Here is a 55946-nt window from a genome sequence, read left to right as displayed (position 1 = left end):
CGATGCCGGCATCGCCGCCGTCACCGTCGCGCGCGCCGACATCGGCAACGCGTCTTCGCCCGAGATGCTCGGCGAGATTCGCGACGCTTTCGCGGCACTGTCTTCGGATCGCGACGTTCGCGCAATCATCCTCGCCGCCGAGGGCAAGCATTTCTCGGTCGGCGCCGACTTCGCCTTCCTGCAACGCCTGACCGGCATGGCGGCGAGCGAGATCAAGGACACCGTCTACGCCAATTTTCAGGGCGCCGCCCGCGCCATCTATCGCTGTCCAAAACCGACGCTCGCGCTGGTGCGGGGCGCGGCGGTGACGGTCGGTTGCGAACTCGCGCTCGCCTGCGATTTCCGTATCGCCGCCGACAGCGCGATGTTCCAGGAAAGCTGGATCAAGCTCGGCATTATGCCGCCGCTCGGCGGCACCTTCCTGCTCCCACGCATCGTCGGGCTCGGCCGCGCGATGGAGATGTGCCTGCGCGGGAAACAGGTGCGCGCCGAGGAAGCGCTGCGTATCGGACTGGTCAGCGAGGTGGTCGCAAAGGACGAACTCGCGACGCGCGGCATGGACCTTGCGCGCGAACTCGCCGCATCGGCCCCGCTCGGCTATGCGACGGTCAAGCAATCGATCCAGCGCGCGCTCGAAAGCAGCATGGAGGCCGAATGGCAGGCCAATCTGCCCAATCAGGCGCTCTTGCTCGGTAGCCAGGATCACCGCGAGGGACTGGCGGCGGTGACCGAAAAGCGCGCGCCGGTGTTCCGCGGCCAATAACCCACATCCGTCATTGCGAGGAGCGAAGCGACACGGCAATCCAGAGTAGGCGCAAGACCACCCTGGATTGCTTCGCTACGCTCGCAATGACGAACTTTTTACCGCGGACTTCCCGGCGCGACGAAGATCGTCTGTGTGCCCTTGGCATAGACGCCGTCCTCGTCGGCGAAGAGATTCTGCGCCACCGCATGCCCGTTGCCCGCGCCTTCGGTGTGGGCGTCGAGCAGGAGCCATGCTCCGCGCGGCATGCGAAAGAACTGGATGCCGATGTCGAGGTTCGCATAGCTCCATTCATGCGCATGCGTCGCGCTGCCGACGCCATTGCCGAAATCGGCGAACAGGCACGCCTTGACGAAGGGCGACGCCGGCACGCCACGCACGACCTCGCCGTTCATGCACATCCAGGCCACGCCGCGCCCCGGTTCGCGCACCTGGCCCATGACCGGCCGCGTCCGGATCGCCCCCGCCATGCTCGCGCCGATCAGGAAATCATCCTCGGGCACATCCTCGGGCGCGGGGTGCGGGTGTGGGGGATGGAATTCGGGGGTGTCGAGCTGCCGTGCCAGCAGCACATGCGCCTGCGCGACCATCTTCGCGCCTGCCAGCAGTTCGATACGGTAGAGCTGCGCCTGTCGCCCCTGGCGCACCGGGACGATGCGCGGGACCAGCGGTGCGCGCGGCACGATGCCCAAAAAGTCGATCGTCACGCGGCAAATTTCGAACCCCGGATCGAAACCGGCTTGCTCGATCGCATGCGCGAACAGCGCCGAGATCGGCCCGCCGGCGACCGCATCGGCGAACCAGGGGTTGCGTGACAGGCCGGTGGGCTCGAAACCCTCCTCGGTGCGGACGAAATAATGGGGGATCGGGTCGGGGGTGCTGTTCATCGGCGCCTCCTACCATGCTTCGCCCGTCGCACAACATGGTTGACGTAGTTATATAACTCAAGCATAGAATTACCATCGACAAGGGAGAGCGAGCGATGGATCTGAGCTATGGCGAGGCCGCCGAGGTCTTTCGTGCGGAGGTCCGCGCCTTTCTGTCGTCGCACTGGCCCCCGGCCGCCGACCTGCGCGGCGCCGACCTCAAGGCCTTCATCCGCACCTTTCGCACCCAGGCGACCGACGCCGGCTATCTCTACCGCGCGATCCCGAAAATCTATGGCGGCTCCGAGCAAAGTGTCGACGTCATCAAGGCGCAGGTGATCCGCGAGGAGTTCGCCCGCGCCCGCGCCCCGATGGAGGTCGGCGGCAACGGCATGAACATGACCGTGCCGACCTTACTCGAAAAAGGGACCGACGAGCAAAAGGCGCTCTTCATCCGCAAGACCGTCGAGGGCGATTATATCTGGGGGCAGGGCTATTCCGAACCCGGCTCGGGCAGCGACCTTGCGAGCGTGCGCACCAAGGGCGAGCTGTCGCCCGACGGCAGCAAGTGGATCATCAACGGTCAGAAGATATGGACGTCGCAGGGCATGCAATCGACGCATATGTTCATGCTGGTGCGCACCGAACCCGATGCGCCCAAGCATGACGGCATCACCTATTTGCTGATCGACCTCGACCAGCCCGGCGTTACCCGGCGCCCGATCCGCCAGATGACCGGCGAGGAGGGCGATCACACCTTCTGCGAGTTTTTCTTCGACAATGCCGAGACCCCGGTGAGCTGGCAGGTCGGCGAACGCGGGCAGGGCTGGTATGTCAGCCGCACGACGCTCAGGCACGAACGCGCGAGCATCGGCGGCGCCGAGGGGCTCGGCAGGCAGTTCAACAAGCTCGTCGAATTGGCGAAGGAGGTCGATCGCATCGACGACCCGATCGTCCGTGACAAACTCGCGCAGATCGAGGGCTCGGTTCTCTCGCACCGCTACACCAGCTATCGCCTGTTCAGCTGCGCCGCTGCGGGCGAGGACCCCGGCCCGGTGGCGCTGATGATGAAATTGCTGCTCACCGAAATCGGGCACGAAATGGCGCTGCTCGCGCAGGATCTGATCGGCGAGCATGGCTTCCTCGAACCCGCGGGTGCGGGCGGGCGCGGCAATCGCGGGCCGCGTGGCCCCGAGAAATGGCTCGACCAGATCATGGGTAGCCTCGGCAATTCGATCGCCGGCGGCGCGTCGAACATCCAGCGCAACATCATCGGCGAACGCGGCCTCGGCCTGCCGCGCGACCTCGCGATGAGCGGGGAGCGCTGAGATGCATTTCCACCTGACCGAAGAGCAGACGGCGATCCAGGACGCGGTGCGCGGCACGCTCGCCGGCGTCTGGTCGATCGAGCGGCTTCATGCCTTTGCCGATGGCGACGATGATTTCGACCGCGCTAGCTGGGATGCGCTGATGGCGCTCGGCCTCGGCGGCACGCTCGCGCCCGACAGCGGCATGGGGCTGCTCGAGGCCGCGCTGGTGTGCGAGGTCGTTGGCGAGGCGGCGGCACCGGGACCGCTGATCGGCCAGCTTCTCGCCGTCGCCGCCGTTGCGCACAGCGACAATGGCGCAGCGAAAACCCATCTCGAAACGCTGGCGAGCGGCGAAAAGCTCGCGACGCTGGTCCACGGCGGCAGCGTGTTTGTCCCTTGCGCGCGCGCCGCCGACTTTTTCCTGATCGTCGACCGCGAAGTCGGGGTCCGCCTTGTCGCCGCCGCCGAGGCGGCGATCGAGGCGGTGAAAGCCGCCGACCGCAGCCGCCCGGTGTCGAAGGTCGCGATTCCCGCCGATGCGGGTGAGACGCTTTTTGCTGCGAGCGACCCGATGACCGGTCGTCTCGCCGACGCGGCGCTCGTCCTCGTCGCCGCCGACGCGCTCGGCGGCGCGCAGAAGGTCACCGACATGAGCGTCGCCTACGCCACTGAGCGCGAACAATTCGGCCAGCCGATCGGCCGTTTTCAGGCGCTCAAGCACCAGCTCGCGCATATGGCGCTCGACGTGGAGCCAGCGCGCGCGCTCTTGTGGTACGCCGCCTATGCCTGGGATGCTGGCCTCCCCGACGCGCCGCGTGCGGCCGCGATGGCAAAGGCTCACCTGTGTGACATCTACGTCCGGTCGACCCGGGCGGCGGTCGCCGCGCATGGGGGCATCGGGTACACTTGGGAATATGGACTCCATTACTGGTTTCGTCGCGCGGCTTTTGACCGGGCATGGCTCGGAAGCCCCGCCGCGCATCGCGCGCGGGCGGCGGTCCTTGCGGGGTGGTGACGGCGTGAGCGGCGCCCGCGACCCGCTGCAACTCGCCGCCGGCGTCCGCCGGTTGCGCCCCGACGATCATTTCATGATCCTGTCCGAAACCGATGCCTCGCCGATGCACGTCGGCGCGCTGATCCTGCTCGATGTGCCGCCCGACCGGCAGGAGGGGTTCGCCGCGGCGATCCGCCGCCAGTTCGCCGAGCGACTGCCCGCGACGCCGCTGCTCGCGCGGCTGCACGAAGCCCCCGACGGTTTCGATTCGGACGTCTGGGCCGATCTCGCGAGTTGCAACCTCGACGCGCTTGTCGCGGTCCAGCCGCATCCCGGCGCGTGGGCCGACGACGAGCTTCACGCCGCCGTCGCGATGCTCAACATGCGGCGGCTCGACCTCGAAGGCCCGCCCTTCGCGGCGCATGTCTTCGAACGGCTCGCGCACGGCGGCAGCGCGCTCTACCTCAAGATGCACCACAGCGTCGCCGACGGCATCGGTTTTCAGACCGTCCTCGCCCTGCTCAGCGACGCCGCGCCGCCGGTCCCGCGGCGCACCGCTGATGCGGCGTTGCCCGACGATGGGACGTGGCGCGTGCTCGCGCAGACGCGTTTCGCCGACGAGGCTGCGCAGCGCGCCGAACAGTCGGAGCGCCGCCGGGACGCGCTCGCCGAACTCGAAGCGCATAAGGGCGACCGCGCCCCAACGCCGCAGCTCAAGATGTCGGGCCCGACCTCGGCACGCCGCCGCTACGCGACGATCAGCCTGCCGCTTGCGCGCGTGAAGGCGGTCGGCAAGGCGCTCGAAGCCACGGTCAACGACATCTTCCTGACGCTCGCCAGCACGGCGCTGCGCAAATACCTGATCGAGATCGACGACCTTCCCGGCACGCCGCTGGTCGTCAATTCGGCGCGGTCGTACCGCCGCCCCGAACATGGCGAATTCGGCAACCGCATCGTCGCGCTGCATCCGCATCTCGCAACGCACCTCGCCGACCCCGTCGAACGCCTGCGCGCTATCCAGGCGTCGATGGCGGCAGAGATGCGCCGCACGCCGCACGACGAGGCGCTGCTCGACGCCGCCGAAAAGCCTTTCGGCGCCAAGGATCGCCGCATCGCCTTTGCCGAGCGGCTGGCGGGCGGCAAGCGCCTGATCCCGGGCAATTTGACGTTGTCGAATGTGCCCGGCCCGGCCGAGGCGCGCAGCTATGCTGGCTTTCGCCAGCGCAACAATTACCCCGTGCCGATCATCGGCTCGGGTCGCTTTCTCAACATCACCTCGCGGCGCAGCGGCGACAATCTCGACATGGGCGTGATCGTCGATGCCGAAAAGATTGCCGACGCGGGCCGCATCGCGGCGCTGTTCGCCGCCGCGCTCGACGAACTGGAGACGATTGCATGACCGACGACCTGGCGTTCAAGCCGGAAGACGACCGCTACCATCAGCTATCCGACGATCCCTATGAAACCGAGACCAACTGGTGGTCGTTCAACATCCCCGAGCGCAAGATCGGCTGCTGGATCCATGCGCCCTATTATCAGAACCGCAAGGCGGTCACCTGGCGCATCTTCGCCTGGGACGACGAAGGCTATGACCAGGCGCGCATGGCCTATTACCGCAAGGTCGAGGAGGCGGCGATGCCCGACGCCCCCGACCTCACCGACATAACCTTCCCCGGCGACAAGAACGGCGGCGGTTACAGCCTCAAGATGATCGAGCCGGGGATGAAATATCACCTCCAGTACGAGGACGCGTCGCGCGGTTTCGCGCTCGATTTCACCCACACGGGTCTCCACGAACCGCATCGCTTCCCGCCGGGAAAGCCGCCGTTCATGGCGACCCCGCATTTCGACCAACTCGGCCATGTCGAGGGCTGGATGACCCTGCGCGGCGAAAAGATTCGCATCGACGGCATCGGGGTGCGCGACCGCACCTGGGGGCCGCGCGGCGGGCCCTATGCCGCGAGCCCGAAAGTCTATGCCAGCGACATCGAACGCGTGAAGCACCCCGGCGGCGCGCGCTGGCGCGAGATCGAGCGTGAGCGCGGGCGCGGACGGATCCAGTATATCTTCGGCCACCGCCGCGACGGCACCGGCTTCCTCGGCTTCGCGCGCGTGCAGGACGGCGACGCCGATGGCTGGTCGCCGATGAACGCCGGCTGGATCCGCCGCGACGGGAGCTTTGGCAGCCTCGACGCAAGCAAATCGCGCATGCGCGTGTTTCGTAGCCCGAGAACCGGCTGGAGCACGCATATGCAGGTCGAACTGGTCGACGACCAAGGCCGCGAAATGAAGAGCGAAGGCTTCGTCGTCAGCACGATGAGCGAAGCGGGTTATGGCGTGAACCAGCTGATGCGCTGGGACATCGACGGCGGCATCGGCTGGGGCGAGGATCAGGACGTATGGAATCCGGTCCATTATGTCCGGGTGCTCGACGCGCTGAAGGCGACTGTCTGAAATAAGGGGGGATATGCGGAAAATCCTGATCGGACTGACGGCGGCGGTTGCGCTAGCCGGATGCCAGCCAAAGCCCGAAGCCACGACGCCGGAGCGCGATGCCAAGGCGGTGATGGAAGCGTTCTGGAAGAACACGGACGCGAACCGCTTCGGCGCCAACGGGGCGCTGCTCGCCGACGACATCGTCTTCATCGACCCGATCTGGGGACGATATGAGGGCAAGGAAGCGGCGACCCGATTCCTCGCGCAGTTCGAAGGGGCGGGCGACGGCTGCTGCACGCTCGACCGGCTGGTCACCGATGGCAATGTCGGCTGGGCCTTCTGGACGCTGCATGCACCGAACGACGAACAGCCTTGGGTCGGGGTCTATCAGGTCAAGGACGGCAAGATCGTCTTTTATCAGGATATCCACCAGCGCGTCTATTCGGCGGAAGAGCAGGCCGCACACAAGGCTGCGTTCAAACAGGCGCAGGACGCGAAAAAATCTGCCAAGACGCGCGGATGACGATCTTTTCCAACCTCTCGCTTCCCCTGATGTGTGCGCCGATGAGCTTCGCCTCGTCGGTCCCGCTCGCGGTCGCCTGTTGCCAAGCGGGCGTGATCGGCGGCTGGCAGGGCGGCACGATCACGCCCTTTGAACAGTTCGAAGACTATCTGGCGGCGCTCGCCGGCATCGAAGGCGTCGCGCCGCCGATCGTCAACATGCCGGCGCGCTGGGGTACCGATCCCAAGGCCGCCGACCGCCTTGCGCTACTCGAACGCTACCGCGTCCCTCTCGTCCTCTCGAGCCTCGGCGATCCGTCGGCGCTCGTCGAGCGTGTCCATGGCTGGGGCGGGCGCGTCGTCCACGACGTCACGACGATGAAACACGCCGAAAAGGCGATCGCAGCGGGGGCGGACGGGCTGATGCTGACCTGCGCCGGCGCAGGCGGGCATACTGGGTTTTTGACACCGATGGCGTTTGTTCCCGCGGTGCGGCGGTTGTTCGGCGGGCTGCTGATTGTCGCGGGCGGCATCGCCGACGCGCATGGCATCGCCGCCTCGCTCGCGCTGGGCGGCGACATCGCCTGCATGGGCACGCGCTTTATCGCGACGCCTGAGAGCGGGGTGGTCGAGGGCCACCGGTCGATGATCCCGGCGGTGAGCGCCGACGATATCGTAGCCTCGGCGGCGATGAACGGCGTTCCCGCGCACTGGATGCGGCAATCTATCGAGGCGGTCGGCCTCGATGCGAAAACGCTGCCCAACACGCGCTCGCCGATGCCCGAGGGCGTGATACCCTGGCGCGACATTTGGAGCGCCGGGCAGAGTGCCGGGCTGATCGACGCTGTCGAGCCGGTGGATGCGTTGGTGGCGCGGTTGAAGGGTGAGTTCGTGGACTTGCCGGCGGTGCCGGACTGGCGGTCCAATCTCGGGGCGCGGACCGCGGGCTGGGCGTAATCCCCCTCACCAAAAAGCCTCGTCATTGCGAGCGGAGCGAAGCAATCCAGAGCAGGCTACGCGACTCTGGATTGCCGCGTCGCTTCGCTCCTCGCAATGACGAACATGATTATCCCATCACCAACACCACCCGCCCGGCGCTTTTTCCCGCCGCCGCATCGGCCATCGCCGCCCGAAAATCCTCGAGCCTGTAGGTCCGCGCGACCGCCGGGCGTAGCGTGCCGTCACCCGCCAGCGCGAACACCGTATCGCGATTGCTCTCGCTCTTCTCGGGCTCGAAAATCCCGAACTGGCGGATATCGACCCCGATCAGGCTCGCCCCTTTCAGCAGCGGTAAATTGGTCTTGAGCGCCGCGATCCCGCCCGGAAAGCCGATCACCAGATGCCGCCCGTTCCACGCCAGCGAGCGAAATGCCGGATCGGTCGCGTCGCCGCCGACGGGGTCGAACACGACATCGACGCCCTTGCCGCCGTTCGCCGCCTTGACCTGATCGCGCCAGTCGTCGCCGCGCGCGTCGATCACGGCGTCGGCGCCGCCCGCGGTGGCCAGTGCGCGTTTCTCCTCGCTCGATGCCGAACCGATCACCCGCGCGCCGAGATGCCTGCCGATCTGCACCGCCGCATAACCCGTCGCGCCGCCCGCACCGAGCACGAGCAGTGTTTCGCCCGCTGCCAGCCGTCCGCGATCGACCAGCGCGTGCCATGCGGTCGCATAGCTTACGGGGAACACCGCGGCTTCCGCGAACGACAGCGCCGCGGGCATCTTGCGCACCGTGCGCGCGGGCAGGTTGGTCGCGTCGGCGAACATCCCGCCCCAGCCGCTGGCGACGACCCTGTCACCGATTGCCAGCCCCGACACCTCGGCCCCGACCGCGGTCACGACGCCCGCGCACTCGCTGCCCGGAATGAAGGGCACCGGCGGCTTCACCTGATAGCCGCCGCCCGCGGTCAGCACATCGACGAAGCTGATCCCCGCCGCCCTGATAGAAATGCTCACTTGTGTGGGCGAGGGCGGACCCGGATCATGATCGACGAGAGCGTAATTTTCGGGCGGGCCGAGTTCGTCGGCACGAACGGCGCGGGGCAGGGGAGCGGTCATCGGACACCTCTTGTCATCATGGGTTTAGAAGTATAACCAAGTTATATAACTATTGGAGGGAATGCTAATGGGTTTCAAGACGCGGATCACCGAAATGCTGGGGATCGAACATCCGATCGTCCAGGGCGGCATGCAGGCGGTGGGCACCGCGGAGATGGCGAGCGCGGTGTCGAACGCCGGCGGGCTCGGCATCATCACCGCGCTGACCCAGCCGACGCCGCAGGCGCTGCGCGACGAGATCGAGAAGTGCCGGTCGATGACCGACAAGCCGTTCGGCGTCAACCTGACCGTCTTCCCCACGATCAATTCGCCCGACTACAACGCCTATGCCGACGCCGTCGTCGAAAGCGGGGTCAAGATCATGGAGACCGCGGGCACCCCGGCGGTGCGCGAGATCTGGGCGCGGGTGAAGCCGCACGGCGTCACCATCCTCCACAAATGCACTGCGGTCCGCCATGCGCTGTCGGCTGAGAAAGCCGGCTGTGACATCATCTCGATCGACGGTTTCGAATGCGCGGGCCATCCGGGCGAAGATGATATCCCCGGCCTGATCCTGATCCCGGCGGCGGCCGACAAGGTGAAAATTCCGATGCTCGCGTCGGGCGGTTTCGGCGACGGTCGCGGCCTGATCGCGGCGCTCAGCCTCGGTGCCGAGGGCATCAACATGGGCACGCGCTTCTGCGCCACCAAGGAAGCGCCGGTCCACGACAATGTGAAGCAGGCCTATGTCGACAATGACGAGCGCGGCAGCTTCCTGATCTTCCGCAACTTCAAGAACACCGCGCGCGTCGGCAAGAGCGAAGTCAGCGAAGAGGTCGTCCGCCGCCTTGCCCAACCCGACGCGAAGTTCGGCGACGTGCAGGAACTGGTTGCCGGCACCGCGGGCCGCGAACTGCTGGCCACCGGCGACCTGTCGAAGGGCGTCTTCTGGGCCGGGATGGTGCAGGGGCTGATCCACGATATTCCGACCTGTCAGGAATTGATCGACCGGATCATTTCGGAAGCCGAAGCGATCGTCGACCAGCGGCTGGCGGGGTTTCGCCGGTAAGCCCTGCGCAAAATCCTCCCTGTCGTGAAGCGACGGGGAGGATTATATTTCAAAGCTGCCCCCCATCCACTCGCACCAGCGCGCCCGTCGTGTACGACGACGCCGGGCTCGCGAGCATCAGTGCCGCGGTCACGATCTCGTCGGGGTTCCCCGGCCGCCCCAGCGCGACCGGTTGCGTCTCGCGCTTCCGCTCGTCCCACGCCTCGGCGATGTCGGTCAGGAACGGTCCCGGGCTGATCGTGTTCACCCGCACCTTCGGCGCATATTCGCGGCTCAGCGATACCGACATCGCGTTGAGCGCCGCCTTCGCCGACCCATAAGGAATCACCATCGGCAGCGCCATCAGCGCGCCGGTCGAACTGATGTTGATGATGGTGCCGCCATCGCCCGCGCTCATCCGGTGCGCGACCTGGCTCGCGAGCCGGAACGGTCCCTTGAAATTCAGGTTGAGCACCGAATCGAACAGGTTTTCGGGCATTTCGTGGCTGGGGCAGGCGGGCGACATGCCGGCGTTGTTGATCAATATGTCGACGCGGCCGAATTCCGCATAAGTGGCCGCGATCAGGCCGTCGATCTCGTCCCAGCGTCCGCAATGTACCGAATGCGCCATCGCCCGGCGGCCGAGCGCGCGGCATTCCGCCGCTACCTCTTCGCATTTGTCGAGCTTGCGGCTCGCCACGATCACATCGGCGCCGCGTTCGGCCAGCGCCTTGACCATGCGGTAGCCCAACCCGCGCGATCCGCCGGTGACCAGCGCGACTTTGCCGGTGAAATCGAAGAGGGGATCAGGCGTCATTTTTCGGTTCCTCATATTTTTGGGTATCCGACGCCGGGCGGCTGTCGGGGTAATCGGTTGGAATATCGTCAAAGGCGGCGACAACCCGCGCCATGCGGTCGGCGACGAGCCCGCGATGCTGTCCGAGGGTCACGATGTGCAGCCGGTTTTTGCGAATGCCGCGAACGACCATGTCGCCGACCACGGCCGGGTCCATCCCGCCGGCCCGGGGCGCACGCCCCGTGCTTCGGCCGAGGTTGGTCGTCACCAGTCCGGGACAGAGCACCGAAACGCCGATCCCGTCGGGCTCCAGTTCGGCGCGCAGCACTTCACTCAGGCCCACGACGGCAAATTTGCTCGCAGTATACCCTCCCAACTTTGCGCTGGCGATCAGCCCGGCCATCGACGCGGTGTTGACGACGTGCCCGCCGCGACCTGCCTCGCGCATTGCGGGGACGAAGCAGCGGACGCCATTATAGGTGCCGGTCAGCTTGACCGCGACGATCCGGTCGAAATGCGCTTCGGGCATCGCATCGAGCAGATTGAGATCGGGGCCGATGCCCGCGTTGTTGATGAGGATCGAGACCGGACCGAACCGCGCCTCGACAGCCTGCCGCGCGCGCGCCCAAGCATCGCGGTCGGTCACGTCGAGCGCAACCGCCATCGCCGCGTCGCCCAGCGCCGCCGTCTCGCGCTCGAGGGCCTCGCCGTCGATGTCTGCGAGCGCGACGCGCGCGCCCTCCCGCGCCAGCGCACGGCCGATCGCAAGGCCGATCCCGCTGCCGCCACCGGTGACAAAGGCGGTCCGCCCCTCGATCGCAAAGGATGCGCGCATCGCGTTTAGCGCGCCCGGATCGCCGCCAGCCGGGTCGGGATATGCTCGCTCGGAAACAGCCCCGCCGCCGGCGTGGCGTTCCGCAGATAAGCCTTGGCGACCTGCACCTTGTGCACTTCGGTCGGTCCGTCGGCCAGCGCCATGCTCGGCAGGCCCATCCACATGTCGGCGAGCGGCAGTTCGAGCGTCATGCCAAGGCTGCCGTGGAGCTGGATCGCACGCTGGATGATGTCGTGATAGACCTTCGCCATCTGCACCTTGCACATCGCGATGTGCGTGCGCGACGCGCCGTGCGGCATGCGGCCGGCCTCGACCTCGTCGATGATCCACGCGGTCTTGAGCACCAGCAGGCGGAATTGTTCGAGTTCGATGATCGAATCGGCGATCGCCCCCTGGACGAACTGATGCTCGCTGAGCTGCTTGCCCTGCGTGCGGCGCGACACCGCGCGTTCGAGCATCATGTCGATCGCGCGCTGGCATTTGCCGACGGTGCGCATCGCATGATGGACGCGCCCGCCGCCGAGCCGCGCCTGCGCGACCTTGAAGCCTTCGCCCGGCCCGCCGAGCATTGCGTCGAGCGGCACGCGCACCTTGTTGTAGCGGATATAGGCGTGGGTGCCGTCGTCCTCGCCCTTGCTGTCGCCCATCGTCTGCGAATGGCGGATGAACTCGACCCCCGGCGTGTCGGTGGGGACGATCAGCATCGACATCCGCTCGTGGGGCGGGCTTTCGGGGTTGGTCACGACCATCACGATCAGGAAGGCGGCGAAGCGCGCGTTCGACGAGAACCATTTCTCGCCCTCGATCACCCATTCATTCCCTTCCTGCCACGCGCGACAGGTGAATTCCTTGGGGTCGGCGCCCGCCTGCGGCTCGGTCATCGAAAAGGTCGAGACGATCGTGCCGTCCATCAGCGGCTGAAGGTAGGTTGCCTTCTGTCCCGCGGTCCCGAACATCGCGAGGATCTCGCTGTTGCCGGTGTCGGGCGCGGCGGTGCCGAACACCGTCGGTGCCCAGTAACTCCGCCCGAGAATCTCGTTCATCAGCGCGAGGGTGAGCTGGCCAAAGCCAGGGCCGCCAAGCTCGGTGCCGAGATGGCAGCCCCACAGGCCCTGTGCCTTCACCTGGTCCTGCAGCGGCTTCATATAGGCCCGCGATTCCGTGTTCGCGACGTCATAGGGCGCGCCATGGCCGGGGAAGAGCAGGTCCATCGCCTCGCATTCGTCACGGACGAATTTCGCCATCCAGTCGAGCTTGGCCTGCAATTCGGGTTCGATACGGAAATCGATCATGTTGTCGTCCTTGGTTAGCCGATCAGGCGGATGAGTTTTTCGGCCTCGGCGAAATTGCCGCGGACCAGCCGGTCGAAGAAACGCCCGGTCTCGGCGCTGAGAATGCCCTTGGCCGCCTGCGCGACCTTATATTCGAGGATGCAGCCACCCTTGAACATCGCGAGGATCAGATAATAATCGAAGCTCGCCATGCTGCGCCCGGTGCCCGCGGCATAATGCGCCATCAGTTCCTGCCGCGTCGGCCAGTCCATGACATTGTACAGCGCCTTTTCGGGGACATGGCCGGGGAAACGATCGTCGCGGATGCCGTTGCAGAACCAGGCGAGGTCGAGCAGCGGATCGGCGATCGTCGACAGCTCCCAGTCGATCAACGCGGTCAGCCGGCACGGCGGGTCGAAGGCGAAGAGGGCGTTGGGGGTTCCGACATCGCCATGGATGATGCCGGGCCGGAAATCCGCGGGCTTGTTCGCGCGCAGCCAGTCGCGCGCCAGCGCAAAACCGGGCAGCTCGCGCCATTCGAAATCATAGAGCTGCTTATAGCTTTTGATCTGGCCTTCCCACCGGTCGACCTGCCGTTCGAGGAAGTTGTCGGGGCGTCCGAAATCTTCGAGCCCCACCGCCTTGTAATCGACGTTGGCGAGCGCGATCAGCCCGTCGACCATCGCGAAGGGCACCTCGCGCGCATGCGGCGCCGTGTCGAAGGGTGGGCGGTCGTGGATGCGTCCGTCGGTAAGGTCGGCGGGCCAGCCCTCGACCAGGTCCATGACATAGAAGGGCGCGCCGATGACATCGGCGTCGGCGCAGCTGCCGTGGCAGACGGGGTGGGGGACGGCGGTGCCGTTCAATGCGGTGAGTACCCGCGCCTCGCGCAGCACGCTCTTCGCGCTCCCCGGCGGCGGCACCGCTGGCGGGCGGCGCAGGATCAGCGTGTCGCCGCCGCGGTTCAGGGACAGGATGACGTTCGACGTCCCGCCATGAATCTTGTGCGTCACCAGTGGCCCGTTGCCGAGCGCCGGAATATTGGCGTCGAGCCATGCGGTCAGCCGCACAGGATCGGCCAGCGCCGTCACATCGTCGCTCATCGCTCGCGCTCCCGCAAATAGGCTTCGATTTCGGTGCGGATCGCGTGCATCCGCGTCGCGGCGTCGGCGAAGGCGCTGCCGCCGACCCGCGCCATCACCGCGCGTGTCGCCACCTGCGCGCGTTCATGATCGGCCGCCTTCAAGGCCCGCCCCGCCTCGGTCGCAACGATCAGCGACGCACGCTTATGCTCCGGATTGTCGGCAAAGGCCGCCAGGCCCAGCTCGGCGAGCCGGTTCGCCGCGCGTTGCACCACCTGGCGCGGATGGCCGAGGCTGCGCCCGATCTGTGCGACCGTGGGCGGCGCCGCGGCGTTCACCACCGCGGTCAGCACCATCAGCTCCATCTCGGGCAACCCGCTCTCGGCGCGCGTGTCGGCAAAAAGCGCCCGCATCCGCCCGCGCAGCCGCGCGACCTCATCGGCGAATCGTTCGAAATCGGTGAAACGTTCTGACATGGCACTTTGATGTCAAAATGACACTAATGTGTCAATATGCCAAAGGCGGCTGTGTTGAATTCGATTGGGGTTCAGCGCGACGTCATCGGGTCGAACAGCGACCCTTCGGCCTGCCAGTCGATCCGCACCCGCCGATGCGCAAAGCGCCAGCCGTCGGCGGTCCGTGTCATCGTGTCGTCATAAGTGCCGCTATGATCGGGTCCGAAATTGCTGTGCACCGTGAAATAGCTGCGCGCGGTCGCGTGATCGCCGTCGACCGCGATCAGCGGGTTGGTGATATGGTGGCGGATGAAGGTCAGCCGCGCATCGCGCGTCCCCGATGCCAGCGCCGCCGCGATCGCCGCCGGCCCTTGGGGTGCCTTGCCGAGATATTCGAGCACGCCGTCGGCTGCGAAACACGCCGTCATCTCGTTCAGCCGCCCGCGGTCGCCATTGTAGGTGTAGCGCGCGAGCAGGTCGCGGATCGCGTCGCGATCACCGGCGAGATCAGCCATTATACTGCAACTCCAGTCCCGGCTCTTCCCAGCGCGTTCTCACCAACCGTCCGCTGGTCGACAGCGTGATATAGGCATCGCGCATATCGTCGCCGCCAAAGGCGATGTTGGTGACATAGGGTTCGCCCGCGATCGCGAACTTCGACACCATGCCGTCGGGGGTGATCGTCGAAATGCCGCCGTCATACAGCGTCGCGACGCAGATATTGCCCGCCGCCGTCACCGCGAGGCTGTCGAACCCGACCGGCCCGGGTGCGGTCGCGACCCACGTCGGGCGCTGCGCCTCGACCTTGCGGTCATAGCGCCACAGCCGCGCCTGGTGCGTGTCGGCGACATAGACGTGAAGACCATCGGGCGACAGGCCGACGCCGTTATACGACACCGCATGGCGATGGATCGCGGTGACCGCGGACCCGCCGGGCAGGGCGCTGAACAGCCCGCTCGCGGTGCGGATGCCGTCGTGGGTCTTGCCGAGGTCGGTGAACCACATCCGCCCCTCGGCATCGAAAACGATGTCGTTCGGCGCTTCGAGTGCGATCCCGTCGCAACTTTCATAGAGGCGTTCGACCTTGCCGGTGTCGAGGTCGACGCGCTCGAGCCGCCCCTCATGCCCCGGCCCGCGCGCATTCTGCAATTTCGCCAGATCGAGGCCGCCGCTGTTGCAGACATAGAGCGCTCCGTCGGGCCCGATCGCCGCGCCGTTCGGGCCGCCACCGATGTCGCAGACCGTCTCGGTCCGGCCGTTCCAGCAGCGCGTGATCCGCCCGCCTGCGAGTTCGACGACGATCACCGATCCGTCGGCCATCACCACGGGGCCTTCGGGAAAGGCGAGGCCTTCCGCGATTATCTCCATAATCCTCTCCTATATAACCTAGTTATGTATGTCTTGACACGCACGTGGCTGAGGCGCAACCCTACGCTAAGGGAGAGAAAATTGCCGGTTCCAGCACATCATATCGTGGCGGCCCCGCCGCCGTTCGACGAACCGCCCTATCCGGCGGATATCTTCGCGGGTCAGACGGTGCTCGTCACCGGCGGCGGATCGGGCATGGGGCTCGCGATGGCCAAGGCCTTTGCACAGGGCGGCGCCAATGTCGCGGTCATGGGCCGCAGCATCGAACGCGCGCGGGAAGGTGCGACGGAAATCGCGGCGCTCGGCGTGCGCACCCACGCGATGAGCTGCGACGTGCGGCTCCCTGAAGCCGTCGCCGCGGCATTCGATGAGGCCGAAGAGGCGCTCGGTCCGATCAGCCTGCTCGCCAACAACGCCGGCGCCAATTTCCCGGTGCTCGCCGAGGATATCTCGCCCAACGCATGGAATGCCGTCACCCGGATCGCGATCGACGGCACCTTCCTTTGTTCGACCGAATTTGCTCGCCGCCGCATCGCCGCGGGGCAGGGCGGGGCGATCGTCAACAACAGTGCCCAATATATCTGGACCGGCTTTCCCGGCGATGCGCACAGCGCTGCCGCCAAGACCGCGCAGGCGACAATGACCCGCAAACTCGCCGCCGACTGGGCGCCCTATGGCATCCGGGTCAACGCGATCGCCGCGGGGTTTTTCCCGCACGCGAACTCGACCGCCGGAAACCGCGAAGGCGGCATCGAGCCGCTTCAGAATATGATCCCCGCGGGGCGCACCGGCAGCATCTGGGAATTCGGCTGGCTTTCGGCGATGACCTGCACACCCCTGTTTGGCGACATGACCGGGCAGGTGATCGTGCAGGACGGCGGCGAAAGCTTGCGCCGGTCGCTGATGATGCCCGACTTCGTGCCGCCGCGCGAACGCGCCGACGGGCCTTGGGGGTGGAAATGACGCGGGTGGAAATGAGCGGTTGGCTGGCGGGCAAACGCGCACGGATCGAGGGCGATAGCCCGGCGATCATTGCGGCCTTCCAAGCGGCGGGCGCGACGCTGGTGAGCGACGGCGACCATGATATCTGGGTTCATATCGCGCCGCCGCCCGCGACAAAGCTGGCGCAGGACCTCACCCATGCCGAATGGCGCGCTAGCCTCGACGCCGGGCTCGACCGCCGCTTCCTCGGCGCTAAGGATTTTGCCGAGGCCTGCCGCGCTCGCGGGCAGGGCGGGGCGGTGCTGTTCATCGGCGCCCCCGAACAGGCGCTTGGCGCCGACCAAGCCGCCGCCGCAGGTGCGCTCGGCAACCTCACCAAGACGTTTGGCGTCGAATGGGCGCGCGACGGTATCCGCGTGAACAGCATCCTCACGCGCGAGACCGGCGACACGCTCGGAAAGCTCGCGGCCTATCTCGCCAGCGATTACGCCGCCTATGTCACCGGCGCGGTCATGGGCATCACCCTCGATGACTGACCGCATCCGCCTCGACGGGCAGGCGGCGTTCGTCACCGGCGGCGGCGGCGGCATCGGCCGTGCCATCGCAATCCGCCTCGCCGAAGCGGGCGCCGACATCGCGATCTTCGACATCTTTCCCGAACGCGCCGAAGAGGCGGCCGAGCGGGTCCGCGAAGCGGGGCGCAAGGCGCTGGCGATCCCCGGCGACGTCATGGACAGCGCCGCGCTCCGCGCCGCCGTCGACCGCGCCGCCGCCGAATATGGCCGGCTCGACATCCTCGCCAACAACGCCGGCGGCGTCTCGGCGCGTCCGTTCCTCGAACAGAGCGAGCGCAGCATGCGCAAACATGTCGACATCAACCTGATGTCGATGCTGATCGCCACCCAAGCCGCGGCGCAGCATATGGTCGCGGGCGGGCGCGGCGGATCGATCGTCAACGTCGCGAGCATCGAGGCGAGCCGCGCCGCGCCGAACTTCGCCGTCTATGCCGCGTGCAAGGCGGGCATGCTCAGCTTCACCAAATCGATGGCGGTCGAACTCTCGGGCCATGGCATCCGCGTCAACTGCATTGCCCCCGACCACACGATCACCCCGGGCAATCAGGGCAATCGCGCCGGCCCGGTCGATCCGGCGACATGGAAACAGCATAGCGACGAGGCCGTCGATGCGATGAACCGCCTCATCCCGCTCGGGCGCGAGGGTGTCGACATGGAGTGCGGTGATGCCGCGGTCTTCCTGTCGAGCGCGATGGCGAGCTATATCAGCGGTGTCCTGCTGCCCGTCGATGGCGGCACCTGGGCATCGTCGGGCTGGGTACGCGGGCAAAACGGCAAATGGACGCTCAACGAAGGATTGTCTTTCGGCGCCTAAATGGAGGAAATGGCAGCAACATTGCGGGCTGGCGCCAAAGCCACTAAAGACGCAGTTAGAGTAACGCATCCTTATAGAATGACCGGGTCAGGGGGCAGGAATTTTGCAGATGGATAGTGGCAATTCGCGCATCCGGGTTCCGAAGACGTCGGAACTGGTCGCCGACCAGATCAGGGCCCAGATCGTCCGCGGTGAGCTGAAAGAAGGCGACTCGCTGCCACCCGAAGGCACGTTGATGGCCACCCTCGGCATATCGCGCCCGACCCTGCGCGAAGCCTTCCGTATCCTCGAGGCCGAAAATCTGATCAGCGTCGTTCGCGGTTCGCGCAGCGGTGCGCGGGTGCACCAGCCGTCGGTCGAACTCGTGTCGCGTTACGCCGGCTACCTGCTTGAGGCCGAGGGGACGACGATCGCCGATCTCTATGCCGCGCGGCTCGCGATCGAGCCGACCGTCGTGCGCTGGCTCGCGACCTCGAAGGGCCAGACGCCCGGCTTCGCAAGGCTACGGCGAGCGCTTTCCGAGCTTGAGGACATGCTCAAGAATGAAGGCTATGCCGAATTTGTCGACAATGTGTCGATTTTCCACCAGACGCTGGTCGAGGCAACGGGAAACAAGACGTTGAGCTTGATGAACCGCATGCTGCTCAACCTGGGGCGCCATCATCAGAATGACTATCAGCGCCGCCACCCTCGCACGACCGAGGACAAGTACAAGAGCCTGCGCGCGGGGTTCAAATCTTTCGAGAAACTGGTCACGATGATCGAGGCCGGCGACGTTGAGGGTGCCGTCGCGCACTGGCGGCTCCACCTGCGCAACGCCAACGACACCTGGGCGGCGCGCGGCGAGGGCGAGCGGACCGTCGACTCCCTGCACGGATGAGTTCGAATTTCATCGAGGCGATGACCGCCGCCGCGGCGCGGGCGCCCGGCGCGGCGCTGGCCGTCGCGTCTGACAGGCTGCCCTGCACCACCACGCTGGGTGACGTCGTCGCGGCGGGACGCCGCATGGGAACACGAATGACAGCGGCGGGCGTCGGCCGCGGCGATATTGTCGCCTGCATGCTCGCCAACTGGCGCGAATGGCTCGTTGTCGCGGTCGCCTCCGCGCAGGCGGGCGGCGTGATGCTGCCGGTCGTCACCATCTATGGCGCGAAGGAACTCGGCTTCATCCTGCGCCAGTCGGGCGCGAAATGGCTGTTCACGCCCGACCGCTTCCGAAATGTCGATTATGCGCAGGTGGTAGCCGACTGCGGCGACCTCCCCGCGCTCGAACGTCATATCGCCATCGGCCCCGACTTCGCTGCGCTGGAAGCCCACGGCCCGATTGCCGATCCGGTGCCGGTCGATGCGAACGATCTCGCGCTGCTCGTCTATACCTCGGGCACCACCGCCGATCCCAAGGGCGTGATGCACAGCGCGCGCGGTTTCCTCGCTGAATTGGAAACGATGCGCGCGATGCGGGTCGGCGGCGACGATGATGCGGTGATCTCGCCCTGGCCGCCCGGCCATGTCGCGGGCGCGCTGTCGATGTACCGTTTCCTGTGTCAGGGCACGCCGCTGATCCTGATGGACCAGTGGGATGCGACCCTTGCGGCGCAACTGATCGACCGCCACAAGGTGACGTCCTCGTCGGGCACACCCTTCCATCTGTCGGGCATGCTCGCCGCCGCCGACACTCATGGCTATGACCTGACCTCGCTGCGCCAGTATCTCGTCGGTGCCGCACCCGTTCCGCCCTCGTTGATCAAGCGCTGTCAGGCGCAGCGCCTGGCCGTCTATCATTGCTACGGATCGAGCGAGCATCCGACCGTCACCTCGGGCGTCCTCGACGACCCGCTCGACAAGCAACTCCATACCGAGGGCCGGGCGATCGCAGGATCGGAAATGCGGTTCGTCGATGACGACGGTCACGACGTCGCGCCGGGCGAGGACGGTGAAATCTGCACACGCGGTCCAGAACTCTTCCTGGGTTATCTAGACCCCGTGCTCAACGAAGCGGCCTTCCTCCCCGGCGGCTGGTACCGCACCGGCGATATCGGCCGCCTCGACGAGGGCGGCTATCTCCTAATCACCGACCGCAAGAAGGACATCATCATCCGCGGCGGCGAGAATATCTCGTCGAAAGAGGTCGAGGCGGTGCTGTTGGCGCATCCGGCGGTGCTCGATGCCGCGGTCGTCGCGGCGAAGGACGAACGAATGGGCGAGGTTGTGCGCGCCTGCGTCGTGCTCGCGCCGGGTGGGTCGCTGACGCTCGATGAGGTGCGCGACCATTTCTTTTCGTCGGGCATCGCGAAACAGAAAACGCCTGAACGGCTGAGCATCTTTGACGAACTGCCGCGCAACGCCTCGGGTAAGGTGTTGAAGCACCAGTTGCGCGAAACCGGCTAGCGCTTCCTGGACTCGCCGAGCGGGACGAGCGGGAAGAGCAATTGCCGCCACCAGTCATGCTCGCCGCCGGGCAGGCCGTAACGCCACGGGCGCCCTTCGGGCACATGCAGCGTCCCGAACATCCGATCATAAAAGCTGAGCATCGTGCAGAAGTTGCGATAGGCCTTGCCGTCTTTGCCATAACCATGATGCGTGTGGTGGATGCGCGGGGTCACGAACACCCATTCGAAGGCACGGACGAAACGCGCGCCACCCGGCACCTTTCGCGCGATCACGTCGTCCCAGCGCCAGTCGCTGTGGGTGATCGCGTTCCAGGCCATGATGGTGATGTAGAATATCGTCGTCGCACCGGTCATGCCGAGGTAAAATCCCAGCGCCGCCACCCAAGTATAAGCGTGAACCAGCGGCCAGACCAGATTGGTACGCCACATCAAGGTGACATTGACATAGGGCGCGCTGTGATGGGTGCGGTGCATGCCGTGGAGCCACGGGTGGTTGATCGTATCATGCGCCGAACGGTGGATCCAATATTGGCCGAACTCGGCGACAAGCAGCAGGCCCACGAACCCCGACCAGATTGGCACGTCGGCAAGCGCGCCTTTGCCCGTCGGCAGCAACAGGCCGACGATCCATGCCGTCAGCCACGCCATTCCGATGCGCGTCACCTGCGAGCCGAGAATTACCGAGCCGATGATGAAGAAATCATGCTTGCGATGGACGCCCTTGTGACGGCCCGTGGCCAGTTCGATCGCCAATATCGCGGCGATCAATATGAAGATCCAATGTTGCGGCTGCATCGATATTCTCCCCTGTGATGCGGCAATCCATCCCATAACGCAGGTAATAAATCCAATGCATAGATATTGCATTTTTAATGCATAAACTGCATGATTGGCCATGAATTTGCGAAGACTTCGCCACGCCGTGTTTTTGGCCGACTGGGGCAATTTCACCGCCGCCGCCGCGCGGCTGCACTTGTCGCAACCCGCGCTCAGCCGCAGCATCCAGAGTCTCGAAGACGAATTGGGGCTAAAACTGTTCGAACGCATTGCAACGGGCGTCGTCACCACGGCGGCGGGTTCGGCGGTGGTCGAAGAAGCGCGCTCGCTGCTTGGGCAGGCGGAAGGGCTGAAGGCGCATGCGCAGCGGCTGTCGCGCGGCGAAACGGGGCGCGTGCGCATCGGCCTCGGCCCGATGTTCGCCGGCCTTCTCACCGATTATCTCCAGGCCGTGTGGCAACCGTCGCAGGCGGTCGAGGTTCAGGTGCATATCCTGCCGGTCGAACGGCTGGTCAGCCGCCTGCTGTCCGATGATCTCGACTTCTTCGTCGCCGACGGCCGCGCGGCGCGCGATCACCCGAGCATCGCGGTCGAACCGATTGGCACGACGCCGATCGGTTATCATGTACGCCCGGGGCATGAACTGCTCGACCGCAAGCGACTTTCGGTTGCCGACATCGCCGCATATCCGCGCGCGTCGCCCAATCTGCCGATGGTGCCGCTCGATGCGGGGCCGGCCGTGCGCCAGTCGAGCCGCCCAGAGGCTGGCAGCGTGTATTGCGAACAAGTATCGACGCTGGTCGAACTGACCGCGCGCAGCGACGCCGTATTGCTCGCGATTTCAGCGGCCATCGCCGAGCATATCGACGCCGGGCGGCTCCTCACGCTTGCCATCCCCGAAATCGCCGACTGGTCGGCGCAGATCGTCATCGCCCGCCGCGCCCGGCTTTACCCCACCCCGACCGCCGAACGTTATGCCGTCGCGATGGCCACTCATGTTCGCAATCGCTGGATCGAGGCGGCCCAGCCTAATTGCGCATGATGAACCCGCCATCGACGTTGAGCGCCTGACCGGTGATCCAGTCGCCCGCGGACGAGCACAGCAACAACAGCGCCCCAACCAGATCCTCCGGCAGCCCCCGCGGCTGCTTGACCACGCGCGCCATCGCCGCCTGAACGAACGGACTTTCCTCGGGGGTCAGTGCCTTGCCCGCGTCGGACATCGTCATCCCCGGCGCGATAGCGTTGACGTTGACGTTCATCCGCCCGAGTTCGGTCGCCAGTGTCGTCGTCAGTCCGAGCAACGCCACCTTGCTGATCCCGTAGGTGGTCTGCGCGGGGAAGCCGCCCGCCGACAGCTGGTTGACGATCTTGCCGCCGCCGCGCGCCTGGAACAACGGCACAGCGGCCTTCGAACAGATCAAGGCACCGGTCAGATTGACGCGCATCAATTTGTCGAAATCGGCGATGCTCGTCTGAATCGCCGGCGTACCGACCGCCTCGACCATCAGCGCCGCATTGTTGACGAGGATATCGAGCCCGCCGAACGCAGCGGCGGTCGCCTCCATCATTGCCGCGACCGACGCCTCGTCGGCGATATCGACTTCCACTGCCAGCGCCTTGCCGCCTGCCGCTTCGATCTCGCCCGCGACGCGCTCGGCGCCTCCCTTGTTGAGGTCGGCGACGACAACGCTAGCCCCCGCGTTGGCGAGGCCCACTGCATAAGCGCGCCCGATGCTGTTCCCGCGCCCGCCGGCGCCGGTGACGATCGCCACCTTGCCGTCGAGCCGGAACTGGTCGTTGGTGAAATCGGCCATGGTCACGCCTCCTGCTTCGGAAAGATCGGCGCGCCGACACCGATGGTGACGGTCTTGTAGTGGAGGAATTCGTCGATCCCCGCCTTGCCGCCTTCCTTGCCAAAGCCCGAAATGCCGACCCCGCCAAATGGCGTGTAGGGATTGATCTGGAACCCGCCGTTGACATAGACGCCGCCGGCATTGAGCCGCTCCGACAGGCGGTGGACGCGCTGCAGATCGTTCGACTGGATCATCGCGGCGAGGCCATATTCGCTGTTGTTGGCGATCGCGACGGCCTCATCCTCGGTGTGGAATTTCATCACCACCACCGCCGGACCGAAAATCTCGACCTGGCTGATCTCATGGTCTGGATCGGCATCGACGATCAGCGTCGGCTCGATGAAGTTCCCTTGGGCGAGGTCGCCGCCGCAGCGTCCGCCGCCAAGCAGGAAGGTCGCGGCGCCATCGGCCTTGGCGCGGTCGAACATGCCGGTGATGCGATCGACCGCGGCCTTGTTGATGACGGGTCCGACCATCACCGTCGGGTCCATCGGATCGCCGACCTTGAACTGGCCGATGATCGCCTTAACCCGCGCGACAAAATCGTCATAGATGTCGGCGTGGACGACCTGGCGCGTGGGGAGGGCGCAGCCCTGTCCCGACAGGCAGCCGACGGTCCAGAACACCGCGCGCTCGGCCGCCGCCTGCACATCGCAATCGGGGAAGACGAGGCTCGCCGACTTGCCGCCGAGTTCCATCACCGACGGCTTGATCTCCTCGGCGCAGGCGATGAGGATCTTGCGCGCGGTGATCGGCCCGCCGGTGAAGCTGATCTTGCGGATCTTCTTGTGCCGCACGATCGCATCGCCCGCCTCGGCGGTGCCGGGAAAGATCGACAGCACGCCGTCGGGAACCCCCGCTTCAGCACAGAGCCGTGCAAACAACTCAGGGGCGAAGGGGGTGATTTCGGCGGGCTTGCAGATCACGCAATTGCCCGCCGCCAGCGCCGCCACGACCTTCATGCCGAGCGAGATCAGCGGGCCGTTCCAGGTGATGATGATCCCGACGATGCCGATCGGTTCGGGCACCGTATAGCTCAGTTCGCCGCGCGTATCGAAGGTGCTGATCAGTTCGCCCGACATCTTGTCGCACCAGCCGGCGTAATAGCGCGTCCAGCCGACCGCGGTATCGACTCCGCGCTCGCCGACCATCAGCGTCGTGCCGCCGTCGAGCGCCGCCATGCGCGCCAGCTCGGCCTTGTTCGCCTCGAGCAGGTCGGCCAACCGGTTCAAGATGTCGCGCCGCGTCTCGGGCGCCGTGCGGCGCCAGGACTCGCGCACCGCCTCTGCCTTGGCGACCGCTTCCTCGACCTCCTTCGCACCGGCGAGCGGGATATCGGCTTGCGTCACTTGTGTAACGGGATGCAGATGCGGGTGCGTCCCGCCGCTGCCGCTGCTGCGTTGTTCGTGCCCCAGATGCAGGTGAACTGCGGGTGCTGCGCTGGCCATGATGATATCCTCTTCTCGGTTGTTCAGTGGGTTTCGGGCGTGGCGAGGACGAGTCCGCCATCGGCGCCCGGACGCATCACCGGGCTCCAGACGATTTCCCAGCCATTGCCCTCGGGGTCGGCGAAATAGCCCGAATAGAGGCCGCCATCGCGGTCGCGGATCGGACTGGTAACGGTGGCGCCGGCGGCGATTGCTCTGGCGAACTGCGTGTCGACGTCGGCCTTGGTCTCGACGAAGGTCGCGTTGACCGCGCGCGGCGCTGCGGCGAGATCGATGCCGCTTTCGGCCGCCAGATAGTCGCGCGGAACGAAGACGATCACCGCCGTCCCGGCACGCAGCATCAGCGAACCAGGACTGTCGGGACCCCATGGCTGCCAGCCGAGGCCGTCCAGATAGAAGGTACGCAGCGTCGCCATGTCGCCCGCGGGCACCATCAGCATGTGCAGGGCCTGATCCATCTTGCTCACCCCCACGCCAGATGCAGATGTTCGAGCGCCATCACGCTACCGCCACGGCACGTCTCGTCGCCTTTTGCGACCTGCCGGAAATGGCCGACGCGCGCGAACCAGGCGCGGTAGAAGACGATCAGTTCCATCCGCGCGAGGTGCAGCCCGAGGCAGGTGTGGATTCCCGACCCGAACGCCGCGTGCCGATAGAATTGGCGCTCGACCGACACCGTCTTCGGGTCCTCGGTCAGCCCTTCGTCCCAGCCGACGAGCGGCAGCGGCGCGAGGATGCAGTCGCCGGCACGCAGCTGCGCGCCCTCCAGCATCGTGTCCTCGACGATATAACGCGGCGTCGCGACGAAGGCGTAGCGGCGCAGCAATTCCTCGACCATGTCGGGGATCACCGCCGGGTCGTCGATCGCGCGCTGGCGCAGCTTCTCGTCATGCGCGAGGTGGCGCATGCCGAAGCTCATCGCATTGGTGACGGTGTCGAGTCCGGCGAGGAACATCAGGAACCCGATCGACATCAGCTCCTCGAAATTCACCTTGCGCCCGTCGACCTCGCTCGCGACGATCTTGGAGATCATGTCGTCGCGCGGCTCGGCCATGCGCTGCTGGATCAGTTCGGCGAGATGACCGACAATCGCCTGCGCGAGGTTGTTGCGTACTTCGTTGCTGGCCTGCGAGTGGAAAAAACCGGTGACGAGTCCGCGAAATTCCTCGAACTTCTCCATCGGAAATCCGAACAATTCCATGAACACCGCGACGGGCAGCCGCGACCCGATCGCTTCGACGAAGTCGCATTCGCCCTTGCTGACCACTTCGTCGAGAAGCTGGTCGGTCCACGCCGACACGCGCGGCTCGAGCGGTTCGATCGCCTTGGATTCGAAAAAGGGCCGCAGCATCTGGCGATACGGCCGGTGCTCGGGCGGATCGAGCATTTCGGGGATCATCTTCGGCTGGTTCGGATTGGGCGGGATCGACAGATAGCGGCTCGAGAAAATCTCGGGATGCCGCACCACATGCTGCACCGACGCGCCGGTGTTGCACACCCAATGGCCGCCATGCGCGCTCGTCCAGAAAACCGGCGGTGCGGTCTCCTTCAGATCCCAGTAGCGCGCGTGACAATCGGCCAGAACGCCGGGGTCCGCGATATAATCGAATTCATGGACCGGCGAACGCGCCGGAGCCTGCGACTCGGTCATTTTCTCTCTCCCATTGACGTAAGTAAACGATGGTTTACATAACGAGTCAACGGGGAGATGTCATGACGACGACGATGGAAGCACCGACGCGCGATGCCGATCGCACAAAAGCGGCGATTCTTTTTGCTGCGCAGCAAATTTTCGCCGAAAAAGGATTTTCCGAAGCGGGCGTGCGCGACATCACCGCGCGCGCCGGGGTCAACCCGTCGCTCGTCAGCCGCTATTTCGGCGGCAAGCTCAAATTGTTCGAAGCGGCCCTCGACGCCGCGCTCAATACGCGGCTGATGACCGACCTGCCCAAGGACAATTTCGGCAAGATGATCGTCGCGCGCTTCGCTGACGACGACGACCGCGTCAGCCCGCTGCCGATGATGTTCAGCGCCGCCTCCGACCGCGAGGCGCGCGCGGTCGCGCAGCGCCTGCTCCGCGACCGCGTGTTCGAGCCGCTCAAAGACTGGTTCGGCGGCGGCGATGCCGATGTGAAGGCGGCGCGCTTCATGATGGTTTCGCTCGGCTTCTTCGCCTATCGCGACCAGCTCCCGCTCGCCGAATTCGCCGGCCGCGTGGAGCCGCGCCTGCGTCAATGGCTGGAGCGCGAGTTCCAGGCCATTGTCGACGACTGACATCGTCAGCCGAGCAAGAGCGCCGCATCGGCGGGCGCGATGAACTGCAGCAGATGCGCGCGCTTGAGGCAGAGGTGCGGGGACGCCTCGTCGGTCATGCCGATGCCACCATGGACCTGGATATTCGCTCGGCCGTTGTCGAGCGCCGCCTGATCGGCAAGCCGCTTTGCTGCAGCCACATGAAAGACCGCATCCGCAGCATTTTCGTCGAGCGCGCACGCCGCATAGTATAGCTGCGACCGCGCCACCGCGGCGCGTACCGCCATGTCGGCGCACATATGCTTGATCGCCTGGAACGACCCGATCGGGCGCTCGAACTGTTCGCGCACCTTGGCATAATCGACGGCCATGTCGCGCGCGGCATCGGCGCAGCCGACCGCGAAGGCGACGGCGAGCAATTGCAGGTGAAGGGGCGGACGGACATCGTCCTCGGTCCACACCGCGGTCGTCGTCCACTCCTGCCAGCTCTGCATCGTCGAGGGGTCGAGTGAAGACCGGTGTTCGGTGACGTGCCGCTGTCCGCTATTCAGGTCGGTAAAGCTGTCGGGGATGTCGAACACGCGCACCGATCCGGGTTGCAGCATCAGCACCGCCGCCGAATCCACCGGGTCGAGCACCCGGATCGGCCCGGGTTCCTCGACGGTCAGCGCGAGCGCGACCTTGCCGTCGAACGGCTCGGCGAACCAGCGGTTCGCGACCGCCGAGGACAGGAGGCCTACTGGTGCCAGAAAGCGGCCGAGTTCGGCAAAGACCAGCGCCTCGGTCGCGTGATCGAGCGCCAGCCCGCCATTGGCCTCCGGCGCCGTGATGCGCGGCAGTCCCATCGCCTCAAGCTGCGCCCAAATATCGGCGGGCCGGCTGCGTGCCTGCTCCAGCGGCATCGCGTCGCGGCACCAGTCGGTGGTTGCCGCCACAAAGGCGGCCTGATCGTCGTTCGGGGTCAGGTCCATGCGGAGTCCTTCGTTCCTGGGCCCCGGCCTGCGCCGGGGCGCGATGCCCGCTGCGCGCTCATCGCGATTTGGGCAGGCCGAGCAAGCGCTCGCCGATGATGTCGCGCTGGATCTGGGCGCTGCCGCCCGCGATCGTGCCGGCAAAGCCGCGCAGATAGTCGCCGACCGCATTGTCGTCGCCATATTGGAAATCGAGCATTTCGGGTCCCATCAACGCCACCGCCATGCGGTCGAGCCGCTGGCCCAGTTCGGCGGTGAACAGGCGGATCAGCGACGCCTCTGGACCGGGCTGTCCGGTGCGGACCACTTCAGAAATATTACGATAGGTCATCGCGCGCAGCGCCGCGACCTCGGCGCGCATCTGCGCCAGCTCGTGGGCGATACGGTCGTCCTTGATCATCCCGTTGGCGCGCGCCGCCTCGATCAGGTCGGCGATTTCCTGGCTCTGCTTGACCTGGTCGGCGATGAAGCCGGTGCCGCGTTCGAAGCTCAGCGTCGACATCGCCACTTTCCACCCGTTGCCGAGTCCGCCGACGACATTCGCCAGCGGAATACGAACATCGTCGTAGAAGACCTGCGCGAACTCGACCTGCCCCGACATCTTGCGGATCGGGCGGACGTCGATCCCGGGCGCGTGCATGTCGCAGATCGCCCAGCTGAGGCCGGCGTGCCGCCGCGACCCGTCCTCGGTACGCAGCACCAATTCCTGCCAGTCGGCGACATGCGCGAAGCTCGTCCAGATCTTCGATCCGTTGATGACCAGTTCGTCGCCCTCGATCCGCCCGCGCGTCTTGATCCCGGCAAGGTCCGATCCCGCGCCCGGCTCGGAGAAGCCCTGACACCAGATCGCCTCGCCCGACAGGATGCGCGGCAGGTGCCAGGCTTTCTGGTCTTCGCTTGCGTTGATGATCAGCGTCGGCCCGCCATGGTTGATGCCGACGAAATTGGCGCCGATCCACGGCGCATGGGCCTTCGCATATTCCTCGAGCCAGATGACCTGCTGGACGATCGACAGGCCGCGCCCGCCATATTCGGTCGGCCAGTTGATCCCCGCCCAGCCGGCATCGAACAATTGCCGCTGCCACGCCTTGTCGAAATCGATCGCGTCGGCGGCGTGCAGCGGACGCTGTTCGGCGGGCACATTGGCGTGCAGCCAGTCGCGACATTCTTCGCGGAAACGCGTTTCGTCGGGGGAGAAGCCGATATCCATCAGACCGCCTTCTTCGCGGCGGCGATCGGCTCGCCCTTCTTGCGCATCGCCGGGTCGAACCCCGCGTTGCGCATCAGTTCGTGATTGAGGCCCGCCCCGATCGCCAGGCCGTCGGTGTCGTAGATCAGCCTTTTGTTCTCGGCATTGCTGTGTCGGCTATTGCCGAGGATCAGCGCGGCCAGTTCGGCCACCTTCGCGTCAAGCGCGTCATCGGCGACGCAAGTATTGGCGAGCCCTATCGCGGCGGCATCCTCACCCGAATAGGGCTGGCACGTCAGCATCATCTCGAGTGCCTTTGCCTGTCCGACGCGGCGCGGCAGCCGCTGCGACAGCCCCCAGCCGGGGACGAGGCCCCATTTGCCATGCGTGTCGGCAAAGCGCGCGCTCGTCCCGCAGACGATGAAATCGGCGGCAAGCGCGAGTTCCAGCCCGCCGGTGTAGCAGGTGCCGCGGATCTTCGCGATCACCGGCTGGCGCAATTGGGTCAGCCGCTCGACGATCAGCATCTCCTGCCGCAGCCAGCCAAGCGCATCGGCATGTGGCGGCGATTTCAAATCGTGCCCGGCGCAGAAATGCTCACCCGCACCGGTGATCACCACCAGCCCGGCATCGCCGACACCCGCCTCGATATCGCGGATATGCGCGCGGAACTCGCGAAACAGCTCACGGTTGATCGCATTGCGCTTGTCGGGCCGGTTGAGCGTCAGCGTGCAGACGCCGTCGGCATCCTCGCGCAGGACCAGTGCCGCGCTCATGCCTTGTCTCCGCGCGTTTTCGCGATCGCCGCCGCAGCCGTCCCGCTCGCGCGCGCGCGCTGGCCGAACTGCTCGCGGATCGGCACGAACTCGGGCATCACCAGCGACCGGCGCAGCCAGTTGGCGGCATCGACGACCAAAGTATGTCCGCTGATGTAAGTTGCGTAGGGCGAGCAGAGGAAAGTCGCCGCCCAGCCCAGTTCGCGGACTTCGCCGACGCGCATCCCCGGAATCGTATTGTCGCCGCGCTCGCCGACGCGGTGGCGCGTCATATGGTCGGGCAGATCGTCGTGCGGGAAGCGCCCCGGCGCGATGCAGTTGACGCGAATGCCGTCGGGCGCCCATTCGACCGCCAGGCTCTGCGTCAGGTTGGTGACCCCGGCCTTCGCCGCCGCCGAATGCGACGTTCCCGGACCGCCGGTCCAGCTGTATGTCGCCCCGATGTTGAGGATCGCCCCCGGCAGTCCAGCCGCCAGCCGCCGTATCGCGAATTCGCGGCTGCAATTATAGGTCCCGTTGAGCACGATATCGACGACGGTGCGAAACCCGTTCGGGGTCATTTCCTCGGCCGGCGCGGGGAAATTGCCTGCCGCATTGTTGATCAGCACATCGACCGGCCCCAGCTTCGCCTCGATCTCGTCGAACGCCGCCGCGATCGCCTCGGGATCGCGCACGTCGCAGGCCACCGCGATCACGTCGCCACCGACGTCGCGGATCGCGGCGAGTCCGGCCTCCAGATGCTCGGGTTTGCGGCTCAGCACCGCGATCTTCGCGCCCAGTCGCGCGAATTCGACCGCCATGCCCTTGCCGAGCCCGGTGCCGCCGCCGGTGACCGCGACCACCTGTCCGTCGTAAGTGCCGTCGGGCAGCGCCTTGGCGCCGAGCGGAGGAGGGGAAGGGAGGGCCATCTTATTTCCCCTTGTAGCTCGGCGCGCGCTTCTCGCGGATCGCGGCGCGGGCTTCCTGATAATCCTCGGTCTTGAACAAATAGCTTTGCGCGTAGAGTTCGGCGCGGGTGCCGGTGCGGATCGTCGATCCGTGCGTCAGATTGATCATCTCCTTCGCCAGCGCGAGGTTGATCGGCGGCTTGGCGGCGATATCGCGTGCCATCTCCAGCGCTTTCGCGTCGAGGTCCTCAGGCGCGACGACAAAATCGACCGCGCCCCATTCGAGCGCGGTCGCGGCGTCGATCTTCTGTCCGGTCATCACCATATATTTGGTTCGCGACGGCCCGATCAGCGCGGTCATCATCTGCGTCCCCCCGGTATCGGGCAAAACGCCGTACAGGATTTCGGGCAGTGCCATTTTCAGTGTAGTGTCGCTGATCCGGATATCGGCCGCGAGCGCCAGTTCGCACCCGCCGCCGATCGCACCACCCTTGACCGCGGCGATGATCGGCTTGGTCGATTCCTGCATCCGCAGCCGCCCCTCCTGATGCCGCCGCACGAAGTGGAAATCGCTCTCGTCGCGCGCGCGGTGGCCCAGCACATTGGTGTCGCGCCCCGAACAAAAGCTCTTGCCATTGGCGCGGATCAGGATCGCGCTCGACTCGGTTTCATCGAGCGCTTCGCCGAGCAGCTTCTGGAACAGCGACGACATGTCGTCGTCCATCGCATTGTGCCGGTCGGGCCGGTTCAGCGTCAGGATACGCAGCGCACCTTCGCGCTCGCTCAGGATCAATTCGGACATGCCCGCTCCCATTTTCTTTGTGACAGGGCTTGCACGACATATATAACTAAGTCAATTACGTCGAACGGCATGGGGAGAGACGAAATGGCGGAACTGAGCGGAAAGACCGCGCTCGTCACCGGCGCATCGCGCGGCATCGGCGCCGCGATCGCGCGCCGACTCGGCATGGCCGGCGCGCATGTCGCGGTGAACTATGCCGGCAGCAAGGACGCCGCCGAAACGCTCGTCGCCGAAATCGTCGCGGCGGGAGGCCAAGCCTTCGCCGTCCAGGCCGACGTCGGGACGATGGCGGGCATTACATCGATGCTCACCGCGTGCGACGCCGCGTTCGGCGGGGCGCCCAATCTCGACATCCTCGTCAACAACGCCGGCGTCGGCGGCGAGGGCGACGCGGGAAGCCTGAAAAAATGCAGCGAGGAGTTGTTCGACCGCATGATCGCGGTGAACCAGAAGGCGCCGCACTTCATCACCCAGCTCTGCCTCGATCGCCTGCGCGACGGCGGGCGCATCATCAACATCGGCTCGCTCGGCGGGCGTTCGGCGCTGCCGCCTTTCGCCGCCTATGCCGCGACCAAGCGCGCGTTGCAGAGCCTGACCATGTCGACCGCGGTCGTCGTCGGTCCGCGCGGCATCACGTGCAACCTCGTCGCCCCCGGCGCGGTCGATACCGAATTCAACAAGACACTGTCCGAAAAGCCAGGCTGGGCCGAGGCGACGTCGAAGCTCACCCCGATGAAGCGTCTCGGTGTTCCGGAAGACATCGCCGGCGCGGTGATGATGCTGTGCCGCGACGAAGCGCATTGGGTCACCGGCCAGATCGTCGAAGCCAGCGGAGGATTGTTCCTATGAGCGACTTTACCGGAAAGACCGCGCTCGTCACCGGCGGTTCGCGCGGAATCGGCGCGGCGATCGTGCGGCGGCTCGGCGCGGCGGGCGCGCATGTCGCGATCAACTATGCGGGCAGCAAGGACGCCGCCGAAACCCTCGCCGCCGAGATCGTCGCGGCGGGCGGTCAGGCGTTTGCGGTGCAGGCCGACGTCTCGACCCTCTCGGGCATCGAGGCGCTGTTCACCGCCTGCGACGCCCAGTTCTGCGGCGCGCCCAATCTCGATTTCCTGATCAACAACGCCGGGGTCGGGCGCGGCGGCCGCGACGGGACGCTCAAGGGCGCCGGCGAAGACCTGTTCGACGAATTGTTCGCGGTCAACGTCAAGGGTCCGCATTTCGTCACGCAAGCCGCGCTGCCTCGCCTCCGCGACGGCGGTCGCATCGTCAACATCGGGTCGATGTCGGGCAAGGTCGGCCAGCCATTCGCCGCCAGTTATGCGATGACCAAGCGCGCGGTGCAAAGCCTGACCTTCTCGACCGCGCTCGCGGTGGCGAAACGCCAGATCACCTGCAACTGCATCGCCCCCGGCGCGGTCGCCACCGACTTCATCACCGCGCTGCGCGACCAGCCCGGCTGGGACGAGGCGACCGCCAAGCACACCCCGATGGGCCGCCTCGGCGAGCCCGAGGACATCGCCGGCGCGGTGATGATGCTGCTCGGCGACGATGCGCGCTGGGTCACCGGCCAGATCATCGAAGCGAGCGGGGGGCTCGCGCTGTAATGGCCTTGATGACCGACAAACTGCGCGCGATCATGGCGCTCGAACCCGATCGCACCCAGATCGATTTCGAGGGCGTCGATTACAGCTGGCGCCAGATCGCGGAGAATGTTCGCGCGATCGAAGACGCGCTCGATACGATGGGTCTGCCCGAGGACGCGCGCGTCGGCGTGATGCTGCGCAACCGTCCCGGCCATGTCGCGGCGGCGGCGGCGGTGCTCTCGACCGATCGCTGCCTCGTCACGCTCAATCCGATCCTGCCTGACGCCAGGCTCTTTGCCGACGTCGAAACGCTCGGCCTTCCCGTGGTCATCGCCGATGCCACCGATCTCGCCCGTCCCGGGCTCGCCGAAGCGCTGACCCGGGCCGGATCGGCGATCATCGAAATCGGCCCGCGCCTCGAAGGCGTGCGCGCCGTGCAGCGCGACATCCGCGCCGCGATCCAGACCTCGCCCGGCGTCGCGATCGAGATGCTGACCAGCGGCACGACCGGCACGCCGAAACGCGTGCCGCTGAGCCGCGACGCCTTCGACGCGAGCTTCCGCGGCTTCGCCAAATATGAACGCGGCAAGAGCTTCGACGATCCGCCCCGGCTCGGTTCGGGCTGCACGATGGTGGTCAACCCGCTGACCCATATTGGCGGCATCTATGGCTGCATCGGCGCGCTCATGGCGGGGCGCAAGATCGCACTGCTCGAAAAATTCAGCGTCGAGGCCTGGCTCGATGCGGTCCGCCGCCACCGGCCCGCCGTGGCGTCGGCCGTGCCGTCGGCGGTGCGCATGCTGCTCGACGCCGATGTCGACCCCGCCGACCTGTCGAGCCTCAAGTCGCTGATCTCGGGCACCGCGCCGCTCGCCCCCGAATTGGTCGACGCCTTTTACGCGCGCTACGGCATCCCGATCTGCAGCAATTATGGCGCGACCGAATTCGCCGGTGCGATCGCGGGCTGGACGATCGACGATTTCCACCGCCACTGGGCCGAAAAGCGCGGCGCGGTCGGCCGCGTCCACGCCAATATGGCGGCGCGTGTCGTCGATCCCGACAGCGGCGCGGAATTGCCGCACGGCACCGAAGGCCTGCTCGAACTCAAAGGCGAGCAGCTCGGCAACGACCTGCGATGGCTGCGCACCACCGACCGGGCCGCGCTCGACAGCGACGGCTTTCTCTTCATCGAGGGCCGCGCCGACAATGCGATCATCCGCGGCGGCTTCAAAATCCACCCCGACGATATCGTCCGCGCGCTGAGCGACCATCCGGCTGTCCGCGAGGCCGCCGTCGTCGGCGTTCCCGACGACCGGCTTGGCGCTGTTCCCGCCGCCGCGATCATCCTCAAGGAGGGCGCCGCCGCGCCCGCAACCGACGACCTCAAGGCTTGGCTCAAGGATCGGCTCATCGCCTATCAGGTCCCCGTCCATTTCCGCATCGTCCCCGATTTTCCGCGCACCCCGTCGATGAAGCCGTCGGCACCGGGGCTGCGCGCGTTGTTCGAGGGGTAGGTCGATGCCGATCCGCGTCATCGCCTGGGGCATGGGCTATCTCGGCAAACAGGGATTGCTCCAGATTCTCGGCGACCCCGCGCTGGAGCTTGTCGGCCTGCATGTCTCGGGCGACGACAAGCGTGGCCGCGACGCGGGCGAGATCGCGGGTACCGCTCCGACCGGCGTCATTGCGACCTCCAACATCGACGAGCTGCTCGCGCTCGGTGCTGACTGCCTCGTCTATTTTTCCAGCACCGTCGGTCGTGACGATGAAGCGACCGCTGAAATCCTGCCCTTCCTCGCCGCCGGCACCAACGTCGTCAGCATCTCGCACTTCGACTTGCAATATCCGGCGCACGGCGACCCGCGCCATGTCGACCCGATCGTCGCGGCGTGCGAACGTGGCGGCAGCAGCTTCCTGCTCACCGGCGAGGAACCGGGCTTCGCCTTTGGCCAGCAACTTTTCGCGATCCTCTCGACCATCGCGCGGCTCGACGCGGTGCGGATCGTCGAGATGTCCGACGTCCAGGGCTATGGCGGCACCGACTCGCTGCTGATGTACGGTTTCAACGGCGACCCCGCGGTCGAGCCGCCGATGTTCACCAGCCAGGTCGGCGCGTCGTGGCACATCGCGACGCTCAAGGGCATTGCCGATTTCCTTGGCCTCGCGGTCGATCACATCGAACAGCAATGGGATTCGATCGCGGTCGACTATCCCATCGACACCGCGGCTTTCGGCGAGGTCGCCGCCGGGCGGACCGCCGCGACCCGCTGGCGCGTCACCGCGCATTGCCTCGGCCGACCGATGATCCGCTACGAGAAAATCCTGCGCCTCCACCACGCCGCCGCGCCCGAATGGGAAACGCCGGCGCTCGCGAAAGGCGCCGGGGTGACCCACAAGATCTTCGTCGAAGGGGCGCCCGAGGTCAGCGAGGAATTGCACCGCCCGCGCGGCACGTCGGCGACGCCGACGATCGCGGTCAACGCGGTGCCCTTCGTCTGCGCCGCGCCGGCGGGGGTGCTGACCCAGATGGACATCCCGCTGTTTCCGCCGCGCCAGTTCGGCGGCATCCCTGCAAAAGGAGTAAGCGCATGAGCGAGAGCTTTGCCGGAAAATCGGTGATCGTGACGGGCGGCGGCAAGGGCGTTGGGCGCGGCGTCGCCAAGGCGTTCGCCGCCGCAGGCGCCGAGGTCATGCTAGGCGCGCGCACCCTGTCTTCTGCGCAGGATGTGAAGGCCGAGATCGAAAAGGCGGGCGGCATCGCCGAATGCTTCGCCGCCGACATCGCGCGCCACGCCGATTGCCGCGCACTCGTCGAGGCGACCGCACAGGCGTTCGGCAGCGTCGACATCATCGTGCACGCCGCCGCCGACATTCCGCACGGCGGCCTCGGCCATGTCGACGACGAACGGCTCGAAGCGGGCTTCGCCAGCATCGCCAAGGCGGCCTGGTGGCTGCTCGACGCCGCGCGGCCCTATCTGGGCAAAGCGCAGGACGGCGGTCGCTTCATCGCGATCGGTTCGGTCAACGGCACCTTCAACGTCGTCCCCAACATGACCGCCTATGGCATGGCCAAGGCGGCGCTCGACGCCTTCATCCGCGCCGCGGCGGGAGATGTGGTGGGGGAGGGGATCACCGTCAATGCGATCAACCCCGGCCTCGTCGCCAGCGACCGGGCGCGATCGGTGCTCGGCGACGAAGGGCTCGCCGCTTATGGGGCGACTGTGCCCGTCGGGCGCGCCGGAACCCCCGCCGACATCGCCCACGCCTGCCTGTTCCTCGCCTCGGCGAAATCCGATTATATCACCGGCACGACGATCAAGATGGACGGCGGCTCGACCGTCGCCGCCTCGCCCGGCCGCAACGATATTTTGCAGGAGCGGCTCAAGCTCCAGCAAGGAAAGGCACCCTGATGGACCTCGGGATTTCCGGCAAGGTCGCGCTCGTCTTCGGCGGCTCGAAAGGCATCGGCCTCGGTTGCGCGCACGAATTCGCCCACGAAGGCTGCTATGTCGTCGTCGCGGCGCGCACCCAGGCGACGATCGACGCCGCCGTCGCCGAGGTACGGGCGGCGGGCGGGCAGGCGATCGGCATCTCCGCCGACTGCACGACGAAGGACGGCATCGGGCAGGCGGTACAGGCCGCGACCGAGGCTTTCGGCCCGCCCGACATATTGATCTTCAACGTCGATTCCGGACCTAAGGGCAGCTTCCTTGAAGTCGACGACGACACCTTCGCCGCCGCGAACACCAACAATGTCATGGCCTTCCGCTGGGCGGTGCAGGCGGTGATCCCGCATATGCAAGCACGTGGCTGGGGCCGCATCCTGACCATCGGCACCAATTCGGTAAAGGCGCCGCACCGCAAGCTCGCCCGCGCGGCGCAGAACACCTACCGCGTCGGTGCGCTCGCGCTGTCGAAGACGATCTCGGCCGAACTCGGCCCGATGGGCATCACCGTCAACACGCTCGGCACCGGCGCCATCGCGACTCCGCAGTTCAAGCAGGTCTTCACCAAGATCGCCGAGGCGCAGGGCCAGACCTATGACGAACATATCGCCGAGCGCACGGCCGCCTATCCGATCCCGCGCATGGGCACGCCAGAGGACATGGCGGCGGCCGCCGCCTTCCTCTGCTCCGACCGCGCCGGCTTCATCACCGGGCAGGTGCTCGTGATCGATGGCGGCAATCTCGAAGTTCTGCAATAATTAGCAATCAAAGGAATCGACATGAAACTGGGTAATGATATCGCGGCAGTGGTGACGGGCGGAGCCTCGGGCCTCGGCCGCGCGAGCGCCGAAGCGCTGGCGGGCGAGGGCGTCAAGGTCGCGATCTTCGACGTCAACGAAGAGGGCGGCAGGGCGGTCGCCGACGCGATCGGCGGCGTCTTCTGCAAGGTCGACATCACCAGCGAGGACAGCGTCGTAGCGGGTTACGAAGCCGCGCGCGCCGCGCATGGCCAGGAACGCATCCTCGTCCACTGCGCGCAAATCTCGAAAGGCGGCAAGACCGTCCGCTTCGACAAGACCAGCGGCGGTTATGTCCGCTATTCGACCGACGATTACGCTTTCTCGGCGCAGGGCATATTGATCGCCAGCTATCGCCTCGCGTCGCTTGCCGCACTCGGCATGGCGAACGCCGATCCGCTGAACGAGGACGGCGAACGCGGCGCGATCGTGCTGACCGCCTCGGCGGCGGCGCAGGACGCGCAGATCGGGCAGGTCGGTTACGGCTCGCTCAAGGCCGGCGTCAACGGCCTCGTCCTGCCGCTCGCGCGCGACCTGATGGACCTCGGCATTCGCGTCAACTCGATCATGCCGGGCATCTTCGCGACCCCGCCGATGCTCGCGGTCAAGGATCGTGCGCCGGCGATTTTCGAAGGCCTTGCCGCCTCGGTGCCTTTCCCGAAACGCCTCGGCCATCCGCATGAATTCGGCAGCCTCGTGCTCGAACTCGCGCGCAACGGTTATTTCAATGGCCAGACCCTCCGCCTCGACGGCGCTATCCGCATGCCCCCCAAATAGGACAATGACTTGAACGCACCCCAACAATTCCCCTTCGCACGCCAGTCGGCGGGTCCGGCACCGCTCCGTCGTCCGGGCTCGATCCGCCGTACCAGTTCGATCGACTCGGACTGGCCCGATGGCTTCGGCCAGCCGTGGATCATGTCGGGCCGTGCGCGCGATCTGCTCACGCCGTTCGAAGGGGAACCGGTGGTTCTGGCGAGCGGCGAGTTTCGCATCCGCACCTCGCCGATCCGTGAGATCGTGGAGATCGACGTCGCTCCCCACCATGCGCGCGCGCAGGACATGGTCGGGGTGCGGGCAGGGGGCGCGAGCCGCCAGGCGCTGGCGGCGACGCTTGGCGACCTGCGCGGCACGCCTTTGTTCCAGGTCCTCGACGATTTCGCGGGGGCCAGCCTCGTCGCGGGGTGGATATGGTCGCGCTGGAGCGACGACTGGCACGCGCGCATGGCGAGCCATAAGCTCAAATCGACCGCGGGCAACAAGGGGCGGATGGTCAATATCTGCACCGGCTTCACCGAAGGCGGCAGTTCGCTGTCGGAGGATGGAAGTGTCGATCACAGCGACCAGTCGGCAACCGAGGTCGGCCCGCTCGCCAACCCCGACGACCCCGCCGGCTGGCACGACATGCCGGTGCAGGAGGGGCGCCCGCTCGCCCGCCGCGCCCGCCGCATCGATATCTGGCGCGCCGAGGGGGTGCTCAAGGTCGATGCCGGGTTCCAGGACAGCGGCCCGAATCCGGGCGGCACGCGTACCGCGATCCACGAATATCGCGTTTATGCCGAAATCGGCGAGGCCGACGGCACTTTGCTCGCGCTGCAGGCGCTGCCTTTGATCCTGCCGTTTCGCGAATGTCCCGGCGCCTCGATGAAGGCGGCGCGCATGGTCGGGCAAAATGTCGGCGAATTCCGCCAGTCGGTGCTCGACACGCTCGTCGGCACGATCGGCTGCACCCACCTCAACGATGTGCTGCGTGCGCTCGCCGACGTGCCCGCGCTTGTGACAATGTTGCCGAAAAGCCACGATTGACACCGTTTCCGTAGCGTTTCGTGACAATGTGACGCAATCCACTTGTCTGACGTGTTAGACCTAGTTATACAACTGACGAAGCGAGGACGCCAGGAAGCCTCGCGGGGAGGATGTTGACCATGATTTTCAAGCAGAAGCGCGATTCGGCCCGAATGCTCGCCGCGGTATCGCTGGCGGCCATTGCCCTGTCGTCGACCCCGGCCTTTGCCCAGGCCACCACCCAGCCTGCCGCCGAAGAGACGCAATATGACGATGATGCCATCGTCGTCATCGGCATCACCAAGCAGGATGCCAACATTCAGGATACGCCGATCGCGATCACCGCATTCAGCGGTGAGAAGCTGACCGAGCAGGGCATCAACAAGGTTGACGAAATCGCGACCTTCACCCCGGGCTTCAACATTCGCGGCGCCGGCAACAACCCGACCGCGCTGACGCTGTCGATGCGTGGCCAGATCCAGGTCGACAATATCGCGACGCTCGAACCGTCGGTCGGCACCTATCTCGACGAACTCTATATCGCGCGCGCCTATGGCCTGAACACCGAACTCGTCGACGTCGAAAGCGTCCAGGTGCTCAAGGGGCCGCAGGGCACGCTGTTCGGCCGCAACACCTCGGCCGGCGCGGTGCTGATCCAGACCGCCAATCCGCGCTACGGCGAAGTTTCGGGCAAGGTCAGCGCGACCTATGGCCGTTTCGACGAACGCACCGGCCAGGCCGTCGTCAACCTTGGCCTGTCGGACGAGTTCGCGATCCGCGGCGCGATCTATTATCAGAAGCGCGACGGCTACAAGACCGATGTCGACACCGGCAAGAAATATGAGGGCCGCGAGACGATCAACGGTCGCCTCAAGCTCGGCTGGAAGCCGACCGACACGTTCGAGGTGATCCTGTCGGGCGAATGGTATGATACCGACATCGACGGCCCGGCCCGCCAGAACCTCTTTTTCAACGCACCGGCCGCGTTCGGCCCCGCTAAGCCGATCGTCGACGGCATCGCCGCGACCGACCGCGCACAGTTCGGCGGCAACCCGAACCTGGTGTCGATCACGCCGCCCTCGGCGGTCATCGGCGCCGACCCGCGCGGCATCTTCAACAAGACCAAGACCCAGACCTTCTCGGCGAAGTTCATTCTCGACACGAGCTTCGGCCAGGTGCGCTGGATCAACGGCTATCGTGGTATCCAGAGCGAGAATCTCGTCGATCTCGACGGGTCGAGCTTCGCCGGTCACTTTACCGGCGGCACGCAGGACCTGAAGCAATATTCGTCCGAACTGCAGCTCACCGGAACGGGCTTGGACGACCGGCTGAACTTCGCGACCGGCCTGACCTATTTCCGCGAAACCGGCTTCGATCAGTCGCGCTCGAACCTGTTCAACGGCAAGTTTACCGCCGGTCCGACGGTTCCGGCGCAATATGTCGGCCGCACGAGCTGGTCGAATTTCTCCGGCGCGCTCGATAACGACAGCTTCGGGTTGTACGGCCAGCTCAACTACAAGCTGACCGATCGCTTCCGCGTTACCGGCGGCCTGCGCTATTCGATCGACGACAAGCGCGTGACCACCCAGACGGGCGACGTCGTCGACAACACCGACGAATTCGTGCGCTGCACGCCCTCGACGGTGGCGCTGCCCTGCCTGCGTTCGCGACAGAAGACCTTCTCGAACCTGTCCTATACCGCCGGCGTCGATTATGACGTCAGCGACGATATCCTGCTCTATGCCAAACACAGCAAGGGCTATCGCTCGGGGGCGATGCAGCTGCGCACGGTGACGCTCGCGGACTCGATCCCGGCCGAACCCGAACTGGTCTACGAACAGGAACTCGGCGCCAAGCTCACCTTCATGGACGGCCGCGGCAAGTTTAACGTCGCGGGTTATCACAACGTCGTGAAGGGCGCGCAGCGCAGTCCCGTTCTCGCACCGAACGGCATCAGCCAGACGGTGATTGAAAATGCCGACACCGAAACCTGGGGCGTCGAGATCGACACCTCGTTCGAGGTCGTCGACGGCTTCACCATCTTCGCGAACGGCGCGCTGACCGATCCCAAATATACGCGCTACGAGGGCAAGGCGCTGGCCGGCAGCCCGCCGAACCAGACGATCGTGACGGTCGACAAAAAGGATTATCTGCTCGTCGGCATCGTCAAGAAGCAATTCTCGGTCGGCGCCAACTTCAAGCAGGATCTCGGCGGCGTCGGCCTCGATGCCAACATCGTCTATGCCTGGCAGGGCAAGATGCCGCAGATCGACATTCCGACGAACATGTTCACCTCGACCGGACCCGGCGGCCTCGCACTGACGCAGGCTCAGGCCGATCAGGTCGCGGCGGTTGCGCAGTCGGGCTCGCTCGGCATCCTCAATGCGCGCGTCGCGGTGAGCTTCGGGCCGGAGAAGAACTTCGAGCTGGCGCTGTGGGGCAAGAACCTGACGGGCGATCAGGAACAGCAATACACGCTTTTGCTGAGCAACATCTACATCGGCACCTCGTACAACGAACCGCGCAGCTACGGCGTGACCGGTACATTCAAATTCTGAGGACCACAGGGCGCTCCTAGGAGCATTGGGGGAGGGACGGCTTGCCGGACCTCCCTCTTTTTTTGCCCGGGATTTTTAGACCTTCGTCCCCCCGCGAAAGGAAGAATATGTCTTCGGAAACCAGCAACCGCCGCGGCCTCACGCTGACCCTGCTCATTATCGTCGCGATCCTCAGTTACGTCGATCGCCAGGTTTTCACGTTGTTTCAGGACGACATCAAGGTCGAACTCGGCCTCGACGATGGCCAGCTCGGGCTGCTCACCGGCATCGCCTTCGCCGCCTTCTACGCGATCGCCGCGTTCCCGATCGCGCGCTACGCCGACCGCGGCGACCGCCGCCTCGTCATCGCGGTCTGCGTCTCGATCTGGAGCGCCGCGACCGCGCTCTCGGCCTTCGCCAACAGCTTCGTCCAGATGCTCCTCGCGCGCATCGGCCTCGCGGCGGCGGAGGCGGGCGCCGGACCGGCGGGCATGTCGCTGCTCACCGACATCTTCCCCAAGGACCGCCGCACGACGATCATCTCGGTGATGCTCGCCGCCAACGCCGTCGGGCTGTCGGGCGGCCTCGCGCTCGCCGGCTGGCTGTCGCAATGGTATGACTGGCGCACCGTCTTCCTGATCGTCGGCCTGCCCGGCATCGGCGTCGGCCTGCTCGTCTATCTGCTCGCCGCCGAACCGCGTCGCCGTGGCGTCGTTCAGCCCGTCGCGCCGCCGCAGACCAGCCTTGGCGAAGTGCTGCGCACGATGGGTGCCAGCACCTCGCTGCGCTGGGTCGGGCTGCTGCTTTGCATGGTTCCGCTCACCGGTTTCGCCTTTATCCTGTGGGGCGCCTCCTTCTTCCAGCGCGTCCATGGCATGGACAAGACCGAGACCGGCTTCTGGCTCGGCGGCGCGATGGCGGCGGGGCTGGTGATCGGCAATCTCGTCGCAGGATGGGTCAGCGATCGTTATGGCAAGGCCGACCCGCGCTTCAATGGCTGGTTTGCCGGGATCGGCCTGCTGGTCAGCTTCCCCTTCGGCGTCGGCTTCGCGCTCGCGGGCAACGCCTATGTCGCGCTCGCCTGTTTCGTCGTCGTGAAGTTCATGATGACGCTCCACCTCGGCCCGATCATCGCGCTCTGCTTCGCGCAGGTTCCGGTCCAGATGCGCGCGATGATGTCGGCGACGATCAACATGTTCATCGGGCTGGCCGGCGTCGGGCTGGGCGGTACCGTCGCCGGCTATCTCAGCAAGGCGTTCACGCCGGGCTATGGCGAGCTGTCGCTGCAACCGTCGCTGGCGATCCTGTCGGGATGTCTGCTGGTCGGGGGAATTGCCGCGATCATGGCGGGGCGGACCGCGAAGCCGCTGGCGGAGTGACCTTCTAAAGCCTCGTCATTGCGAGCGAAGCGAAGCAATCCAGAGCTGGCCTAAACCCGCCCTGGATTGCTTCGCTCCGCTCGCAATGACGAAGTGAATTGCGCGATGCCCGTCAGGCGGCGACCCGCTCGCTCGTCGCCACCTGTGGCTCCAACCCGAACAACCGCGCCGCGTTCAGCCCCAATATATTCCGCCGTACTTCGTCGCTGACCTCCATGCCCTCGAACAGTTCGTCGATGATCCGGCGGCTGATCGGGAAGGTGCCTTCGGCGTGCGGATAGTCCGACCCCCACATGACATTCTTCGCCCCCGGCAGCCCCGCCGACGCCGATGCGATGCACGCGCGGTCGTGCTGGAAGCTCGCCCAAATCTGGTCGTCGACGATCTGGCTCGGCGAGCGCGACAGCTTCGGAAACACGAAATTCGCATGCGCCACCGACACCTCGTCCATCCGCTCGGCGAGCGCGACGAGCCAACTCGCGCCGCTCTCTATAAAGGCGACCTTCGCCCCCGGATTGCGGTCGAGCACGCCGCCCGACACCAGATACATCGCGCTGTGCTGCGCATCGTTCATCTGGTTGGTGTAGTTGATGATTCCCGCGCCGGGACCGCGCTCGACGATCACGCTTTCGAGGCCCGTGCCGGTGTGCATGACGAACACGATGCCGAGCGCCGCGCCCTTGGCAAAGATCGGGTCCCACGCGTCGCTGTTATATTTGGGTAGCCCCGGCGGCGTCACCGCGGGAAGCATCGCCGCGGTAAAACCCTTCGACGCCAGATAGCCGAGTTCGGCCAGCGTGTTCGAAAAATCGAGCACCGGCAGCATGCCGCACCGCACGAAGCGGTTCGGATGTCCGCCAAGGAAGCTGTCGTTCCAGTCGTTGTACAGCCGCGCCGACGCGGCTTCGGCGTCGGGATTGTCGAGGCAATAGAGCCACAGGCCGAGCGAGGGGAAACAGATTTCGCTGTCGATCCCCTCCATCTCCATATCCTCGAGCCGCCCCGGAATTTCCCTTATGCCCTTGCGCTGCGCGTCGCCGAGCTGCTTCTCGCGATGCTGCCCTACGCGCAGGCGGTAGATGATCTTGTCCTTGGTCCCGGTGACCAGATATTCGCCCTCCATTCGCGCATGGATCGCATGATCCTTGAGCGACGCGGGCAGGCCATCCAGGAAGATATCCGACGGTTCCATGATGTGGCTGTCGGCGCTGAACACAAAGGGTTTCATGGCAGTCTCCTCTCGACTCGCTATCGGTCTTTGCCCAATTAAAAGATACCTAGTTATATAAGTCAAGGGCTGAATGGGATGGACATTCTGCCAAGAGGCGCTTAAATAGGTATCTATTATGGCCATCGCAACCGAAACGCTCGCCACCCGCACCGCGCGCGACCTTGCAAATCTGAGCCTCGCATCCGATCCGGGCGCACACCTCGGCGCCGAGGACGATCTGCTCGCGCGTTTCCGGGTCAGCCGCCCGACGCTCCGCCAGGCCGCGAAGCTCGTCGAGCGCGACCGCCTCATCAGCATCCGCCGCGGCGCGCAGGGCGGCTATTATGCCGAGCGCCCCGACGCGCGCGACGCGATCCAGTCGCTCGCGCGCTTCCTGCGCATGAAGGGCGCGCATCTCGGCCATGTCATCCAGGTCACCCGTCCGGTGTCCGAAGAGGCCGCCGTTGCCGCGGCCCGGCTCCGCAGTGCTGCCGATGTCGAAGCCTTGCAGACCTTCGTCGCCACGATCGACGCCCGCGACACGCCGCGCGAGTTGATCGCGGCCGAGGTCGAAATGGCGCGCCTGCTCTCGGGCATGAGCGGCAATCCGGTCGTCGAACTGATCCTCGAAATCGGCTACAGCTTTGGCCTCGACGAACGCGGTAGCGACCTCTACGCCGATCCCGACCGGCGCGAACGCACACGCGCCATGCAGCGCAGCCTGTGTACGGCGATCATCGACGGTGATGCCGATATCGCCCGGCTGATGATGCGGCGCCGGTCGGACCAGTTCGACGCATGGCTGCACCTGACCGGAGCGGCAAAGAAGGATCAGGCATGAGCATCGTTGAGTATCGCGGCTTTGCAGGTGTTCGGCTCGAGGCCGAGGTGATCGGCGCCGAAAACGACCCCGCGGTGCTGCTGCTCCACGGCGCCGGCCAGACCCGCGCGGTGTGGGCGAGCGTCGCGAATTCGCTCGAACAGGCCGGGCGTCGCGTCATCAGCCTCGACCTGCGCGGTCATGGCGGCAGTGAATGGCCCGAGGACGCGCGCTATGATTTCGAGGCGCTGGTTGAGGATTTGCGCGCCGTGCTGTCGCAGATGGGCACGCGCCCGGTCGTCGTCGCTTCGACCCTTGGCGGCTGGATCGCCAGCGCCGCGCTCGAACGCGATGCTGCGGTGCTCGCCTCGGGCCTCGTCCTCGTCGACTCGCCCGTCCATGTCGATCCGCAGGTGGCGCAGCGCGTCGGCGAGCGGCTGCGCGAAGCCGCGACGCTCGCGCCGGGACAGGCGCAATGGGACGTCCGCCTGTTCGACACGCTCGACACCTCGGCGATGGCCGAGCGGCTCGATGGCGTTGCGGCCAAGATCGCGCTGCCGACGCTCTATGTGCGCGGGGCGATCAGCGAACTGGTCTCAAAGGGCGATGCTGCCGCCTTCGTCGCCCAGCTTCCCGACGGCGAACTCGTCGAGGTCGAGAATAGCGCGCTCGTCGTCACCGATGACCGCGCCGACGCGCTCGGCGGCTATCTCATCGATTTCCTCGAACGCCGCGCCCCGCGCGGTTCGCCCGAATTTCGCGCCGGCAGCGATGCGCGCACCTTCCGTGACGCGCTCGGTTGTTTCGCGACCGGGGTCACCGTCGTCACCGCGATGTGCCCCGACGGCACCCCAATCGGGCTGACCGCGAACAGCTTCACCTCTGTCTCGCTCGACCCGCCGTTGCTGCTCGTCTGCATCGCCAACAATGCCGGCAGCGCGCCCTACCTCCGCGACGCCGAACGCTTCGCCGTCAATGTGCTCCAGATCGGCCAGCAGCCGACCTCGAATCGCTTCGCGGGCAAGGGCGAGGATCGCTTCGGCGTCACGCCATGGGAAGTCGGCGAATATGGCACCCCGGTGCTCACCGGGTCGCTCAGCAGCTTCGAATGTTCGCGCGACGCAGTGCACGACGGCGGCGATCATTTTCTCCTCGTCGGGCGCGTGCTCAAGGCCATTTTCGAACCGCGTCGTGACCCCTTGCTCTATTTCCGCGGCAAGTATCGCAAACTCCATTTCGCTTGACGGCTGGACAATATGGCCTAGGCATCATATCCAACCTAGTTAGATAACTGGGAATCGGGAGAGAAGCATGGCCTGGGTGAATCAGGACAAGTGCGCGATCGTCGGGGTCGGGGCGACCGACTATTATGTCCGCGGCAAAAGCTGGCCGCGCACGATCAACGACATGGCGGCCGAGGCGATCATGAACGCCTGCGCCGACGCGGGGATCAGCCACAAGCAGATCGATGGCTTCTCTTATTATTCGACCGCGGGTGCCGGCTATCTCGACAAGTTCGACACCGCGTCGCTCATGGAAACCCTCGGCATGCCGCATATCAGCTGGTCGGCGACGCTGACCAGCGGCGGCGGCGGCTGTCCCGGCGCGATCGGCCTCGCGACCGCGGGGCTGATGAACGAGGATTGCACCTACACCGTCACCCTGATGGCGCTGCAGCAATTGCCGCAGCATCGGCTCGGCGTCGTCTTCGGTTCGGCGGCGCCCAATCCCGAAAACAGCTTCCTCCAGCCCTCGGGCCTCGTCGGCCCCGGCCATCTGATGAGCGTTCTCGCGCGCCGCCACATGCACCTTTACGGCACGACGCAGGACGCGTTCGGCGAGGTCGTGATGGCGACCCGCGCCAACACGCACAACCGGCCGAAGGCGGTGCGCAAGGACCCGCTGAGCAAGGACCAATATGACGCCTCGGTGATGCTCGCCGATCCGCTGCGTCGGCTCGACTTCTGCCTTGAAACCGACGGCGCGGTCGCGGTGATCACGACGACGATGGACCGTGCCAAGGACTGTCGCCACAAGCCCGCGGTGGTCCACGCCGCCGCGCATGGCGGCCAGCGCGAATGGGGCAGGGCGTTCGCATGGATGGGCATGCCCGACCCGCATTTCGCCAGCTCGGGCCACAAATTCACCGCCGACCGCGTCTGGGCGCAGTCGGGACTTAGCGCCAAGGACATGGACGTCGCGCTGATCTACGATCATTTCAGCCCGATGGTGCTGATGCAGCTCGAGGATTATGGCTTTTGCGAGAAGGGCGAGGGCAATGATTATGTCCTCTCGGGTAAGCTGCGCTACGATCCGGCGACCGGCAAGGGCGTCAATGGCGGCGTGCCCGTGAACACCCATGGCGGCAACCTCAACGAAGCCTATATCATCGGCATGACCCACATCGTCGAGGGCGTCGAACAGGTGCGCGGCACCGCGATCAATCAGGTCAAGGACGCCGAATTCGCGCTCGTTTCGGGCGGCCCGGCGTCGCTCCCCGTCTCCAGCCTCATCCTGCGCAAGGACTGACCCGCATGACCTATGGCCCCGCCCGCGCGCTCCCCGGCGACCAGATCCGCATCACCACCAACCCCGATACCGAGCCCTTCTGGCAGGCGGCGAAAGAGCATAAGCTCACCGCCTGCAAATGCGGCGAATGTGGCCATTTCCGCATGCCGCCGACCGCGATCTGCCCCGAATGCGGCAGCCGCGCCAAGGAGTGGCCCGCGCTGCCCGGGACCGCGACGGTGTTCAGCTATGCGATCTGTAACAAGAACCCCAAGAATGGCGAGGATTATGTCTATGTCCCCGTCGTCGTCGACCTCGACGGCGCGCCGGGCACCCGCCTGAATGCGAATGTCTCGGGCTGCGATGCCGAGGATGTCCATATCGGGATGAAGGTGACCGTCGACTGGACCCCGATCCAGGACGACTGGGTCCTCCCCAACTTCAAGAAAGCGTAAGCGATGCTCGGCGACCTTCGCATCGTCGAGATCGGCGAGGGCATGGCGGTCCAGGTCGCCGGGCTGATGCTGTCCGAACTCGGCGCCGACGTTTTGAAGGTCGAGCGGCCCGGCGGCGACCCCGCGCGTGGCACCGCGCCCTTCGCCAACTGGAACCGCGGCAAAAAAAGCCTCGCGCTCGATCTCGACAGGCCGGAGGGGCTGGGCACTCTGGACGAACACCTCGCCGGTGCCGACGCGTTGCTCCACCAGTTCACCCCGTCGCGCGCCAAGGCGCTCGGCCTCGACGACGCCAGCCTCGCGGTGCGCCATCCGCATCTCGTCGTCACCGCGATCACCGGCTCGCCCGCGAACCACCCCGATGTCGAACGCAGCGACGACGAACTGCTCGTCGCCGCGCGCGTCGGCGCGATGTACGAGAATGACGGCTACCGCCCCGGCCCGATCGTCTACCGTTATCGGCAAGGCAGCTGGTCCGCCGCGCATCTCGCTGCCGCCGGGCTGCTCGCGCGCCTCGTCATGAGATTGCAAACCGGCCAGGGCGGTCCCGCGCACACGTCGATCTTCCAGGGCTTCCTCGCGACGCTGCCGCTCGTCTGGGCGCGCAACAGCGAGGGGCCGATGCCGAACCCGGTCACCTATCCTCCCGGCGCCCGCCCGATTTCGCAGCAGCTGTTCCAATGCCAGGGCGGCGACTGGCTCCAGATCATGGATCCGACCCGCCAGTTCGATTACGCCACCATGCCGACGATGTGGGACGTCATGGCCGAGGCAGAGGTCGACCTCGAAACCGAGGCCGGTCAAGCCGCCGCCTTCAAGCTCCGCCCGCTCGACAACTGGCTCGCCGACCTTCGCGCCGCCGACATCGCCGCCGAACCGGCCTTTCCGATGGGCGAGATGCTCCGCCACGACGATGTCGAGGCCAACGCCTATGTCGTCGAAGTCGACGATCCCGACCTCGGTCGGACCCGCCAGCCCAATGTCCCGTTCCACACCGACGCCGACCTGCCGCAGGGCCGCCCGGCGCCGCGTCTCGGCGAAGGCGGCGACAGCGTCTGGACTGTCAAACCCGCGCCCGCTTCTAACGCTGCCCCCGCCGAAGTCCTCGAAGGCGTCCGCGTGCTCGACCTCGGCATGTTCCTCGCCGGGCCGATGGGGCCGTCGATGATGGGCGACATGGGCGCCAATGTCATCAAGGTCGAGGCGCTGACCGGCGACCGCATCCGCTTCATGCATCGCTATTATCAGGCCGCGGCGCGCAGCAAGCGCAGCCTCGCGCTCGACCTCACCAGGCCCGAAGCGCAGCCGATCCTCGAACGGCTGATCGTATGGGCCGAACTCGTCCACCACAATATGCGCTTCAAGGGTGCCGCCAAGCTCGGCCTCAGCGAAGAGGGCATCCGCAACTATAATCCCGACGTCGGATTCAACTATGCCAGCGCCTATGGCCAGCGCGGCGTGCGCGGCAACTGGCCCGGCTATGACTCGATCTTCAACGCGATCGCCGGCTGGGAATTCGAAAATGGCGGCGAAGGCAACAAACCCATCTTCAACCGCCCCGGCACGATGGACGTTTCCACAGCGCAAAGCTGTCTCGTCGAACTCATGGCCTCGCTCTATGCCAGGCGCACGACGGGGCGTGGTTACACGACGCAGACCTCGCTGCTCGGCATGGCCGCCTTCACTCAAGGCGAACGGTTGATCGGCGCCGACGGCCAACTCACCGAAACCTATCACCTCACCAGCGACCAGACCGGCTTTTCGCCTTACCACCGCATCTTCGAATGCGTCGACGGATGGGTCGCGGTCGCCGCGCTCAAGCCCGACCAGCAGGCCGCGATGCGCGATCTGCTCGGCGACGATTTCGTAGTGGCCGCGAAAGCCCGCGACGCCGACGACCTGATCGCCGCACTCGAAGCCGCAGGGGTGCCCTGCGACGCGGTCAATTTCGAAAATGCGATGCACCGCTTCTTCGACGATCCGCGCAATCGCGAACTGAACCTCGTCTCGGTGCTGCCGCAACCGCTCTACGGCATCGTCGAGCAACCCGGCGCCTTCTGGAACTTCGGCGACACCCCCGTCGTCTTCAAACGCTGCTGCCCCGCGGTCGGCGAGCATAGCGACGAAATCCTGCGCGAAATCGGCTATTCGGACGAAGAGATCGCGGCGTTCCGCGAAGCGAAGATCGTCGGATGACCCCGCACGACCTCCTCCCGCCGGGCCTCGCGTCGGCGGTCGAAAACGCCAGCGGCGCGCGCGTTGTCGCGGTTCGCCCGCGCGGTGGCGGCGGCGCCTCGCGCGAAGGCGCCGAACTCGATCTTCAATGGCCCGACGGCCGCACCGCCAGCGCCTATATGAACTACGACGTCCACAAGGCGGGGGCAGGGGACGACGCCGCCTTCCTACGCGAAGCCGCGGTGCTCCGCGCGCTCTCGGGTCCGCTCGCCCACGCCGGCGTCCGCGTCGCGCCCTATTACGCCTCGGTCCCCGACCAGCGCGCGCTGGTCTGCGGCATGATCCCTGGCAAGGACCGCTTCGGCGCGATCACCGATACCGCCCAGCGCGACACGCTGGCGCAGGACTTCATGGCGCAGCTCGCCGCGCTCCACCGCATCGACGTCACCGCGCACCCGATCGACGGCATGGGGCCGGTCGAACCCGCCGAGGTCTTCATCCGCCGTCGCATCGCCGAACTGCGCGCGGGCAACGGCGGCAAGGGCTGGGACCCGCTGATCCACCTGTCGCTGAACTGGCTCGAAGCCAATATTCCTGCCGATATGCCCGCGCCGGTGATCGTCCATGGCGACGCCGGCCCGGGCAATTTCCTTTACGAAGGCGACAAAGTCACCGCGCTGCTCGACTGGGAACTCGTCCATTATGGCGACCCGATGGCCGACCTCGCGATGCTGGCGCTGCGCATGTTGTTTCAGGGCTTCGTGCCGCTCCCGCAGGCCTTCGCCGCCTATGAGGCCGCAGGCGGCCATAAAGTCGACCTGCCGCGCCTCCGCTATTGGCGGCTGCTGTTCCAGACCAGCTTCGCGCGCCGCTCGCGCTACGACGATCCCGACGCGCCGCCGCCGCCCAATCTCGGCATGAACCTCGTCTATTCGACGATCCACCGCCGCGTCCTCTCGAACGCCTTGGCAGAAGCCGCGGGCATTGCGCTGCCGTCCGTCACAATGCCCGACGCGCCGCCGGGATCGCACGACCGCAGCTTCGCCATCGCGCTCGACGATATTCGTGACACCATCGTCCCGCGCCTCGCCGACCAGCAGGCGGCGGTAAAGGCCAAGGGCATGGCGCGCCTGATCAAATGGTGGCGCGCGATCGAACGTTTTGAACCCGGCTTCCACGCGGCCGAGAAGCAGGAAATCGAAGCCACACTCGGCGCCGAATTCGAAGACTATCGCGCCGCCTGGACGGCCTTTCGCACCGCCGTGGCGGCGGACACCATCGCCACCGCCCCCGCGATCATCCTCTGCAACGCGCACGAGGTGCGCGAGGCGGCGCTGATGGCCGACGCGATGGGCGGCCTCGCGAACACGAAATTTGCCGCGCTCGCATAGCGGCGATCCGACACAATCAGGAAAGGTTTGGGACATGGCTACCGACATTTTGGGATATAAGGGCAAGCGCGTCGTCGTGATGGGCTGCTTCTCGGGCACCGGCGAAGCCGCCGCGCGCGCGCTCGTCGACCTCGGCGCCGAAGTGCATGGCGCCGACATCAAACCCTCGCCGGTCAATCTCGCGAGCTTTACCGAAGTCGACCTCAAGAACCCCGATGCCATCGCGGCGGGTATCGACAAGATCGGCGGCAAGATCGACGCCGTCTTCAACGTCTCGGGCCTGCCGCAGACCTTCCCCGGTGAGGATGTCGTCACCGTCAACTTCCTCGGCATCCGCGCCTGGACCGAGGGATGGATTCCGCACCTCAACCCCGGCGCCGCGATCGTCTCGGTCTCGTCGCTCGGCGGCATGAAATGGCTGACGCGCCAGCCGTTGCTGCGCGAATTCATCGCGATCGAGGATTTTGCCGAGGCGCGTCAATGGTATCTCGACCGTGCCGAGGAAGTGGGCGACCCCTACAGCCTCGCCAAGGAAGCGATCAACACCTGGACGCAGGTCCGCGCCCCCGACCTGATCGGTCGCGACATCCGCATCAACTGCACCATGCCCAGCCCGATCGACACCCCGATGCTCGGTGAATTCCGCAAAGTGGCGGGCGACGCGGTGCTCGGCGCCTTCGCGAAGGCCAAGGGCCGCTATTCGACCGCCGAGGAACAGGCGCTGCCGCTGATCCTGCTCAACAGCGACGCCGCGAGCTTCATCAGCGGCGTGTGTTTGCCCGTCGACGCGGGCCTCGCGGGTGGTTTGGCGACCGGCGTACTCGACATCCAGAAGATGATCGCGGAAGCGGCGGGCTAATGTTCCCCTCCCGCTTGCGGGAGGGGTTAGGGGAGGGCCTGTGACCTCGCCAACCCTCCCCGCTGCGACTAGCGAGCAAGCTCGCAAGTCTCGCTGCCCCTCCCGCAAGCGGAAGGGGAAATATCTCTCACCCCCGCGCGCCCAGCATCATCGCGATGCTATGCGCCGCCGCCGCCTTCAGATCGGCATAGCCGACACCGTCCGAATGGCTGCTCATCGGCCCGATCGCCGACAGGCGCTCGAGGATCATCAGCACCGTGCCCGCGCACGACCGCGGCGACAGGTGCGCGGGTGTCCGTCCTGCGGCCTGCGCGCGTACGACCTGCTGGCTGATCGCATCCATCATCGGACGCGCCTGCGTCATGCGCGCCTCATAGAAACGCGCATCGCCCTCCTCGGCCGCGAGGTTGCGCACGACGAAGATCGTCCGGTTGCGATTCCAGATGCCGGTATATTCCTCGACGAACGCCGCCGCAGCTTCCTCGGCACCGGGGGCCAGCCAGTCGCGCGCGACCACCGCTTCGAGCGCGGGCGAGGTCTGGCTCGCATGCTCGAGCGCCGCCAGCACCACCTCGGGCACCCCTTTGAAATAGACATAGAAGGTTGCGGGCGACGTCTGCGCTGCGCGCGCGACGTCGACCACCGACACGTCGCGCAATCCGTGCGTTTCGAGCAGGTCGACCGTTGCCTCGATCAGTTGTTGCCGTGTCCGCTGCCCCTTTGCGCCGAGCTTGCGCTCGGGCGGGGTCGGTGCCGTCGTAATAGCCTGTGTCTGCGTCAAATAGGTGATCCTGCCCCGAAATCTTGCCGCCATCCTAACAGCGGGGTTGCGATATGGCAAAAAATTGACGTATCGTCAAAAATGAAACGAAAAGACCAAAAATCAGGGGATTCGGGATGGAAGGGCTGAGCGGCAAGGTCGCCGTCGTAACCGGCGCGTCAAAAGGAATGGGACGACATTTCGTCGCCGCGCTTGTCGCGGCGGGCGTGAAGGTCGCGTGCCTCGCACGTCCGTCGGAGGAGTTCGAGACCCTCGCCGCCGAATATGGCGATGCCGTGCTGCCGATCGCCTGCGATGTCGCCTCGTCGGAGGCGGTGAACGCCGCCGTCGCGCAGACGGCCACCCATTTCGGCCGCATCGATGTCGTCGTTGCCAATGCCGCCATCTTCCACCCCTTCGCCTTCGAAGCGGGCAGCGACGAGATGATCCGCAGCCATATCGACATCAACATCCTCGGCGTTTCCTGGCTGATCCGCGCCGCGATCCCGCATCTGCGCGCCACCAAGGGTCAGGTCATCGCGATCAGCAGCGAGTCGGTGAACATGCCGTTCCCGATGCTGGCGCTCTACGCCGCGACCAAGGCGGCGGTCGAAACCCTCTGCCATGGCCTCCGCGACGAACTGCGCAGCGACGACATCCGCGTCACCGTGCTGCGCTCGGGGTCGGTCAAGGGCGGGTCGGGCGGCAAGAGCTGGTCGCAGGAAACCGTCGCCGCCTTTTACAAAAAGATCGTCGAAACCGGCCATGCGTCGATGACGGGCGAGGGCGCGACCCCCGAATCGATGGCAAAGGCTTTGCTCTCGGTCATCGGCCTGCCGGCCGACATCGGCGTCGACCTGATCGAGGTCCGCGCCGCACAGGTCGGGGTGCCCGAGGGCGCCAAGGCGATCGCGGGCTAGGGTGACACCGCGCCGCAATCTTCCGCTCATCATCGGCGCGCTCTGGATCGCCGAGGTCACGGGCTCGTTCGAGACCGCGATGATCCTCGCCGCGCTCAAGAAGCTGATCGAGGATTTCGGCAACCCCGCGATGGTCGGCTGGCTGATCACCGGCTATCTGATCGTCGGCGCGGCGATCGCCGCGATCGTCGGGCGTCTCGGCGACCTGTTCGGGCGGCGGCAGGTGCTCGTCGTGGTGCTGGTCATCGGCGCGGTCGGCTCGCTGATCAGCGCGCTGTCGACCAATTTCCCGGTGCTCCTTGCGGGGCGCCTGATGCAGGGCGTCACCGGCGCGATCCTGCCGCTGTGCATCGGTCTCGTCCACGAAAATGCCGGCAAGGACCGCGCGCCGATGGCGATCGGGCTGATGATATCGGGTGCCTCGATCGGCACCGCGGCGGGGCTCGTCGTCGGGGGCGTGATCGTCGACAATTTCAGCTGGCACGGCGTCTTCTTCGCCAGCGCGGGCCTCTGCACCGTCTCCGCGGTCGCGATCGCCGGCCTCTTGCCACGCTCGCCGCGCCAAGCCGCGAGCCAACCCGTCGACTGGCTCTCTGGCCTTGCCTTCGCGCCCGGCGTCGCACTTGTCCTCGTCTATTTCACCATGGGCAAGGACTGGGGTTGGGCCGCCCCGCTGCCGCTCGCGGCGCTCGGCGCAGGGATATTGCTCACCCTCTGGTGGTTGCGCGCCAGCCTCGCCAGCCCGAATCCGTTGATCGCGGTGCGCAGCTTTTCGGACCGCACCATCGCGGTCGGCAGCGCGGTGACCGCGCTCGTCGCGATGAGCACACTCCAGATCACCGTCTTCTTCTCGCTGCTGATGCAGGCGCCGCTCTGGACGATCGCCGGCCTTGGTTTCACCGCGACGCTCGCGGGCGTCGCCAAGCTGCCGTCGAACCTCAGCTCGGTCTTCGCCGGGCCACTCGGCGGCTGGCTCGCGGCGCGCGGTGGTGGACGTTTTGCGCTGATCGCGGGCGGGATCGTGACGGTCTCCGGCTGGCTGCTCTGGTTCGTCATGGATGTCGACAGCTTCGGGAAGGTCGTCGTCCAGCTCATCGTCATCAGCTTCGGCACCACCATGCTCTTTTCGGTCGCCCCGACGATCATCGCCCAGGCCTCGCCGCCCGAACGGATCAGCGAGATTTCGGGCCTGCTCACCGTCATCCGCCAGCTCTTCATGGGCATCGGGGCGCAGATGGTGACCACGCTGCTGGCCGTCGACATCGCTCGCCGTGGCAAGGAAAGCTATCCGTCGCCCTTCGCCTACGACATCACCGTCATCGTCATCGCCGCGCTGTGCACCGCCGCCGTGCTGGTCGCATTGCTGCTGCCAAAGACGGCGGCTGCCGCAGGCGGAGAAGGCCGTGATCGTGCATGATCTGACGGGCAAGGTCGCCGTCATCACCGGCGGCGGGCGCGGCTTTGGCAAGGCGTTCGGCATGGCGCTCGCGGAGCGTGGCGCCCGGGTGGTGCAGCTCGATCTCGACGAAGCTGCGGCAAAGGCGGCGGCCGCCGAAATCGGCCATGGCGCCGAGGCTGTCATGGTCGATGTCGCGGACGAGGAGGGCGTTCACGCCGCGATGGCCGACATCGCCGATCGTCATGGCGGCATCGATATCTTGATCAACAATGCCGGCATCCATTCGGCCGAAGCGAATGAATTCATCGGTAAACTCGGTACCGCACGCACGCGGCAAATGTTCGAGGTCAATGTCTGGGGCGTTGTCTATTGCACGCTCGGTGCGCGACCCTTCATGACCGGGCGCGAGGGCGCATCGATCGTTAATATCGCCTCGATGGCGGCCTATGGCGCGCAAAAGGCCTATGGCGTCTCGA

At 66.1% G+C, this 55946-nt stretch carries 56 protein-coding genes (2 of these 56 running past the window's edge); 35 read left to right on the top strand and 21 right to left on the bottom strand.

What is annotated here, in order from left to right; translation table 11 throughout:
* Nucleotides 1-763: the 3' portion of an enoyl-CoA hydratase/isomerase family protein gene (locus ASD67_RS12370; RefSeq protein ID WP_056347617.1), read on the top strand. 35 nt of this gene lie to the left of the window's left edge; only the last 763 of its 798 coding nucleotides appear in the window; its start codon lies beyond the left edge, outside the window; the stop codon is at nucleotides 761-763.
* Between the two features lie 98 nt (nucleotides 764-861).
* Here ASD67_RS12370 and ASD67_RS12365 read toward each other — a convergent pair whose 3' ends face one another.
* On the bottom strand, nucleotides 862-1650 hold the full coding sequence (locus ASD67_RS12365; protein ID WP_056347614.1) for an acyl-CoA thioesterase domain-containing protein: 789 nt from the start codon (nucleotides 1648-1650) through the stop codon (nucleotides 862-864).
* Nucleotides 1651-1745: 95 nt separating this feature from the next.
* On the opposite strand from ASD67_RS12365, the gene ASD67_RS12360 reads away from it, so the two are divergent.
* From ASD67_RS12360 to ASD67_RS12335, 6 genes are read left to right on the top strand one after another with little or no spacing between them, the layout of a single operon-like run.
* Nucleotides 1746-2957 (top strand): acyl-CoA dehydrogenase family protein, encoded by a 1212-nt coding sequence (locus tag ASD67_RS12360; protein WP_056347612.1) that lies wholly within the window; start codon nucleotides 1746-1748, stop codon nucleotides 2955-2957.
* A gap of 1 nt (nucleotide 2958) precedes the next feature.
* Nucleotides 2959-3954, top strand: a complete 996-nt coding sequence (locus ASD67_RS12355; RefSeq protein ID WP_056347610.1) for an acyl-CoA dehydrogenase — start codon at nucleotides 2959-2961, stop codon at nucleotides 3952-3954.
* Nucleotides 3955-3958: 4 nt separating this feature from the next.
* A complete protein-coding gene (locus ASD67_RS12350) occupies nucleotides 3959-5332 on the top strand; it encodes a wax ester/triacylglycerol synthase domain-containing protein (protein WP_162248578.1) in 1374 nt (457 codons plus the stop codon).
* Nucleotides 5329-6387 carry a DUF7065 domain-containing protein gene (locus tag ASD67_RS12345; RefSeq protein WP_056347606.1) on the top strand — a complete coding sequence of 353 codons (1059 nt, stop codon included), beginning with the start codon at nucleotides 5329-5331 and terminating at the stop codon, nucleotides 6385-6387. Before ASD67_RS12350 ends, ASD67_RS12345 begins: the two co-directional genes overlap by 4 nt.
* Before the next feature lie 13 nt (nucleotides 6388-6400).
* Nucleotides 6401-6892: a nuclear transport factor 2 family protein gene (locus ASD67_RS12340; protein ID WP_056347604.1), complete on the top strand. Its 492-nt coding sequence runs from the start codon at nucleotides 6401-6403 to the stop codon at nucleotides 6890-6892.
* Between the two features lie 41 nt (nucleotides 6893-6933).
* Nucleotides 6934-7827, top strand: a complete 894-nt coding sequence (locus ASD67_RS12335; RefSeq protein WP_162248577.1) for an NAD(P)H-dependent flavin oxidoreductase — start codon at nucleotides 6934-6936, stop codon at nucleotides 7825-7827.
* Nucleotides 7828-7936: 109 nt separating this feature from the next.
* Here ASD67_RS12335 and ASD67_RS12330 read toward each other — a convergent pair whose 3' ends face one another.
* A complete protein-coding gene (locus ASD67_RS12330) occupies nucleotides 7937-8926 on the bottom strand; it encodes an NADPH:quinone oxidoreductase family protein (RefSeq protein ID WP_056347600.1) in 990 nt (329 codons plus the stop codon).
* A gap of 67 nt (nucleotides 8927-8993) precedes the next feature.
* Between ASD67_RS12330 and ASD67_RS12325 the strand changes: the two genes are divergently transcribed.
* Nucleotides 8994-9974: an NAD(P)H-dependent flavin oxidoreductase gene (locus ASD67_RS12325; protein WP_056347599.1), complete on the top strand. Its 981-nt coding sequence runs from the start codon at nucleotides 8994-8996 to the stop codon at nucleotides 9972-9974.
* Nucleotides 9975-10023: 49 nt separating this feature from the next.
* Here the strand turns inward: ASD67_RS12325 and ASD67_RS12320 are convergent, their stop codons facing one another.
* The 7 genes from ASD67_RS12320 to ASD67_RS12290 all read right to left on the bottom strand — a co-directional run bounded on the left by ASD67_RS12320 (nucleotide 10024) and on the right by ASD67_RS12290 (nucleotide 15760).
* Nucleotides 10024-10770: an SDR family NAD(P)-dependent oxidoreductase gene (locus ASD67_RS12320; protein WP_056347596.1), complete on the bottom strand. Its 747-nt coding sequence runs from the start codon at nucleotides 10768-10770 to the stop codon at nucleotides 10024-10026.
* Nucleotides 10760-11584, bottom strand: a complete 825-nt coding sequence (locus ASD67_RS12315; RefSeq protein ID WP_056347594.1) for an SDR family oxidoreductase — start codon at nucleotides 11582-11584, stop codon at nucleotides 10760-10762. Before ASD67_RS12315 ends, ASD67_RS12320 begins: the two co-directional genes overlap by 11 nt.
* A gap of 5 nt (nucleotides 11585-11589) precedes the next feature.
* The gene (locus tag ASD67_RS12310; protein ID WP_056347593.1) at nucleotides 11590-12876 is read right to left on the bottom strand and encodes an acyl-CoA dehydrogenase family protein; all 1287 of its coding nucleotides are present in this window, start codon (nucleotides 12874-12876) and stop codon (nucleotides 11590-11592) included.
* 14 nt (nucleotides 12877-12890) lie between these two features.
* Nucleotides 12891-13958: a phosphotransferase family protein gene (locus ASD67_RS12305; protein ID WP_056347591.1), complete on the bottom strand. Its 1068-nt coding sequence runs from the start codon at nucleotides 13956-13958 to the stop codon at nucleotides 12891-12893.
* Nucleotides 13955-14413: a MarR family winged helix-turn-helix transcriptional regulator gene (locus tag ASD67_RS12300; RefSeq protein WP_056347589.1), complete on the bottom strand. Its 459-nt coding sequence runs from the start codon at nucleotides 14411-14413 to the stop codon at nucleotides 13955-13957. Before ASD67_RS12300 ends, ASD67_RS12305 begins: the two co-directional genes overlap by 4 nt.
* A 71-nt stretch (nucleotides 14414-14484) precedes the next feature.
* On the bottom strand, nucleotides 14485-14907 hold the full coding sequence (locus tag ASD67_RS12295) for a nuclear transport factor 2 family protein (protein WP_056347586.1): 423 nt from the start codon (nucleotides 14905-14907) through the stop codon (nucleotides 14485-14487).
* Nucleotides 14900-15760: an SMP-30/gluconolactonase/LRE family protein gene (locus ASD67_RS12290; protein WP_056347584.1), complete on the bottom strand. Its 861-nt coding sequence runs from the start codon at nucleotides 15758-15760 to the stop codon at nucleotides 14900-14902. The genes ASD67_RS12295 and ASD67_RS12290 overlap by 8 nt, the downstream gene beginning before the upstream one ends.
* A gap of 81 nt (nucleotides 15761-15841) precedes the next feature.
* On the opposite strand from ASD67_RS12290, the gene ASD67_RS12285 reads away from it, so the two are divergent.
* The 5 genes from ASD67_RS12285 to ASD67_RS12265 all read left to right on the top strand — a co-directional run bounded on the left by ASD67_RS12285 (nucleotide 15842) and on the right by ASD67_RS12265 (nucleotide 20479).
* Complete coding sequence (locus ASD67_RS12285) at nucleotides 15842-16723, top strand: SDR family oxidoreductase (RefSeq protein WP_056347581.1); 882 nt, start codon at nucleotides 15842-15844, stop codon at nucleotides 16721-16723.
* The gene (locus ASD67_RS12280) at nucleotides 16720-17238 is read left to right on the top strand and encodes a hypothetical protein (RefSeq protein WP_156377697.1); all 519 of its coding nucleotides are present in this window, start codon (nucleotides 16720-16722) and stop codon (nucleotides 17236-17238) included. Before ASD67_RS12285 ends, ASD67_RS12280 begins: the two co-directional genes overlap by 4 nt.
* Nucleotides 17231-18091: an SDR family NAD(P)-dependent oxidoreductase gene (locus ASD67_RS12275; RefSeq protein ID WP_056347576.1), complete on the top strand. Its 861-nt coding sequence runs from the start codon at nucleotides 17231-17233 to the stop codon at nucleotides 18089-18091. Before ASD67_RS12280 ends, ASD67_RS12275 begins: the two co-directional genes overlap by 8 nt.
* Nucleotides 18092-18200: 109 nt before the next feature.
* The gene (locus ASD67_RS12270) at nucleotides 18201-18971 is read left to right on the top strand and encodes a FadR/GntR family transcriptional regulator (protein ID WP_056347574.1); all 771 of its coding nucleotides are present in this window, start codon (nucleotides 18201-18203) and stop codon (nucleotides 18969-18971) included.
* Entirely contained in the window at nucleotides 18968-20479 is a 1512-nt protein-coding gene (locus ASD67_RS12265; protein ID WP_056347573.1) for an AMP-binding protein, read from the top strand. Before ASD67_RS12270 ends, ASD67_RS12265 begins: the two co-directional genes overlap by 4 nt.
* Here ASD67_RS12265 and ASD67_RS12260 read toward each other — a convergent pair.
* Nucleotides 20476-21276, bottom strand: coding sequence for a sterol desaturase family protein (locus ASD67_RS12260; protein WP_056347571.1), 801 nt, complete (start codon nucleotides 21274-21276; stop codon nucleotides 20476-20478). The genes ASD67_RS12265 and ASD67_RS12260 overlap by 4 nt on opposite strands.
* A gap of 100 nt (nucleotides 21277-21376) precedes the next feature.
* Between ASD67_RS12260 and ASD67_RS12255 the strand changes: the two genes are divergently transcribed.
* Nucleotides 21377-22300, top strand: coding sequence for a LysR family transcriptional regulator (locus tag ASD67_RS12255; protein WP_082545038.1), 924 nt, complete (start codon nucleotides 21377-21379; stop codon nucleotides 22298-22300).
* On the opposite strand, the gene ASD67_RS12250 is transcribed toward ASD67_RS12255, so the two are convergent.
* The 4 genes from ASD67_RS12250 to ASD67_RS12235 are packed head-to-tail and all read right to left on the bottom strand — an operon-like array spanning nucleotide 22287 to nucleotide 26213.
* Entirely contained in the window at nucleotides 22287-23075 is a 789-nt protein-coding gene (locus ASD67_RS12250; RefSeq protein ID WP_056347567.1) for an SDR family oxidoreductase, read from the bottom strand. The genes ASD67_RS12255 and ASD67_RS12250 overlap by 14 nt on opposite strands.
* A gap of 2 nt (nucleotides 23076-23077) precedes the next feature.
* A complete protein-coding gene (locus tag ASD67_RS12245; protein WP_056347565.1) occupies nucleotides 23078-24562 on the bottom strand; it encodes an aldehyde dehydrogenase family protein in 1485 nt (494 codons plus the stop codon).
* A gap of 23 nt (nucleotides 24563-24585) precedes the next feature.
* Nucleotides 24586-25020, bottom strand: coding sequence for a VOC family protein (locus ASD67_RS12240; RefSeq protein WP_156377696.1), 435 nt, complete (start codon nucleotides 25018-25020; stop codon nucleotides 24586-24588).
* 5 nt (nucleotides 25021-25025) lie between these two features.
* Nucleotides 25026-26213, bottom strand: coding sequence for a cytochrome P450 (locus tag ASD67_RS12235; protein ID WP_056347561.1), 1188 nt, complete (start codon nucleotides 26211-26213; stop codon nucleotides 25026-25028).
* 62 nt (nucleotides 26214-26275) lie between these two features.
* Here ASD67_RS12235 and ASD67_RS12230 point away from each other — a divergent pair, with 62 nt between their 5' ends.
* On the top strand, nucleotides 26276-26836 hold the full coding sequence (locus ASD67_RS12230; RefSeq protein WP_056347559.1) for a TetR/AcrR family transcriptional regulator: 561 nt from the start codon (nucleotides 26276-26278) through the stop codon (nucleotides 26834-26836).
* A gap of 5 nt (nucleotides 26837-26841) precedes the next feature.
* On the opposite strand, the gene ASD67_RS12225 is transcribed toward ASD67_RS12230, so the two are convergent.
* Genes ASD67_RS12225 through ASD67_RS12205 form a run of 5 tightly spaced genes read right to left on the bottom strand, consistent with a single transcriptional unit; the run spans nucleotide 26842 to nucleotide 31440 of the window.
* Nucleotides 26842-27786, bottom strand: coding sequence for an acyl-CoA dehydrogenase family protein (locus tag ASD67_RS12225; protein WP_056347557.1), 945 nt, complete (start codon nucleotides 27784-27786; stop codon nucleotides 26842-26844).
* 58 nt (nucleotides 27787-27844) lie between these two features.
* Nucleotides 27845-28996, bottom strand: a complete 1152-nt coding sequence (locus ASD67_RS12220; protein ID WP_056347555.1) for an acyl-CoA dehydrogenase family protein — start codon at nucleotides 28994-28996, stop codon at nucleotides 27845-27847.
* Nucleotides 28996-29751, bottom strand: a complete 756-nt coding sequence (locus ASD67_RS12215) for an enoyl-CoA hydratase/isomerase family protein (protein ID WP_056347553.1) — start codon at nucleotides 29749-29751, stop codon at nucleotides 28996-28998. Before ASD67_RS12215 ends, ASD67_RS12220 begins: the two co-directional genes overlap by 1 nt.
* Nucleotides 29748-30659 (bottom strand): SDR family oxidoreductase, encoded by a 912-nt coding sequence (locus ASD67_RS12210; protein ID WP_056347551.1) that lies wholly within the window; start codon nucleotides 30657-30659, stop codon nucleotides 29748-29750. Before ASD67_RS12210 ends, ASD67_RS12215 begins: the two co-directional genes overlap by 4 nt.
* Nucleotide 30660: 1 nt before the next feature.
* Entirely contained in the window at nucleotides 30661-31440 is a 780-nt protein-coding gene (locus ASD67_RS12205) for an enoyl-CoA hydratase/isomerase family protein (protein WP_056347549.1), read from the bottom strand.
* Between the two features lie 84 nt (nucleotides 31441-31524).
* Here ASD67_RS12205 and ASD67_RS12200 point away from each other — a divergent pair, with 84 nt between their 5' ends.
* From ASD67_RS12200 to ASD67_RS12155, 10 genes are all read left to right on the top strand, one after another.
* Nucleotides 31525-32289 (top strand): SDR family NAD(P)-dependent oxidoreductase, encoded by a 765-nt coding sequence (locus tag ASD67_RS12200; RefSeq protein WP_056347547.1) that lies wholly within the window; start codon nucleotides 31525-31527, stop codon nucleotides 32287-32289.
* Nucleotides 32286-33050, top strand: coding sequence for an SDR family NAD(P)-dependent oxidoreductase (locus ASD67_RS12195; RefSeq protein ID WP_056347545.1), 765 nt, complete (start codon nucleotides 32286-32288; stop codon nucleotides 33048-33050). The genes ASD67_RS12200 and ASD67_RS12195 overlap by 4 nt, the downstream gene beginning before the upstream one ends.
* 8 nt (nucleotides 33051-33058) lie before the next feature.
* Nucleotides 33059-34543 carry a class I adenylate-forming enzyme family protein gene (locus ASD67_RS12190; RefSeq protein WP_056348476.1) on the top strand — a complete coding sequence of 495 codons (1485 nt, stop codon included), beginning with the start codon at nucleotides 33059-33061 and terminating at the stop codon, nucleotides 34541-34543.
* A 4-nt stretch (nucleotides 34544-34547) separates the two neighbouring features.
* A complete protein-coding gene (locus tag ASD67_RS23340) occupies nucleotides 34548-35621 on the top strand; it encodes a hypothetical protein (protein ID WP_056347542.1) in 1074 nt (357 codons plus the stop codon).
* Nucleotides 35618-36439 carry an SDR family NAD(P)-dependent oxidoreductase gene (locus ASD67_RS12180; protein WP_056347540.1) on the top strand — a complete coding sequence of 274 codons (822 nt, stop codon included), beginning with the start codon at nucleotides 35618-35620 and terminating at the stop codon, nucleotides 36437-36439. The genes ASD67_RS23340 and ASD67_RS12180 overlap by 4 nt, the downstream gene beginning before the upstream one ends.
* Nucleotides 36439-37233, top strand: coding sequence for an SDR family oxidoreductase (locus ASD67_RS12175; protein ID WP_056347538.1), 795 nt, complete (start codon nucleotides 36439-36441; stop codon nucleotides 37231-37233). Before ASD67_RS12180 ends, ASD67_RS12175 begins: the two co-directional genes overlap by 1 nt.
* 21 nt (nucleotides 37234-37254) lie before the next feature.
* Nucleotides 37255-38049 (top strand): SDR family oxidoreductase, encoded by a 795-nt coding sequence (locus ASD67_RS12170; protein WP_056347534.1) that lies wholly within the window; start codon nucleotides 37255-37257, stop codon nucleotides 38047-38049.
* 9 nt (nucleotides 38050-38058) lie between these two features.
* Nucleotides 38059-39078 (top strand): DUF2889 domain-containing protein, encoded by a 1020-nt coding sequence (locus ASD67_RS12165; protein WP_056347532.1) that lies wholly within the window; start codon nucleotides 38059-38061, stop codon nucleotides 39076-39078.
* 119 nt (nucleotides 39079-39197) lie between these two features.
* Entirely contained in the window at nucleotides 39198-41615 is a 2418-nt protein-coding gene (locus ASD67_RS12160; RefSeq protein ID WP_162248576.1) for a TonB-dependent receptor, read from the top strand.
* A gap of 107 nt (nucleotides 41616-41722) precedes the next feature.
* Nucleotides 41723-42973, top strand: coding sequence for an MFS transporter (locus ASD67_RS12155; protein ID WP_056347529.1), 1251 nt, complete (start codon nucleotides 41723-41725; stop codon nucleotides 42971-42973).
* A 112-nt stretch (nucleotides 42974-43085) separates the two neighbouring features.
* Here ASD67_RS12155 and ASD67_RS12150 read toward each other — a convergent pair whose 3' ends face one another.
* Nucleotides 43086-44201 carry an amidohydrolase family protein gene (locus ASD67_RS12150; protein ID WP_056347526.1) on the bottom strand — a complete coding sequence of 372 codons (1116 nt, stop codon included), beginning with the start codon at nucleotides 44199-44201 and terminating at the stop codon, nucleotides 43086-43088.
* 118 nt (nucleotides 44202-44319) lie between these two features.
* On the opposite strand from ASD67_RS12150, the gene ASD67_RS12145 reads away from it, so the two are divergent.
* The 7 genes from ASD67_RS12145 to ASD67_RS12115 all read left to right on the top strand — a co-directional run bounded on the left by ASD67_RS12145 (nucleotide 44320) and on the right by ASD67_RS12115 (nucleotide 52391).
* Nucleotides 44320-45024 carry a FadR/GntR family transcriptional regulator gene (locus ASD67_RS12145; protein WP_056347525.1) on the top strand — a complete coding sequence of 235 codons (705 nt, stop codon included), beginning with the start codon at nucleotides 44320-44322 and terminating at the stop codon, nucleotides 45022-45024.
* Nucleotides 45021-46247, top strand: coding sequence for an alpha/beta fold hydrolase (locus ASD67_RS12140; protein ID WP_056347523.1), 1227 nt, complete (start codon nucleotides 45021-45023; stop codon nucleotides 46245-46247). The genes ASD67_RS12145 and ASD67_RS12140 overlap by 4 nt, the downstream gene beginning before the upstream one ends.
* Nucleotides 46248-46314: 67 nt before the next feature.
* Entirely contained in the window at nucleotides 46315-47532 is a 1218-nt protein-coding gene (locus ASD67_RS12135; protein WP_056347521.1) for a thiolase C-terminal domain-containing protein, read from the top strand.
* Between the two features lie 5 nt (nucleotides 47533-47537).
* Complete coding sequence (locus ASD67_RS12130) at nucleotides 47538-47966, top strand: Zn-ribbon domain-containing OB-fold protein (protein ID WP_056347519.1); 429 nt, start codon at nucleotides 47538-47540, stop codon at nucleotides 47964-47966.
* Between the two features lie 3 nt (nucleotides 47967-47969).
* Nucleotides 47970-50162, top strand: coding sequence for a CaiB/BaiF CoA-transferase family protein (locus ASD67_RS12125; protein WP_056347517.1), 2193 nt, complete (start codon nucleotides 47970-47972; stop codon nucleotides 50160-50162).
* Nucleotides 50159-51532 (top strand): phosphotransferase family protein, encoded by a 1374-nt coding sequence (locus ASD67_RS12120; RefSeq protein WP_056347515.1) that lies wholly within the window; start codon nucleotides 50159-50161, stop codon nucleotides 51530-51532. The genes ASD67_RS12125 and ASD67_RS12120 overlap by 4 nt, the downstream gene beginning before the upstream one ends.
* Nucleotides 51533-51566: 34 nt before the next feature.
* Complete coding sequence (locus ASD67_RS12115; RefSeq protein WP_056347513.1) at nucleotides 51567-52391, top strand: coniferyl-alcohol dehydrogenase; 825 nt, start codon at nucleotides 51567-51569, stop codon at nucleotides 52389-52391.
* Between the two features lie 127 nt (nucleotides 52392-52518).
* On the opposite strand, the gene ASD67_RS12110 is transcribed toward ASD67_RS12115, so the two are convergent.
* Entirely contained in the window at nucleotides 52519-53172 is a 654-nt protein-coding gene (locus ASD67_RS12110; RefSeq protein WP_056347512.1) for a TetR/AcrR family transcriptional regulator, read from the bottom strand.
* A 116-nt stretch (nucleotides 53173-53288) separates the two neighbouring features.
* On the opposite strand from ASD67_RS12110, the gene ASD67_RS12105 reads away from it, so the two are divergent.
* The 3 genes in view from ASD67_RS12105 to ASD67_RS12095 are tightly spaced (at most 1 nt apart) and all read left to right on the top strand, a layout consistent with a single transcriptional unit that may run on beyond the window.
* Nucleotides 53289-54071 (top strand): SDR family oxidoreductase, encoded by a 783-nt coding sequence (locus ASD67_RS12105; RefSeq protein ID WP_056347510.1) that lies wholly within the window; start codon nucleotides 53289-53291, stop codon nucleotides 54069-54071.
* A 1-nt stretch (nucleotide 54072) separates the two neighbouring features.
* On the top strand, nucleotides 54073-55488 hold the full coding sequence (locus tag ASD67_RS12100; RefSeq protein WP_056347508.1) for an MFS transporter: 1416 nt from the start codon (nucleotides 54073-54075) through the stop codon (nucleotides 55486-55488).
* Nucleotides 55475-55946 carry the 5' portion of an SDR family NAD(P)-dependent oxidoreductase gene (locus ASD67_RS12095; protein ID WP_235535670.1) on the top strand. Its footprint extends 278 nt past the window's final position, so the window shows 472 of its 750 coding nt (coding positions 1-472); its start codon is at nucleotides 55475-55477; its stop codon lies beyond the right edge, outside the window. Before ASD67_RS12100 ends, ASD67_RS12095 begins: the two co-directional genes overlap by 14 nt.

Origin of the sequence: Sphingopyxis sp. Root1497 (genome assembly GCF_001427085.1) — a bacterium.
In the GTDB taxonomy this organism is placed as follows: Bacteria; Pseudomonadota; Alphaproteobacteria; order Sphingomonadales; family Sphingomonadaceae; genus Sphingopyxis.
The sequence above is the reverse complement of the archived record's forward strand: the minus strand, read 5'-3'. Positions and strand labels throughout refer to the sequence as shown.

Bases quoted from the DNA above. Each gene is read 5' to 3' on its own strand.
- ASD67_RS12135 (WP_056347521.1), top strand. From the start codon at position 46,315: ATGGCCTGGGTGAATCAGGACAAGTGCGCGATCGTCGGGGTCGGGGCG.
- ASD67_RS12215 (WP_056347553.1), bottom strand. From the start codon at position 29,751: ATGAGCGCGGCACTGGTCCTGCGCGAGGATGCCGACGGCGTCTGCACG.
- ASD67_RS12330 (WP_056347600.1), bottom strand. From the start codon at position 8,926: ATGACCGCTCCCCTGCCCCGCGCCGTTCGTGCCGACGAACTCGGCCCG.
- ASD67_RS12340 (WP_056347604.1), top strand. From the start codon at position 6,401: ATGCGGAAAATCCTGATCGGACTGACGGCGGCGGTTGCGCTAGCCGGA.
- ASD67_RS12355 (WP_056347610.1), top strand. From the start codon at position 2,959: ATGCATTTCCACCTGACCGAAGAGCAGACGGCGATCCAGGACGCGGTG.
- ASD67_RS12220 (WP_056347555.1), bottom strand. From the start codon at position 28,996: ATGGATATCGGCTTCTCCCCCGACGAAACGCGTTTCCGCGAAGAATGT.
- ASD67_RS12200 (WP_056347547.1), top strand. From the start codon at position 31,525: ATGGCGGAACTGAGCGGAAAGACCGCGCTCGTCACCGGCGCATCGCGC.
- ASD67_RS12315 (WP_056347594.1), bottom strand. From the start codon at position 11,584: ATGCGCGCATCCTTTGCGATCGAGGGGCGGACCGCCTTTGTCACCGGT.
- ASD67_RS12190 (WP_056348476.1), top strand. From the start codon at position 33,059: ATGACCGACAAACTGCGCGCGATCATGGCGCTCGAACCCGATCGCACC.
- ASD67_RS12310 (WP_056347593.1), bottom strand. From the start codon at position 12,876: ATGATCGATTTCCGTATCGAACCCGAATTGCAGGCCAAGCTCGACTGG.
- ASD67_RS12335 (WP_162248577.1), top strand. From the start codon at position 6,934: ATGAGCTTCGCCTCGTCGGTCCCGCTCGCGGTCGCCTGTTGCCAAGCG.
- ASD67_RS12205 (WP_056347549.1), bottom strand. From the start codon at position 31,440: ATGTCCGAATTGATCCTGAGCGAGCGCGAAGGTGCGCTGCGTATCCTG.
- ASD67_RS12180 (WP_056347540.1), top strand. From the start codon at position 35,618: ATGAGCGAGAGCTTTGCCGGAAAATCGGTGATCGTGACGGGCGGCGGC.
- ASD67_RS12250 (WP_056347567.1), bottom strand. From the start codon at position 23,075: ATGGCCGATTTCACCAACGACCAGTTCCGGCTCGACGGCAAGGTGGCG.
- ASD67_RS12225 (WP_056347557.1), bottom strand. From the start codon at position 27,786: ATGGACCTGACCCCGAACGACGATCAGGCCGCCTTTGTGGCGGCAACC.
- ASD67_RS12235 (WP_056347561.1), bottom strand. From the start codon at position 26,213: ATGACCGAGTCGCAGGCTCCGGCGCGTTCGCCGGTCCATGAATTCGAT.
- ASD67_RS12240 (WP_156377696.1), bottom strand. From the start codon at position 25,020: ATGGATCAGGCCCTGCACATGCTGATGGTGCCCGCGGGCGACATGGCG.
- ASD67_RS12140 (WP_056347523.1), top strand. From the start codon at position 45,021: ATGAGCATCGTTGAGTATCGCGGCTTTGCAGGTGTTCGGCTCGAGGCC.
- ASD67_RS12265 (WP_056347573.1), top strand. From the start codon at position 18,968: ATGAGTTCGAATTTCATCGAGGCGATGACCGCCGCCGCGGCGCGGGCG.
- ASD67_RS12115 (WP_056347513.1), top strand. From the start codon at position 51,567: ATGGCTACCGACATTTTGGGATATAAGGGCAAGCGCGTCGTCGTGATG.
- ASD67_RS12360 (WP_056347612.1), top strand. From the start codon at position 1,746: ATGGATCTGAGCTATGGCGAGGCCGCCGAGGTCTTTCGTGCGGAGGTC.
- ASD67_RS12170 (WP_056347534.1), top strand. From the start codon at position 37,255: ATGAAACTGGGTAATGATATCGCGGCAGTGGTGACGGGCGGAGCCTCG.
- ASD67_RS12345 (WP_056347606.1), top strand. From the start codon at position 5,329: ATGACCGACGACCTGGCGTTCAAGCCGGAAGACGACCGCTACCATCAG.
- ASD67_RS12270 (WP_056347574.1), top strand. From the start codon at position 18,201: ATGGATAGTGGCAATTCGCGCATCCGGGTTCCGAAGACGTCGGAACTG.
- ASD67_RS12325 (WP_056347599.1), top strand. From the start codon at position 8,994: ATGGGTTTCAAGACGCGGATCACCGAAATGCTGGGGATCGAACATCCG.
- ASD67_RS12105 (WP_056347510.1), top strand. From the start codon at position 53,289: ATGGAAGGGCTGAGCGGCAAGGTCGCCGTCGTAACCGGCGCGTCAAAA.
- ASD67_RS12120 (WP_056347515.1), top strand. From the start codon at position 50,159: ATGACCCCGCACGACCTCCTCCCGCCGGGCCTCGCGTCGGCGGTCGAA.
- ASD67_RS12365 (WP_056347614.1), bottom strand. From the start codon at position 1,650: ATGAACAGCACCCCCGACCCGATCCCCCATTATTTCGTCCGCACCGAG.
- ASD67_RS12210 (WP_056347551.1), bottom strand. From the start codon at position 30,659: ATGGCCCTCCCTTCCCCTCCTCCGCTCGGCGCCAAGGCGCTGCCCGAC.
- ASD67_RS12280 (WP_156377697.1), top strand. From the start codon at position 16,720: ATGACGCGGGTGGAAATGAGCGGTTGGCTGGCGGGCAAACGCGCACGG.
- ASD67_RS12175 (WP_056347538.1), top strand. From the start codon at position 36,439: ATGGACCTCGGGATTTCCGGCAAGGTCGCGCTCGTCTTCGGCGGCTCG.
- ASD67_RS12255 (WP_082545038.1), top strand. From the start codon at position 21,377: ATGAATTTGCGAAGACTTCGCCACGCCGTGTTTTTGGCCGACTGGGGC.
- ASD67_RS12295 (WP_056347586.1), bottom strand. From the start codon at position 14,907: ATGGCTGATCTCGCCGGTGATCGCGACGCGATCCGCGACCTGCTCGCG.
- ASD67_RS12300 (WP_056347589.1), bottom strand. From the start codon at position 14,413: ATGTCAGAACGTTTCACCGATTTCGAACGATTCGCCGATGAGGTCGCG.
- ASD67_RS12305 (WP_056347591.1), bottom strand. From the start codon at position 13,958: ATGAGCGACGATGTGACGGCGCTGGCCGATCCTGTGCGGCTGACCGCA.
- ASD67_RS12160 (WP_162248576.1), top strand. From the start codon at position 39,198: ATGATTTTCAAGCAGAAGCGCGATTCGGCCCGAATGCTCGCCGCGGTA.
- ASD67_RS23340 (WP_056347542.1), top strand. From the start codon at position 34,548: ATGCCGATCCGCGTCATCGCCTGGGGCATGGGCTATCTCGGCAAACAG.
- ASD67_RS12145 (WP_056347525.1), top strand. From the start codon at position 44,320: ATGGCCATCGCAACCGAAACGCTCGCCACCCGCACCGCGCGCGACCTT.
- ASD67_RS12130 (WP_056347519.1), top strand. From the start codon at position 47,538: ATGACCTATGGCCCCGCCCGCGCGCTCCCCGGCGACCAGATCCGCATC.
- ASD67_RS12260 (WP_056347571.1), bottom strand. From the start codon at position 21,276: ATGCAGCCGCAACATTGGATCTTCATATTGATCGCCGCGATATTGGCG.
- ASD67_RS12275 (WP_056347576.1), top strand. From the start codon at position 17,231: ATGACTGACCGCATCCGCCTCGACGGGCAGGCGGCGTTCGTCACCGGC.
- ASD67_RS12320 (WP_056347596.1), bottom strand. From the start codon at position 10,770: ATGACGCCTGATCCCCTCTTCGATTTCACCGGCAAAGTCGCGCTGGTC.
- ASD67_RS12245 (WP_056347565.1), bottom strand. From the start codon at position 24,562: ATGGCCAGCGCAGCACCCGCAGTTCACCTGCATCTGGGGCACGAACAA.
- ASD67_RS12290 (WP_056347584.1), bottom strand. From the start codon at position 15,760: ATGGAGATAATCGCGGAAGGCCTCGCCTTTCCCGAAGGCCCCGTGGTG.
- ASD67_RS12230 (WP_056347559.1), top strand. From the start codon at position 26,276: ATGACGACGACGATGGAAGCACCGACGCGCGATGCCGATCGCACAAAA.
- ASD67_RS12155 (WP_056347529.1), top strand. From the start codon at position 41,723: ATGTCTTCGGAAACCAGCAACCGCCGCGGCCTCACGCTGACCCTGCTC.
- ASD67_RS12150 (WP_056347526.1), bottom strand. From the start codon at position 44,201: ATGAAACCCTTTGTGTTCAGCGCCGACAGCCACATCATGGAACCGTCG.
- ASD67_RS12195 (WP_056347545.1), top strand. From the start codon at position 32,286: ATGAGCGACTTTACCGGAAAGACCGCGCTCGTCACCGGCGGTTCGCGC.
- ASD67_RS12125 (WP_056347517.1), top strand. From the start codon at position 47,970: ATGCTCGGCGACCTTCGCATCGTCGAGATCGGCGAGGGCATGGCGGTC.